Here is a 57,457-nt window from a genome sequence, read left to right as displayed (position 1 = left end):
ACAGGCCACTGCGCTTGCCCTGCTCCAGCAGCTCGCTCATGGTGCTGAAGGGGAAAGGCACCTCGACCGCCGGCGCTTCCGCCGCGCGCGACTGGCTCTCGCCCGCCGCGGTGATGAAACCGCCGCCGACCGAATAATAGATGCGCTCGATGACGCTGCCGTCCGCCAGCTTGAGCACGAACTTCATGCCGTTCGGATGCTCGGGCAGGGTCGAGGCCTTGTGCCACACCAGGCCCGTCTTGTAGGTGAACGGCACTTCCTTCATGCCCAGCAGCTTGAGTACGCCGTCCAGCTCCGCCTCGGCCAGCTTGTCCTCGACCGAATCCGGATCGATGTCCTGGGGCGTTTCGCCCATCAGGCCCAGGAGCACCGCCTTGTCGGTGGCGTGGCCGACGCCGGTCAGCGCAAGCGACCCATACAGGTGCGCTTCGACGCCGACCGCCTGGTCCAGCGGGCCGCATTCCAGCAGAAAGCGGCGCGCCGCCACCATCGGGCCCACGGTGTGGGAGCTCGACGGGCCGATACCGATCTTGAACAGATCAAATACGCTCATGTCCATCTGTTGTCTCTTTATGTCGTTTTTTATTATGGTTTGGCGATGACGATCAGGCGGTGATGCCGACGTCGATGTTCTTCAGCATGTCGGCGACCATCTCTTCGACGCCGATGCGGGCCTTCCAGCCCCAGTCGCCCTGGGCGCGGCTGTCGTCCAGGCTCTTCGGCCAGGAATCGGCGATCTGCTGGCGGCTGTCCGGCTTGTAGGCGATCTCGAATTCCGGCAGCGCCTTCTTGATGGCGGCAGCCAGTTCGCGCGGGTTGAAGGACACGCCCGCCACATTGTACGAGGAACGGATGGCGACCTTCCCGGCCGGCGCATCCATCAGCTCGATGGTAGCGCGGATCGCGTCCGGCATGTAGATCATCGGCAGCGTGGTTTCCGGGCCCAGGAAGCATTCGTAGGTCTCGCCCTTGAGCGCCGAGTGGAAGATGGCGATCGCGTAGTCGGTGGTGCCGCCGCCCGGAGGCGACTTGAAGCTGATGATGCCCGGGTAGCGGATGCTGCGCACGTCCACGCCGTACTTGCTGTGGTAGTACTCGCACAGGCGCTCGCCGGCCAGCTTGCTGATGCCGTAGATCGTGGTCGGGTCCATCACCGTGTACTGGGCGGTGTTCTCGGCCGGGGTGTTCGGGCCGAAGGCGGCGATCGACGAGGGCCAGAAGATCTTCAGCGGCTTGCCGGTTTCGCCACGCTCGCGCGCGACTTCCAGGATGTTCAGCAGGCCGTCCATGTTCAGGGTCCATGCCTTCAGCGGGGCCTTTTCGCCGGTGGCCGACAGCAGCGCCGCCAGCTGGTACACCTGGGTGATGCCTTCGGCGTCGATCAGCGACGCCAGGCGGTCCTTGTCCAGCACGTCGAGCTGGGTGTAGCGCGCCGCGCCGTAGACGTTGTTGGCGCCGATGTCCGAGGCGATCACGTTGTTTTCGCCGTGCTGTTCGGCCAGGGCGGTGACCAGTTCGCTGCCGATTTGACCGTTGGCGCCGATAATGAGGATGCGTTCCATGCTGTTATTCCGATCTCTTGCTGATGACTGTTCTTATTGGTTCTTGATGATGCCCAGCTCGCGGCCGGCCTGCTCGAAGGCGGCCAGCACCTTGTCGAGCTGCTCGCGGGTGTGCGCGGCCGACAGCTGCACGCGCACGCGCGCCTGGCCCATCGGCACCACCGGGTAGAAGAAGCCCGACAGCAGCACGCCCAGCTCGAACATGCGGGCGGCGAATTTCTGGGCCACCGGCGCATCGAACAGCATCACCGGCACCACCGGGTGGGTGCCCGGCTTGATGGTGAAGCCGATGCGCTCGATCTCCTTGCGGAAGTGGGCGGTGTTCTCGTGCAGGCGGTCGCGCAGCTCGGTCGACTTGCTGATGCGGTCCAGGACGGCCAGCGAGGCGCCGGCGATCATCGGGGCCAGGGTGTTGGAGAACAGGTAAGGACGCGACTTCTGGCGCAGGGTCTCGATGACTTCCTTGCGGCCCGAGGTGAAGCCGCCCATCGCGCCGCCCAGCGCCTTGCCCAGGGTGCCGGTAATGATGTCGATCTTGCCGATCACGCCGCAGTGCTCGTGGGTGCCGCGGCCCGTCTTGCCCATGAAGCCGGAGGCGTGCGATTCGTCGATCATGGTCAGGGCGCCGTATTTCTCGGCCAGCTCGACGATCTTGTCCAGCTGAGCGATGGTGCCGTCCATCGAGAACACGCCGTCGGTGACGATGATCTTGTGGCGCTTGCCCGCTTCAGTCGCGGCCTGCAGCTGATTTTCCAGGTCGGCCATGTCGTTGTTGGCGTAGCGGTAGCGCGCGGCCTTGCACAGGCGGATGCCGTCGATGATCGAGGCGTGGTTCAGGGCGTCCGAGATGATGGCGTCGTTCTCGTCGAACAGCGGCTCGAACACGCCGCCGTTGGCGTCGAAGGCAGCCGCGTACAGGATCGTGTCTTCGGTGCCTAGGAATTCCGACAGCTTCTGCTCCAGTTCCTTGTGCACCGTCTGGGTGCCGCAGATGAAGCGCACCGACGACAAGCCGTAGCCGTACTTTTCCAGGGCGGCGGCGGCCGCCTTCTGGGTTTCCGGGTCGCCGGACAGGCCCAGGTAGTTATTGGCGCACATGTTGATCAGGGTGCGGCCGTCCTGGGCGACGACTTCGGCGCCCTGGCGCGAGGCCAGCACACGTTCCGGCTTGAACAGGCCCTCGGTTTTCAGCGTGTCGAGTTTTTGCTGGAGGGTGCTGTAAAAGGCTTGATCGCTCATGTGGTGCTCTCCTGGTTGGTCCGGCTTGACCGGGTGTTGTCGTATGTTGTACCGTTGACTCGTTCGATCTACAAAACTAGGTTCTTTATCTCGAACGAAAATTCAATATATTGAATCTTACCCCCGGCCAATGAACTTGGCAAGCTACTGTCTATAGGTAATGAATAAAAGTCTAGCAAACAACGCTCCGCCAGAAGTTGGCGCCACGCTACAGCGCCTGCGCCTCGCGCGCGGCCTCACATTGGAGGATCTGTCGCGCATTGCGGGCGTGTCCAAGTCGATGCTGTCCCAGATCGAACGCGAAAAAGCCAATCCCACCATCGCCATCACCTGGCGCCTGGCCAATGCGCTGGGTGTGCAAATTAGCGAATTGCTATCGTCCGAAGTGCGCCAGGCGGAACTGATCCGCGTGGTCGACGCGCACGAGATTCCCACCCTGCCCGGTGCGCATGCCGGTTATTCCCTGCGCATCCTGGGCCCGATGGACCTGGCCGGCAAGTATGAATGGTATGAGCTGACCCTGGCGCCCGGCGGCGCCCTGGCTTCGCAGGCGCATGACCCGGGCACCAACGAGCACCTGAGCGTGGTGGTCGGCAGCGTCGAACTGGAAGTGGGCGGCGAGAAGAAAAAAATCCGGCATGGCGGCACGGCGCGCTATCCGGCGGACCAGGATCACGTGATCCGGAATCCCGGCAAGACCGAGGCCAAGGCGCTGCTGGTGGTCGTGCACCGGTAGGGTCGGCGGGTCTCCCGCCGACGCGGTGATACGCGACCGTTTCACACCGCGGTCATGCCGGCGCCCGCTGGCCGCGTCGGCGGCGAAGCCGCCAACCCTACGATGAAAAACGGCTGCCGGATCGCTCCGGCAGCCGTTTCTATTTCGAAAACAAGCTTAGTTCGAGCCGCCGACTGCTTTCGGCGCGTCGCCCATCTTCAGTTCGCGCGACAGGAAGCCCCAGCGATCGGCCACTTCCTCGATCTGCTTGGTGGTCGGCTTGCCCGCGCCGTGGCCGGCCTTGGTCTCAATGCGGATCAGGATCGGTGCCCCGCCCGCCTGGGCCGCCTGGGCTGCCGCGGCGTACTTGAAGCTGTGCGCCGGCACCACGCGGTCGTCGTGGTCGGCCGTGGTCACCATGGTCGCCGGGTAGCAGGTGCCCGGCTTCAGGTTGTGCAGCGGCGAGTACTTGACCAGCGCATTGAACTCATCCGGGTTCTCCGACGAGCCGTAGTCCGAGGTCCAGGCCCAGCCAATGGTGAACTTGTGGAAGCGCAGCATGTCCATCACGCCCACCGCCGGCAGCGCGGCGCCGAACAGGTCCGGGCGCTGGGTCATGGCCGCGCCCACCAGCAGGCCGCCGTTGGAACCGCCGCCGATCGCCAGCTTCTGCGGCGAGGTGACCTTGTTCGACACCAGCCACTCGGCCGCGCCGATGAAGTCGTCGAACACGTTCTGCTTCTGCAGCTTGGTGCCGGCCTGGTGCCAGGCTTCGCCGTATTCGCCGCCGCCGCGCAGGTTGGCCACCACGTAAACGCCGCCCATCTCCATCCAGGCCAGGTTGGCCGGCGAGAAGGCCGGGGTCAGCGAGATGTTGAAGCCGCCGTAGCCGTACAGGTAGGTCGGGTTCGAACCGTCCAGCTTGAGGCCCTTCTTGGACACGATGAACATCGGGACCTTGGTGCCGTCGCGGCTCGTGTAGAACTGCTGGCGGGTCTCGTAGTCGGCCGGGTTGAAGGCGACCTTCGGCTGGCGGAATACGCTGCTCTTGCCGTCCTTGAGGTTCAGGCGGTAGATGGTGGTCGGGGTGGTGTAGCCGGTGAAGGAGAAGAAGGTCTCGGTATCGTCCTTCTTGCCCTGCAAGCCGCCCACCGAGCCGATGCCCGGCAGTGCGATCTCGCGCACGGCCTTGCCCTTCAGGTCGACCACGCGCACGACGCTGCGCGCATCTTTCAGGTATTCGAGCACCAGCTGCTTGTTGACGATGTCGGCGCCCACCAGGGTGTCGCTGGACTCGGCGACGATCTCTTTCCAGTTGCTCTCCGCCGGCTTGCTCACGTCAATGGCGACGATGCGCTTGCGCGGCGCATTGCGGTCGGTGCTGAAGTAGAACACGCTGCCGATGTTGTCGATAAACTCGTAGCCGGCATCGAAGTTGTCGATCAGGTCCACGACCTTGGAATCGGGCTTGCTCAGGTCCTTGTACGAAACGCGGTACTTCGGCGCGGTGCCCTTGGTGGTGGTGATGACCAGGTAACGGCCGTCGTCGGTGGCCTGGCCGCCGAAGCCCCATTCCTTCTGGTCGGGACGGTCGTACACCAGGGTGTCGGCGCTTTGCGAGGTGCCGATGCGGTGGAAGTACAGCTTCTGGAAGTAGTTCACGTCGGCCAGCTTGGTGGCTTCCTTCGGCTCGTCGTAGCGGCTGTAGAAGAAGCCCTTGCCGTCCTTGGTCCAGGCGGTGCGCGAGAACTTGACCCACTTGATATGGTCGTCGAGGTCCTTGCCGGTCTCGATGTCGCGGACCTTGATCTCGTTCCAGTCCGAGCCGGAGGCCGCGATGCTGTAGGCCAGCAGCTTGCCGTCCGGGCTGACTTCGGCGCCGGCCAGGGCGACGGTGCCGTCGGCGGCCAGGGTGTTCGGGTCGAGCAGCACGCGCGGGGTGTCGCCCAGGCTCTTCTGGGTGTACAGCACCGACTGGTTCTGCAGGCCGTCATTGCGGGTGTAGAAGTAGCGGCCGCCTTCTTTTTCCGGCACGCTGTAGCGCTCGTAGTTCCACAGCTGGGTCAGGCGCTGGCGGATCGCTTCGCGCTGCGGGATCTGCGCCAGGTAGGCCTGGGTCACCTTGTTCTGGGCGTCGACCCAGGACTTGGTCTCGGCGCTGTTCGCGTCTTCGAGCCAGCGGTAGGGATCGGCCACGGTGGTGCCGTGATAGTTGTCGGTCTGGTCGGTCTTCTTCGTTACCGGGTAGGTCAAGGAAGGGCCGGTGGCGGCGCAGGTTTGTGCGAGCGCATTGTGTGCGCCGAAGGCGGCGGCCAGCATGGCGACGAGCGTAGCGTGTCTCAGGTGCATGTTGTTCTCTGTCGGATTGAGATGGGGTATGGCATGTGCCGAGGGGCATCATAACGCGAATCACCGAGCATGCCTACCGCCGGGCCGGCTTTCCACCTGCGATTAGTAAATGTCCATACAGCAGCTGTCGATATCGGCATATTCATCCCCGCCGACAGTGCCGGCAGCCCGGCGCAAGCAGCCGGCACTGCGCTTATGCGGCATCCATACTGCCCAGCAGTCCCGGATTGAAGTCCGCCCTCCCTTCCCTCGCCGCGAGCCAGCGGCCCGCCAGTTCGCGCGCCCTTTGACGATCCGCGGGCGCGAGAGCCGCCGCCAATTGCCGCATGCGCGCCGCCGCCTGCTCGACGGCATGCGCCTCGGCCTGCTCGACCGGGCGCACCTCCGCCGGCTTGCGCGCCGGCGTGCCGGCGCCGGCCCGGGTGAGCGTCGCGGCAGGCAGCCCGGCCCGCGCGGCCAGCCAGAGCCACATGCAAGCCAGCACCAGGTCGCATTCGACGCCGCGCCCGGCCGCGTACATGCTGGCCAGGTTGACCTGCGCCGGCGCATACCCCTGTTCCGCGGCATGGCCGTACCAGTAGACGGCCAGCATGTCGTCGCGGCCCACGCCGTCGCCGCGTGCATGCAGTGCGCCGAGGTTGTTCTGGGCGCTGGCGTCGCCTTGCTGGGCCGCGCGGCGGTACCAGTCGGCGGCGCGCGCGAAGTCCTGGGGCACGCCCTGGCCATTGGCGTACAACAGGCCCAGCGCGAACTGGGCGTTCGCCGCGCCCTGCTCCGCCGCGCGCAGGTAATACGCCAGCGCGCGCGGATGGTTGCGCGCCACGCCGAAGCCGCGTCCGCAGCCGCGGGCCAAGATGTGGCCGGCCCGGTACTGGGCCTGGGCGTGGCCGAGGTCGGCGGCGCGCTCGAACCAGGACAGCGCGCGCTCGCGGTCGCGCACCGAGCCGCGCCGCTCGGCCAGCAGCTCGCCGAGCGCATATTGCGCATCGCGGTCGCCCTGGTGGGCGGCGCGCTCGAGCCAGTGGCGCGCGCTGACCGGATCGGCGCGCACGCCCTGGCCGTCGGCATAGGCCAGGCCCAGGTGGCGCTGGGCGACCGGGTTCCCGGCCGCGGCCGCGTGCCGGAACCAGTACAAGGCCTGGGAAGGACTGGGATCGACGCCGTGCCCGCGCTCGTACATCTGGGCCAGCTGCAGCTGGGCGTGGGGAAAACCCTGCATCGCCGCCTTGCGGAACCAGGCCATCGCGAGCGGATAGCTGACGGCGGCGCCCAGGCCATGCAGGTAGCACTCGCCGAGGTAGCTCTGGGCGCGCGCCATGCCCTGCTCGGCGGCGCGCCAGAACCAGCCGAGCGCGCACTCGTGCGACTGGCGCACGCCGCGCCCGCGCCGGTACAGCAGTCCCAGGTTGTACTGGGCGGAGCGGTCTCCCTGCTCGGCGGCGCGGCGGAACCAGGCGGCGGCCAGTTCCGCGCTGCGCGGCACGCCGCGTCCGTTGTAGTAGAGCGCGCCCAGCTGGCTCTGCGCATAGGCCAGCCCTTGCTCGGCCGCGCGCATCAGCAGATGGGCGGCGTGCTCGGCGTTGCGATCGGCGCGGCCGCCGCCATCAGCGTCCCGATTGCCGCCGTCCACGCTTTCGTCGTCGCGCTCGCCGGCTTTGCCCCGCAGGTACAGCAGGGCCAGGTTGAACTGGGCGTAGGGATTGCCGTCCTGGGCGGATCGGCGGAACCACAGGTAGGTCTCGTAGCCCTCGCGGGCGGCATTCTCGCGGCTCATCCATGTCCCCTTGCGGTGTCGGCGCTATCGCCGGTGGCGGCAATGTCAGCGCGGCTGGGCGGCCATGGTCCGGGGCCGCAGCGGAAGCGCTGGCCCGCGCAAGCGAGGCCATCCACTTGCTAAAATTGTAAGTAGAGTGGCCGGGTCGGAGTTTGAGTCGGCACAATCGTGCGGACCGCGGCCGTCGCGTTCCGGGTTCGGACACGCAGCGGCCGGGAGGGAATCAGGCGGTGGCGGCGCGCTCGCGCATGGTGGCCGCGTACTTGTCCAGGAAGACGGGAATCTTTGCTGCCGCGACCTTGTTAATCGAGACCAGCAGATCCGGCGCCACCCGCTCCAGGCCACAGGTGCGCCCCAGGTGGCGCGCGGCGTGCAGCAGCACTTCGGCGGCGACTTCGGCGTCGGCCTCGGCACGGTGGGCGGTACCGCGGAACACGATCCCCAGCTGGCTCGAGAGCTGGCCCAGCTTGTAGCTCGCCATCCCCGGATACAGCCGGCGCGAGAGCTTGAGCGAACACACCAGCGCGGCGTGCGAGCAGCTGCGGCCGAGGCGCGCGCCTTCGGCCTTCAGGAACTTCTCGTCGAAGCTGGCGTTGTGCGCCGACAGCACGTCGCCGCCGATGAAGTCGAGCAGTTCCGGCACCACCTGGCGGGCCGACGGCGCGCTGTCGACCATCTCTTGCGTGATGCCGGTCAGGGCGGTGATGAAGGACGGAATGCGCACGCCGCAATTCACCAGCGAGACATAGCGTTCGGTGATCTCGCCGCCGACGATGCGCAGTGCCGCCACCTCGGTGATGCGGTCGCCCATCTCGGGCGACAAACCAGTGGTCTCGAAGTCCAGCATCACGATCGGACGCTCATAGCTACTCATGCTTCATCCCTTACAAATCTATCCAAACTTGCGCTGCGCATCCAGGGCCAGGCCGGCGCCGATACTGCCGAACAGGTCGCCTTCCACGGCGCGCGCATCCGGCACCAGCGCGGCGATATGCCGGCGCAGCAGGCCGACGCCGCTGGAACCGCCGGTAAAGAATACCGTATCGACGTCGCCAGGGGTGACGCCGGCGTCGGTGAACAGCCGCCGCACGGTCGCGCCGACGCTGTCGACCAGGTGGCCGATGGCCGCCTCGAACTCGGCGCGCCCCACGTGCAGCTCCTCGGGCGGCGACAGGCGGTCCAGCGACAGGGCCACCCGCTCGGCGCCCGAGAGCCCGATCTTGGCGGCTTCGACCTGGATCGCCAGCCAGTGCCCAGCCCGGTCCTCGATCAGGTTTTGCAGGCGCGCGATCTTGCGCGGCTCAGCCGCATCGCGCACCAGGTCGGCCAGCTGGGCCTGGCTCTTGCGGGTATAGGCCTGGTTGATCGTGTGCCAGGTCGCCAGGTTGAAATAATAGCTCGATGGCACCGCCGCGCCCGACAGCAAGTGGCTCCCATGGCCCAGCAGGGGCATCACCGTCGCCAGGCTCAGGTATTTGTCGAAGTCGGTGCCGCCGATGTGCAAGCCGCCGTTGGCCAGGATGTCCTCGCGCCGGTCGGTGCGCCCTGCGCGTTCGGGTCCCAGGCGCACCAGCGAAAAGTCGGAGGTGCCGCCGCCGATGTCGGCGATCAGGACCAGCTCTTCGCGGTCGATCCCGGCTTCGTAGTCGAAGGCGGCGGCGATCGGTTCGTACTGGAAGCTCACCTCGCGGAAGCCCACCGAGCGCGCCACCTCGGCCAGCGTATCCTCGGCCAGCTTGTCGGCGCCGGCGTCGTCGTCGATGAAGAACACGGGGCGGCCGAACACGGCCTGCTCGAAAGGACGCCCGGCCTGGCGCTCGGCGCGGCGCTTGACCTCGCCGATGAACTGGGCCAGCAGTGCGCGGAACGGCAGCGCCCGCCCGGCGACCTCGGTCTGGCCGTCGATCAGGCTGGTGCCCAGCAGGCTCTTGAGCGAGCGCATCAGGCGGCCTTCGTAGCCTTCCAGGTATTCCGCCAGCGCTTCGCGTCCATAGGTCACGCGCTCGTCGTCGGCATTGAAGAACACCACGGACGGGAGGGTCGGCTTGCCGTCCTCGAGGATGAGAAGCGACTCGGCCGCGGTGCGGGATGCGCCGGGGCGCAGCCAGCCGACGGTGGAATTGGACGTGCCGAAGTCAACGCCGCAAGCGTGCGTCATACAAACCTTTGCGTGGGAGGGGGCGGTATCGTAACAGATAACCGGGCTCTTGTATCGTGTGTCGCTGGCGCCCGACAGGCGAAGTAGCGCTATGATTAATCCTGTCAAATCGGCCACGGAGCGGCAATGGAAGCAGGAGGCGGCAGCGGCATGGGCCTGGGCGCCGGCGGCGCAGGTCCGGCCGCGTCCGTGCGCCATGAATGGCTCATGAAGCGCAATTGTTCCTTGAGCCCGCGCCAGGCGCTGCTGGTCTACGCACTCCTGAGCGCGGCCACCCTCGGCATCGCCCTGGTCTTCACCTTGCGCGGCGCCTGGATGGTGCTGGCCTTCGCCCTGGCCGAGAGCGCGGCGGTCGGCGCAGCCCTCCTCTACTACGCCCGCCACGCCCTGGACCAGGAGCGCATCCGCCTGGCCGACGGCTGGCTGCTGGTCGAGCGCCGGGACGGCGCGCGCGTGCTGGAGTCCAGGCTGGACCCGCACCATACCCGCGTCAGCCTGGCCGACCTGGGCATGCGCACCCTGATCGTCCTGGAAGCGCGCGGCGAGCGTGTCGACGTGGGGCGCTATCTCACCCCGCCCGCACGGCAGGAAGTCGTGCACCAGCTGCGCCGCGCCTTGCGCCCCGCCTCCCTGTTGTCCTGAGCTACCGCGGGAAACACCTCTCTTCCCTGTAAGCACCCTCTTACATGCGCACGGCAATGCAACCGATATGGTGCGCGGCCGCGATCTTGCATAATTTTCATCACTCAGCGTGATCGAGCCTTGCATTCACGCCAAGACAACAATGAAGAGGAACAGGACAACATGAGTCACACCAAACAAGCCGGCGCCGTCGTGGTGCACGGCGGCGCCGGCGCGTCCGTCGACCACGAGGACGCCTGCGTGCTCGCCGCGCGCCGCGCGCTCGGGCAACTGGAAGTCAATGGCGACGCGCTCGATGCCGCCATCATTGCCGTCACCACGCTCGAAGACGATGGGCGCCTGAATGCCGGCAGCGGCGCCGTGCTGTGCCTGGACGGCGCCACGGTCGAAATGGACGCCTCGATCATGGACACCCGCGGCCGCCTGGGCGCGGTCGCCTGCGTGCAGGACGTGAAGAATCCGGTCCAGCTGGCGCGCGCCATTGCCGATACTCCGCACTGGATGCTGGCCGGCGAAGGCGCCCAGCGCTTCGCGCGCGCCATCGGACTGCCGGAAAGCCTGCCGCTCACCGAACGCCAGCGCGCCGAACACCGCAAGCTGATGGCCCAGATGGCCGGCTCGGTGCCGGTGATGCCCGGCGTCGACAATTCGGTCTTCGGCCGTATCTGGAACTACAACAGCCCCCTCGAATTGCCCGAGGCCAGCGCCTGCGACACCGTGGGCGCGGTGGTGCGCGGCCCGGACGGGCACTTCGCCGTCGCCACCTCGACCGGCGGCTCGGCTCCGTCCCTGCTGGGGCGCGTAGGGGACAGTCCGATCATCGGCAGCGGCTTCTTTGCGGGTCCGGAAGGCGCGGTGGCGGCGACCGGCATCGGCGAGCACATCGTGCGCCATCTGCTGGCGCGCACCGTCTACGGCTGGATCGCGGAAGGGATGCTTCTCGCACAAGCCCTGCAGCGCGGCATCGACCTGTTCGGCAAGGACGTGGCGGTCGGCCTGATCGCGGTCAGCCGCCAGGAGTCGGGCGCCTGCAGCAACCGCGGCATGCCGCAGGCGAGGATGACCCAGCGATGAGCGAACAGCAGAAGAACGGCCACCTGGTCATTATCGGCGGCAGCGAAGACCGCAAGGACGACATGCCGATCCTGAGCCGCTTCGTCGAGCTGTGCGGCGGGGCGGACGCAAGAATCATCGTGATCACAGCCGCCAGCCAGATCGCGGACCACATGTGGAAAATGTACGACGACGCCTTCAGCGCGCTGGGGGTGACGCGTCACAGCCATCTCGAAGTGACCAGCCGGCAGGACGCCAACAGCGCGGACTACGTGCGCCAGATCGCCGAGGCCGACGGCATCTTCATGACCGGCGGCGACCAGAAGCGCCTGCTGGCCCTGATCGGCGGCACCGCGCTGGATCTGGAGATGCACAAGGCGCTGAAGCTTCGCGGCGCCACCATCGGCGGCACCAGCGCGGGCGCCTCCGCCATGTCGGGCCACATGCTGGCCCAGGGCCGGGCCGAGATCCGCCCTGAAAAGGGGGCGGTGAGCCTCGGCGCCGGCCTGGGCTTCCTGCACCGCGTCGTCATCGACCAGCACTTCTCGGAACGCCAGCGCCTGTCGCGCCTGCTGACCGTGGTCGCGCAGAACCCCTACCTGCAGGGGATCGGCATCGACGAGGACACGGCCCTCGTGGTCGAGCGCGGCGTCGGCATCGAGGTCCTGGGGCAAGGCGCGGTCACGGTCGTGGACGGCCGCACCATGATCTCCAACGTCGCCGACATCGCCGATCGCGACACGCCCGAACTGATCGACGTCCGCTTGCACCTGCTGCCGGCGGGCAGCCAATACCGCCTGCCGGGCGGCGACGCGGCCAAGGCCAACAGCCTGCCGGCCCCGCTGCTCGACTTCCTGGAAAACGTCACCAAACGGAACCCGATTTCATGAGAATCAAGGAACGACGCGTCCTGCGCGGCCCCAACCTGTACGCCGCCAGCCCCTGCCTGATGGCGGTCATCGACGACCGGGCCGGTCCCAGACAAGTCTTCGCCGCCCGCCTGCTCGAGCTGCTTCCCGCGCTGCCTGCCGAGGCGGCGGTGCGCCTGGCCGACGACGGCCTTCCCGTCGACGCCCTCGAGGCGGTCGTGATGGAATTGCAGCGTCTCGCAGGCGCACCCGGCGTGTTCAGTCTTAGCCTTCCGGTCCCAAACCAGGCGGGGCGCCGCCGGGTAGTCTGCGGCTACGCCATCGAACAGGTCGCCGTCGCCGCGCTGGACGAGGCCATGGCGCTGCTCGATGCGCTGGCTGCCGGCAAGGACTTCGACCTGGACGAGACCGTCGCCAGGCTGCACGGGCTGGCCGAAAGGCACGCGATCGGCACTAGTACCGGCGCGGTGCTGGCCGCCGCCCAGCGGCGCGGCATTCCGTCGCTGCGCCTCACCGACGAGGCGAACCTGTTCCAGCTCGGCTGGGGCAGCCGCCAGAAACGGCTGCAGGCCACGATCACCGGGGCCACCAATTCGATCGCGGTCGGCATCGCCAGCGACAAGCAGCTGACCAAGGCCTTGCTCGACCAGGCCGGCGTCCCGGTCCCGGGCGGCGACACGGTCACCAGCCTGGAACAGGCCCAGCGCGTGGCGCGCCGGCTGGGCGGCCCGGTCACGCTCAAGCCGCTCGACGCCAACCAGGGCAAGGGCGTGACCGTCGACTGCCGCACGCTTGAAGACGTGGCGCGCGCCTGGGAACATGCGCGCCGCTACGGACGCCACGTCATCGTGGAGGAATTCCTGGAGGGCCGCGACTACCGCGTGCTGGTCACCGGCGATAGAATCGCGGCCGCCTCCTGGCGCCGCCCGCCCTGCGTCACCGGCGACGGCCGCTCGACCATCCGCGAACTGGTCGAACTGGAAAACCGCAACCCGGCGCGCGGCGACGGACACACCAATATCCTCACCAGGATTCCGCTCGACGGCCTGGCGCAGGAGACCCTGGCGAGGCAGGGCTTCGATCTCGACACCGTGCTGCCGGAAGGCGTCCATGCCGACCTGCGCGGCAACGCCAACCTGTCCACCGGCGGCACCGCCGAGGACGTGACCGACCTGCTGCCCGAGGAGACGCGCGATATCTGCATCCGCGCAGCGCGCACCATCGGCCTGGACGTGGCGGGGATCGACATCGTCTGCCGCGACATCGCCCAGCCGCTGCGCGCGCAGAAAGGCGGGATCATCGAAGTCAATGCGGCGCCCGGCATCCGCATGCACCAGTACCCGAGCCGCGGTACGCCGCGCGACGCGGGCGACGCCATCGCCGAGGCGCTGTTCGGCGAGTGCGACGGCCGCATCCCGGTGGTCGCGGTCACCGGCACCAACGGCAAGACCACCACTAGCCTGCTGGTCGGCCACACGGTGCGCATGGCCGGCCTGCGCGACGGCGTGACCACCACCAGCGGCGTCTACGTCCAGGGCCAGTTGATGCGCGAAGGCGACTGCACCGGCTACCATTCGGCGCGCAGCGTGCTGTCGGCGCCGGACGTCGACTTCGCCGTGCTGGAAACGGCGCGCGGCGGCATCCTCAAGCGCGGCCTGGCCTACGACCGCTGCGACGTGTCCGTGGTGCTGAACGTCTCCGCCGACCACCTCGGCCTGGACGGCATCGACACCATCGAAGACCTGGCCAGGGTCAAGGCGGTGGTGGCCAAGCGGGCCAGGCGCACGGTGGTGCTCAACGCCGAGGATGAGTGGTGCGTGCGGATGGCCGATGAACTGGAAGACGGCGTCGAGCCGATCTACTTCGCCCTCGACGCCGAGGATCCGGTGCTGCTGCGCCACGTGGAGCACGGCGGGCGCGCGGTCTACCTGCAGGACTCGACCATGGTGCTGGCCAACGGCCTGCGCCACGAGGCGCTGCTGGACGTGCGCGAGATGCCGGTGTCCCTGGACGGCCGCGCGCGCTACAACATCGCCAACGCCATGGCCGCGGCGGCGGCGCTGACGGCCTGCGGCTTCGGCAACGCCGAGATCGCGGACGGCCTGCGCAGCTTCGTTTCGGACAGCAAGCACAATCCGCTGCGCTCGAACCTGTTCGACGTGGACGGCGTGACCGTGATCGTCGACTACGCGCACAATCCGGCTGCCTATGCCGCGCTGGCGGAGACCGCGCGCGCCATGACGCCGGGCCGATTAGTAGGTGTCGTGGCTGCGCCCGGCGACCGCCGCGACGCCGACCTGGTCGACGTGGGCCAGACCTGCGCCGCCGGCTTCGACGAACTGGTGATCTACGAGACCGAAAACCGCGGACGCCCGGAAGGCGAGACCGCCGCCATGCTGGCGCGCGGCGCCCGCCTCGGGCGCATCGACAGCGAGCGAATGCGCATCGAGCTCGACGTGCACAGCGCGATCCGCCTCGGCCTGAGCCTGTGCGAACCGGGCGATGTCCTGGTGTTCGGCTGCGGCTCCTCGATCTCGGAACTGACCGAGGCGCTGCGTCCTACCCGGCCGGATCTCGCGGAGCGGATCGAGGCGGCGGCTATCTGAGCCAAGCCACCCGATAAAGAAGGGCTCCTCGCGGAGCCCTTTTCTTTTGGCGCTGTCACCGTTGAGTGTTGAAGATGCCAATCGCCGCTCGCAAGAGAGCGTCAGGCGAATCCAAGCGATTTCCATCCAGCGCCCAGCGCCATCCCAGATAGTTGGGAAGGTAGCGAGTGGCTACGCCATGGAAGCGGGCGAGCCATTCCCGGAAGCGGCGATGGTAGGCGTTGACGTTCTGGACATGGACTGCCCCGCGTACCTGCTCACCGGTGCGCAGGTTGACGGCCTAGTGCGAGATGCCGGTTTCACGCGCAAAATAGCGGTAGGCAGCGTTCGAGTCGCTCACCAGCAAGACGTCCTTGTCCAGTACTGGCAGCAAGTGTTGATGCAGCTGACGCTTCGTCACCGGGCCAAGTCCCGTGACGAAATCGAAGGTCTGTCCGGTTCGGTCGCGGGCGACCAGGACGCAGACCTGCTCATCGGAGATGCCTCGCTTTGTGGCGGCTCCGCCGTGCTTTCTGGGCGGTCGAAGCAAGTTGCGCGATCCCTTGTGAGATTCCAGTAAATAAAGCTCATCGGCCTCCGCGATCCCGGTCAAGGTGTCCGGGCGGTCGTGCTTGGTCACGTCCAGGAACCGGTGGCGCCAGCGAAAGCTGGTATTGCGATGTACGCCGACCGATCGCGCAGCGCCCCGAACTGTCGTCGAATTCAAGACGCAGTCGAGGAAGTCGAGCCACTTTTCCTTGTGTCGAAGGCCAGACAACGGGGTGCCGGTCAGTACGGTGAAGGTCCGGCCGCAAGTCAGGCAACGGTAACGCTGCAAGCCATGCGCCCGGCCGTGTCGATGAAATCGCGCCGCTCCGCAAGCAGGACAGCATGTCGGCGCCGGCTTGGCTTGCTCGATCACTTCGGTAAAGCGGTCCAGGCCGACCGTCGACCGCAGTACCTGAAGCAGCTGCTCGCGTTGACGCTTGCTCAGGATTGCGACCTGTTCCAGCAACTTCTTGAATGTCGAGGCCTTCATCGCTTCCTCCGCCGAGATATGGATCCTCGTTAGACCTCAGCAGTTAAGGAAGATTCAACACTCAACGGTGACAGCGCCTTTCTTTTTGCCTCTCGCGGGGCGCTTACACCTGCGCCGCGATCAGGTCCGCACTCTCCGGATCGTCGACCCGGATCGCTTCGATGAATACCTGCAGCGAGGAACCGCAGGCGAACACCAGCACGTCGCCCGGCTGGCACAAGCTCAGGCCCAGGCGGATCGCCTTGCCCACCTCGATTTCGCGGTGCAAGGTATCGCTCATGCCGATCGCCTCTTCCGCGCCCCCCAATATCAGGTCGACGGCGTCGCCCACCGGACGGCCGCGGCTTTGCGACTCGTACACCACCAGCTCGTCGAAACGCTCGCCGCAGACCACGCCGATCTCGTGCAGATCCTCGTCGCGGCGGTCGCCCGGAGCGGTGACGATGCCCACCAGCTGGCGCGGCAGCATGGCGCGCGCCATCTCGGCCATCGCCGCGTAGGCGGCGGCGTTGTGGGCGTAGTCGACGATCACGGTCACGCCGCGCACGTCGAACATATTGGTGCGCAGCGGATTGGTGCGGCCGTTGGACTCGAAGGTCGACAGGCCGGTGGCGATCTCCAGGTGCGACAGGCCCGACGCCATCAGGGCCGCGGCCGCCGCCAGGCAGTTCGCGATGTTGAAGCGCGCGCTGCCGTTGAAGGTGACCGGCATGCTCTCGATCTTCACCAGGGCCTGGTGGCGGCTGCCGTCCGCCACCACCAGGGCGCCGTCCTGGGCGTACACGCCGCGCCCGCCGTCTTCCAGGTGCTTGAGCAGCACCGGATTCTCCGCATCCATCGAGAAGAAGATGATCTCGGCGCCCGGCTTGACCCGGCGCGCCATGGCCACGCACAGGGCGTCCTCGGCATTCAGTACCGCCGCCCTGGACGCCGACAGCGCGACCACCGCCTTGACCTGGGCCAGGTCCTCGATCGTGTCGATCCCGTCCAGCCCGAGGTGGTCGGCAGCCACGTTCAGCACCACGCCCACGTCGCAGCGGTCGAAGGCCAGGCCGCGCTTGAGCAGGCCGCCGCGCGCCGTCTCCAGCACCGCGAACTCGACATCCGGCGCCGACAGCACGGTGCGCGCCGACCAGTAACCGGTGCAGTCGCCCTTGACGATCTGCTTGCCGTCGATGAACACGCCCTCGGTGGTGGTCACGCCCGTCACCAGGCCGGCCATGCGCACCGTGTGCGCAATCAGCAAGGTGGTGGTGGTCTTGCCGTTGGTGCCGGTCACGGCCACCAGCGGGATGCGGCCGTCGGAACTGCCCATCAGGCCTTCGACGATGGCGTCGCCGGCGTCGCGCGGCGTGCCGCTGGACGGGTATTGGTGCATACGGATGCCCGGCGCCGCGTTGACCTCGATCACCGCCCCGCCCTGCGCCGCCAGCGGTTGGGAGATATCGCGGCAGACGATGTCGATGCCCGCCACGTCCAGGCCGATCTTGGCGGCCGCGCGCACGCACAGGGCGCGCGTGGATTCGGGCAGCAGGTCGGTCACGTCTTCCGCGGTGCCGCCGGTGGACAGGTTGGCGTTGCCGCGCAGCTCGGCCGTCACGCCGGCCGCCGGCACCGAGTCGAATGTGAATCCCTGGCGCGCCAGCATGTCGGCCGCGTGTTCGTCGAGGGCGATCTGGGTCAGGATATTCGTGTGGCCCTCGCCGCGCGCCGGATTGCGGTTCTCGAGCTCGACCAGCTCGCGCACCGTCAGGCGGCCGTCGCCGACCACATGGGCGGGACGGCGGCAGGACGCGGCCGCGACACGGCCGCCCGCCACCAGCACGCGGTAATCGCGGCCCTCGACGTGGCGCTCGACGATGATCTGGCGGCCGTACTGGCGCGCGAACTCGAAAGCCGCGGCCACGTCGTCCGGCGTGCGGCAGTCCACCGTCACGCCCTTGCCCTGGTTGGCGTCGAGCGGCTTGACGGTCACCGGGACCTTGAGGCGCGCGGCGACGCGCTGGGCGGCCGCGAGCGTGGTGACGGTCTCGCCCTCCGGCACCGGTACGCCGGCTTCCTTGAGCAGGACCTTGGTCAGCTGCTTGTCGCTGGCGATCTTCACCGCGATGAAGCTGGTGTCGCCGGTGGTGGTGGCGCGCAGGCGCTTCTGCTTCACGCCCCAGCCGAGCAGGAACAGGTTCGCTTCCTCGGTGATGCGCTGGGTCGGAATGCCGCGCTCGTGGGCCGCGGCCAGCACCGCCGCGGTGCTGGTGCCGATGGCGTAGCGCTCGGCGATGTCGTGCAGTTCTTCGAGGCGCGGCGCGATGTCGAAGTCCTCGCCACGGGCCAGCGCGGTGACCAGGTCGACCGCGAGCTGGAAGGCCGGCTGGGCCAGTTTTTCGCACTGGTAGGCGCACACGATGCGGAATTGGCCCGGGTGGCCGGCCACGGGGCGCGTGCGGCCATAGCTGGCCGGCGCGCCGGCCTGGGTCTGCAGGTCGAGCGTGACATGCTCGACCACCCGTCCGAGATAAGTGCCTTCGCGCAGGCGCTGGGCGAAGCCGCCGGGCTGGCCGGTCGGCAGGAGCTGCCCGTGCAGCGAAGGCAGCAAGTCCAGCAAGGCTTCGTTAAAGCTTGGCAGGTCGCGGGTGGAGCGGCCATACAGGTCTTCCAGGTCGATCACGGAGAGCAGGCAAGGCGAATCGGCGTGCACGTTCGGGCCACGCAAAAAACGTTGTTCGAGGATTTGCACCGGTGGTTCCTTGTAAAATCTCAATACGTTCAATCGCAGAAAGGGCGCCCACGGGACGCCCTTTCCAAATGCAGCCGGACGACTCAGGCGTCGAATAGCTGCGTGTACATGCGGGTGGCCATCAGGCCCGCCGCGGTGTGGTGCACCTCGGGCGACATCAGCCCGGCGAGCAGGTCCATCGCTTCCTGCTTGCCGCTGGCCGCCGCCACTTGCTGCTCCAGCAGGCGCAGCTCGTTGTCCGGCTCTTCCAGGCGCGGGTGACGGCGGATCAGCCCGCGCTCCGGGAAGGCGATGCCGCGCTCGGCATGCTGGCCCAGGGTGTCGAGGGTACGCTGGCGCGCCCGGTGGGTCAGCACGCGCGGCGCCGCCGCCATATTGCGTCCCGCCCCGGCATCGGGCGAGCTCATGATCCAGTCGCGCAGCACCTGCTGCTCATAGGCGTTGAAGACGCCGAACATCTCGGCGCGCTCGCCGTGGATCAGGCGCCAGAAACGGCTGTTTTCCGGGTCCTCGCCGCGCTTGATCCAGCCGGCCTTCTCGAGCGCCGCCAGGAAGTCGGGGATGCGGCCGGGCTCGGCCAGCCAATCGTTGACCGAGCGGCCGGCGACGCGGCAGTAGTCGGAGTGCATGTTCTTGCCGACCTTGCTCTTCGCCGCCAGGATGCTGACCAGTTCGGCCTGCAGGTCGAACTCGGAAATCACCGAGATGGTGCTCGCGCCCAGGTCGTTCAGGCGGTAGCCGTCCAGCACGCGGCGGTAGAAGGCCTCCCGGTCGCCGACGCGCGGCATCAGGTCGGCCAGGGCCTGGGCTGCCTTGCGGGCATGGCCGCTGGCGGCGTTGTCGACCGTGACGTGCAGGGTGAAATAATAGGGATCGATGCCCAGCTCGTTCAGCTCGTAGGAGGTGATCAAGAGGTGCAGCGGCAGTTGCTCGTAGCCGAGGTTGTAGCCGATGACTTCGGGCAGGAAGCGGTCGGCGTGGTGGCCCAGCACCAGCTGGATCGCGCCCTGCAGGAAGTGTTCGTCGTCCAGCTGTTCCCAGTCTTCGCAGCCATGGGTCGCCAGCAGCTTGCGGTAGATGGTGACGTGGTTCTTGTCAGGCACGCCCTCGCCCAGCTCCTCGAGATAGGTCTTGATCAGGTGGTGATAGGCCTGGTTGTCCCATTGGCGCAGCAGGCCGTAGAGCCAGGCGCCGTCGACCAGCTTGGTCGGCGCGGCGCCCTTGATGAAATACAGCGCATGGGAGCGGCAATGAAAATAGCGGCGCGGGGCGCCCGCCTTGCGCGCGGCCAGGTAGTCGCGGTACTGGGCGCCGACGGCATCGGTGCGTTGCTCGATCCAGGCCGGCAGCTCGTGGATGCTCGCGGGAAGGTCGGCAGGCAGCCTGGACGCCACTGCGATCTGCTCGCGCAGGAAGTCCTGGGCTTGCTCGGGCATCGATGCGGGGTCCGCGTACAGCGAGAAATACACCTTCTTCGCCTCTCCAGCCACGCCCGCCTCTTGTGGAGCGGCGCTGGCCGGCGCTTCGGCTAACAGCATGTGATTCATGGGTGCTCGACGATTCTAATTGGTCTTGACGACGATGCAGCCATTATCCGGACTGGTCATTTGTACGAGAATCGGTAGGCGCGCTGCGAAGATGTAAGAAAGGGATTACAAAAAAATAACAAATTGTCATCCCCGCCGACACTCACTCGCCCTGCTGGCCGACGCCGCGCCGCGCGTCGGCGCCTTCCGGGTCGCCCTTGGCGATCGCTTCCTCGACCTGGGCCTCCTGCTTGTCGACCGTCTGCGGCGGCAGCGGAGGAATATTCGGATCGGCCATCACTTCGAGGACGAAGGGCCGGCCCGCCTTCAGCGCCCGGTCCCGGGCGGGCCCCAGGGCGTCCGGATCGTCGACGCGCTCGCCTTCGAGGCCGAGCATGCGCGCGAAGGCCGCGTAGGAAAAGTCGGGCAGCTCCTGCGAGGCCGCGAACTTGGGTTCGCCCTGCATCCCGCGCTGTTCCCAGGTCACGAAGTTGAGGTCGCGGTTGTTGAGCACGAGGACCACAAAGCAGGGATGGTCCCAGCGTCCGCAATGGCGCGCGACCGTCATCAGGCAATTGATGCCGTTCATCTGCATCGCGCCATCGCCGGCCAGGGCGATCACCGGGCGACCGGGATGCGCCATCTTGGCCGCGAAGGCATACGGCAGCGCCGAGCCCATCGTGGCCAGGCCGCCCGACAGCGAGGCCATCATGCCTTCCTTCACCTGCAGGTGCAGTGCGTACCAGGCGGCGACCGAGCCGGAATCGCCCGCCAGGATCGCGTCATCCGGCAGGCGTGCCGACAGCTCCCTGAAGGCGCGCTGCGGATTGACCGGTTTCCCCGGCCGCCGCGCCTGCTCGTCCAGCCGGGCGCGGCTCTCGCGCACGCTGCTGCTGGCCGACGATGGCCACCACCGGCTGGTGGTCGAGCTTGGCGTCGTAGAGCCCGTTCAGGAGGTGGATGGCGCCGGGCCCGGACGTCGCCAGGCAGACGCCCGCCTCGTCCGTGAACTTGGCGTGGCCGCAGGCCATGAAGGCGGCCATCTCTTCATGCCGGGTCTGGACGAACTCGATGCGGTCCTGGCGGCCGAAGGCGGCCAGGATGCCGTTGATGCCGTCGCCGGGATAGCCGTAGATGCGGCGCACGCCCCAGCGCGCCAGCCGCTCAAGAAGAAAATCGCCGCAAGTGGCCATCCCGCCCTCCGTCCGTGCGCACCATGTGAAGCAGCACTCTAGGAGAAAGATCGAAGGCGGACTGTGCGCAAACGCGCACCAGCCGGGACCGGCTTACAGCTGCGCGCCGAGCAGGACGTCGGCCACCAGATGGCCGCCGGAGAGGCGCACCGGCACCGCGCCCTGGCGCAGCATGCGCGCCACGGCGTGGTCGCCATCGCCGGGCCGCACGTCCACCGCGCGCACCGCTTCGGGCACCAGCAAGACTTCGAAGCCTTCCTTGATGCCGTCCAGGGCGGTGTTGAGCACGCAGTAATCGGTGGCCAGTCCGCACACGGCGACGCGCGAGATGCCGCGCCGGCGCATGGCGTCGGCCAGGCCGGTGCCGCTGAAGGCGGAATAGGCGTCCACCTCGGCCGTGTCGGCCTTGGAGACGATGATGGTGTCGTCGCGCAGCTGGAGCGCGGGACTGAAGCGCGCGCCTTCGGTGCCGGCCACGCAGTGCGGCGGCCAGGGGCCGCCCTGGGCGCCGAAGGAGCAATGTTCGGGAGGATGCCAGTCGCGCGAAGCGTAGACCGGCAGGCGCCGCGCATGGTAGAGATCGATCAGCGTGTTGATCGGCGCGACGACGCGGTCGCCCTGGGGTACCCCAAGGCTGCCGCCCGGCAGGAAGTCGAGCTGCATGTCGACGATCAGGAGGGCGTCGGCCTGGCCGAGCACGATGGCGCTCATTGAAGATCTCCGCAATGATTGGGCAGTTGCGCATGTGGGCGCACCGGATGGCGCGCCCACATGCCTAGCTTACCACGTTGCCGCCGCAGCGGCGGTGCTTCAAGCCTGTGCCGCCGGGTTCAGCAGCGAGCGCTGGCGCGCATAGCCGAAGTACACCACCAGGCCGATCAGCAGCCAGACGATGAAGGCGACCCAGGTATGCCAGCTCAGGAAGGACATCAGGGCCAGGCAGAACACGACGGCCAGGGCCGGGATCACCGGCACGCCCGGGCAGCGGAAGGCGCGGTGCAGGTCCGGACGGTTCTTGCGCAGGATGATGACGGCCACCGACACCAGCGAGAAGGCGGCCAGGGTGCCGATGTTGACCAGCTCGGCCAGCACGCCCAGCGGCACCACGGCGGCGATCAGGCCGAAGATGATGCCGACCATCCAGGTGGCGAAGAACGGGGTCCCGTATTTCGGGTGCACCTTCGACAGCTTCTTCGGCAGCAGGCCGTCGCGCGACATGGCGAACAGGATGCGGGTCTGGCCGTAGGCCATCACCAGGATCACGGTGCTCATGCCCAGGATCGCCGCCAGGTCGACGAAGCCGGCGACCCAGTTCTGGCCGGCGACCTGCAGGGCCAGCGAGACCGGGTGGTCGATGCCCTTGAAGTCCATGAAGGGAACGATGCCGGTCATGATCGCCGCCACCGCCACGTACAGCACGGTGCAGACGGCCAGCGAACCGATGATGCCGATCGGCAGGTCCTTGCTCGGATTCTTGACTTCCTCGGCGGCCGAGGTGACGGCGTCGAAGCCGATGAAGGCGAAGAACACCAGTGCGGCCGCGCTCATCACGCCACCCATGCCGAAGGGCATGAACGGCTGCCAGTTATCCGGCTTGACGTAGTTGACGCCGACAAAGATGAACAGCAGCACGACGCCGGTCTTGATCAGCACCATGATGTTGTTCAGGCGGGCCGATTCGCGCACGCCCAGCGACAGCAGGAAGGTCAGGACCATCATGATCAGGAAGGCCGGCAGGTTGAACATGGTGTTCACGCCCGGGATCGCGCCCGGCGCGCCGCGCAGCGCCTCCGGCAGCACCACGCCGATGCCCTTGAGCAGCGACTGGAAGTAGCCCGACCAGCCCACGGCCACGGTCGAGGTGGCCAGGCCGTACTCGAGCAGCAGGTCCCAGCCGATCATCCAGGCCACCAGCTCGCCCAGGGTAGCGTAGCTATAGGTGTAAATCGAGCCGGCGACCGGCACGGTCGAGGCGAATTCGGCATAGCACAGGGCGGCGAAGGCGCAGGCCAGGGCCGCGATGACGAAGGAGACGGTCAGCGCGGGGCCGGCGGTGACGGCGCCCGTGCCGGTGAGCACGAAGATACCGGTGCCGACGATGGCGCCGATGCCCATCAGGACGAGGTCGAAAGGACCCAGGACTTTCTTCAGTCCGCCAGGGGTGCGGGCAGCCGCCACCATGGTGTCAAGATTCTTGGTTCTGAAAAGACTCACTACATGTTCTCCAATCAAAAAATAGTTTGGTTCCGCGTCTTGTCCTTATTGCCACGCCACAGTTCATGCGACGCCGCTATGCGACATGCGTTGGGTGCCACGCATGCCCGACCCGAAACCGCCTGTGCAAGCGCCCGCAGGATGCCGGATTTTTTGCAGACGCGCCATTATCGCCAGAATGTTGTTAGGAATCAAAGCAAAGTGATGAATAGGCTTCAATTCTTCGATGAATAGTCCAAAACGGGTCGTTGTGTAAACACCCTCCGTCAGGAATCTTGCTTGCTTTCCACAGATCAAGCTTTCATAATGCATGGACACATTTCGGCCCGCCGGCCACCGCCCTCAGGATAGCCGGCACAGCTCACCCACCAACCAGCCCGGCAGCCACCGCCACCAGATGAAGATTCGACAGCCCAAGCCTGGGGCGACGCGAGCGCTCCGTGCGCTGCACCGGGCCGGTCCGTCCGGGCTGCTGGCCCTTGCCCTGACCCTGCCCCTGCCTCTATCCGCCTACGCCGCCGAGCCCGAGCAGCGCTTGCGCGAACTGGCGGAGCTGTCCGAGCGCAGCAACGTCAAGGCGCGCGCGGCCCTGCTGGCCGAAGCGGACGCCCTGCACGACGCCGCTCCCTATGCGGTCCGCATCCAGTACCTGCGCCTGCTGCGCCGGGTCCAGAACGACGCCGGCAAGCTGCGCGAGGCCTACGAGGTCAACGAACGCATCATGCAGCTGGCCGAGGCGGAACGCGACCCGGTGAATATCGCCCTGGCGAGCCTGGTGCGCATCAACCGCCAGCTGGACAGCAACGAACCGGTGGCCGCCCTGGCCCTGCTGGAAACCCTGGACGCGCGCTACCGCGACCTGGGCAACCTGGAATTCGCTGCCAGTTTCGAGGTCGTCACCGGCATGGCCTACAACGCCATGGGCCAGTTCGACCGCGCGCTCCACCATTACCTGCGCGGGCTGGAGATCGTCCAGCGCCATCCGGAGCTGTGGAGCCCGCGCGAAGTCGACATCCGCCTGGCGATGGCGCGCCTGTACGTGAATTCCGGCGACCCCGACAAGGCGCTCGAGACCACACGCGAATTCCGCGCCGCCCATCGCAACCTCCCTGCGCGTGTCGCCGCCTCGCTGCATTTCTTCGAGGGCCGCGCCCTGGTGGCGGCCAAGCGCATCGAAGAAGCCCTGGTCTCCTTCGACCAGGCGCTCACACTAGCCCGCGGCAACGAATTGCGCGCGCTGGAAGCCAATGTGCTCGGCAATATCGCCGACGCCCACCTCAAGGTCCACCGCTACGAGGCTGCCGAGCGCGTCGCGCGCGAGGCGCTGCCGCTGGCCCAGCAGATCCAGGAACAATCCAGCCTGCAGATGGCCAAGGCCAACCTGGGCTTCGCCCTGTTCGGCCAGGGACGCATGCGCGAAGGCATGGTCTACATCGACGAGGTGGGTGCGGCGCTGCGCGACAAGGGCGCGATGGCGGCGGTGGCGAACCTGCTGGCGGAAAAGTCGCAGGCGCTGGAAAAGGCCGCGATGTACCGCGAAGCCCTGGCCACCACGCGCGAGCGCGACAAGCTGCAGGCTGAACTGGCCATGGACGACCGCAACAAGGCCATCTCGGCCCTGCAGGAACAGTTCAAGGCCAAGGAGCGCGGGGCCCAGATCGACCGCCTGCGCCAGGAAAACGCCGTCAAGGATGCCGAGATCCGCAACCGCAGCCTGCGCCAGGTGGTCGCCTGGCTGGCGGCGGCGCTCGGCCTGGTGCTGTCCGGCTTCGTATTCTTCCTGTACAAGAAGTCGGTGCGCACCAGCCGGCGCCTGGCGGAACTCAACGAGGAACTCGCCTACCGCTCGGCCCACGATCCGCTGACCGGCCTGTACAACCGCCGCTCGTTCCAGGAACGGATGCGCCTGCGCGCCGAGGAGGAAGCGGCGCGCCTGGACGCCGCCGACTGCTTCACCCTGCTCGACATCGACCACTTCAAGCGCATCAACGACGTCTACGGCCATGCGGCCGGCGACGCCGTGCTGATCGAAGTCGGACGCCGGCTGCGGCTGGCGGTGCGCGAATCGGACATGGTGCTGCGCTGGGGCGGCGAGGAATTCCTGGTGTATTCGCAAGGCGTGACGCCGGCCCAGCGCCCGCTGCTGGTGCAGCGCATCCTGCACACCATCGGCGCGACGCCGGTACTGCTCGAGAACGGCGCCGTGATCGACATCAGCGCAACCGCGGGCGCGGTCTCGCTGCCCCTGGAAGCGGACGGCGGCAACGTCGGCTGGGAACAGGCCATCGCACTGGCCGACCGGGCCCTCTACAAGGGCAAGGAAAGCGGACGCAATCGCGGCTTCATCGTCGAGGGCTTGCGCGAGGCCGGCGCCGATGCGCCCGATGCACTCGACATGCAGCTGGTCCTGCCCTGAGCGGGCGGCGCCGCTTTCGCCCTTCCCCTCGTTACATCGTCACATCGCGCGCAATAGCGCCTTGCGTTCCACGATCGCCACCACGGCCTGCACCAGCACGGCCGGGCGCAGCGGCTTGGCCAGGTATTCGTCGAAGCCCGCCTCCAGGGCCCTGAGCTGGTCTTCCTTGCGCGAGAACGCCGTCAGGGCAATGGCCGGCACGCTCGCCGCCTGCGCGTCGCGCAGGGAGCGCACCTGGCGGATCAGCTCGAAGCCATCCATCAGGGGCATGCCGATATCGCTGATCAGGAGATCGGGCCGGTGGCGCTCGACGCTGCGCAGCGCTTCCTGTGCGCTCATGGCCGAGAGCACGGTGATCCTGGTGTCGGCCAGCACCTGCTGTACCAGTTCCAGCGAATCGAGCTCGTCGTCCACCACCAGGACGCTCAGACCGGCGAGGTCGACTGAAGCGTTGCCGCCACCATAGAGGCTGCGTACTTCGGCCACGGTCGCGGGCAGGACTTCCTGCGGCGCCGGCGGCAGGTGCAGGGTGAAGGTGGCGCCCTGGTCGACGCCCGGACTGGACACGCTGATGGTGCCGCCGTGCAGCTCCACCAGCTGGCGCGCGATGGACAGGCCGAGGCCAAGGCCGCCATGGCGGCGCGCCGACGAAGCGTCCGCCTGGCGGAAGCGGTCGAACACGTAAGGCAGGAAATCGGGGGCGATGCCGATGCCGGTGTCGGTGACGTCGATCGCCACGCCCTCGTCTTCGCGGCGCAGCGCGATCGTGATCTTACCGCCAGGCTCGGTGAACTTGATCGCGTTGGAAATCAGGTTGGACATGACCTGCTGCATGCGGCCGATATCGCCGGCGACCAGGCCGGCGTCGGGGTCCAGCACGGTGGTGAGCTGGATGCGCTTGGCCATGGCGGCCGGGCGCGCGGTCTCCACCGCCGCCAGCACGAATTCTCCGGGCGATATCGACTTGGCGTCGAGACGGACCTTGCCGGCGATCAGGCGGCTCATGTCGAGCATGTCCTCGATCAGCTGCGACTGGGCGCGCGCATTGCGTTCGATGGTCTCCAGGCCGCGCCGCAGCATCGCCTCGTCGCGGGCGCCCTGCAGCAGCAGCTGGGACCAGCCGAGCATGGCGTTCAGCGGGGTGCGCAGCTCGTGCGACAGCGTGGCCAGGAATTCGTCCTTGAGCTGGTTGAGCTGCTCCGCCTCCACCCTCGCCTTCTGCTCGCGCAGGAAGAGCTGCTGGCGCTCGGCGGCGGTTTCCAGCGAAGCCGCCAGGGTGCGGTTGCGCGCTTCCAGGCGCGCGTCGAAGATGGCGGCCAGCAGCGCGATGGTGAGCAGCGCGACGGTCGCCACCGTGACCAGCAGCGCCAGGTGGTCCTGGTCGACGCCATCGACGGCGGCGCGGCACACGCTGCCCGCCTCGAAATGGGCCGCCGCCATGCCGGTGTAATGCATGCCGGCGATCGCGAAACCCATCACCGTGGCGGCGCCGCCCTGGGCCAGGCGCGGAAAGCGCAGGTTCTCGTTCAGCCGGAAGGCGATCCACAGCGCCATGGCGGAGGCCCCGATGGCGATCGCGACCGAAGCCGCGAACAGCCAGGGATCGTAGGTGATCGGAGGGTCCATGCGCATGCCGGTCATGCCGGTGTAGTGCATGGCGTTGATGCCCAGGCCCATCAGCAGCGCCCCCCAGGCCAGGTGGCGCCCGCCGATCCGGCGGTGGCGCAGCTGCCACAAGGCGAGGCCGGAGACGATCACCGGCAGCAGCCAGGAAATGAAGGTGATGCGGCTGTCGTAGGCAATGGGGATGGGCAGCCGGAAGGCCAGCATGCCGATGAAGTGCATGGCCCAGATGCCGCTGCCCATGGCGAAGGCGCCGCCCGCGATCCAGAAATACGGTGCGCGGCCTTGGGATTCCTTGACGCGCATGGCGAGGCTGAGCGCCGTGTAGGACGCCATGATCGCTACCAGGATCGACACCAGTACCAGGAAGGGTTCGTAATGGCCGTTCAAGATGAAATCTCGTCCGTTGTGGTTTGCCGGCGTGCCCCGACTGCCGGATTTGTCCGCGCTTCGAGTCTACACGAGCGATACAGAGTTGGCAGAGAGCAAATCGTATTGAATTGTCGTCCTTTTTACGACAGGCACGCCATGCTGAAAAACGAAAAGCCACGCTGGTGCGTGGCTTTTCGTTTTTCAGCGCGAAGCTGAAGAATTCTGGTGGGAAGTGCAAGTTTCGAACTTGCGACCCCTGCAGTGTGAATGCAGTGCTCTACCCCTGAGCTAACCTCCCGAGCGGCGCTATTATGACACAAACGCCAACTTATGCCAAATAGCAATTTCATGCCAAAGCAGACAAATCCGCGGACTGAAATGAAACAGGCCAGCACGAAGCTGGCCTGTCGAATTCTGGTGGGAAGTGCAAGTTTCGAACTTGCGACCCCTGCAGTGTGAATGCAGTGCTCTACCCCTGAGCTAACCTCCCAAAGCGAGGCGTATTATGGCACAGATTGCGCCTTTCGTCACCCCTGCGGAGAATAATTTCTCCACACACAGCTGCCTTTGACGTTCTTGTCGAGGCCGGCCAATACTTCTTCGTGGGTCGCGAGTTCGTCCGCAGACGCCGCCACCACGATGATCTCGCCCAGCGGCACGGCTTCCAGCAGCTCGCCGCCAGCACTCGCTTCGACCTCGACATCCATGGTCAGCGAATTCTGGCCGCGCGTCATCGCCAGGTAGACATCGGCCAGCAGCTCGGCGTCCAGCAATGCGCCGTGCAGCTTGCGGTGGGCGTTCGAGATTTCGTAGCGGTCGCACAGCGCATCCAGCGAGTTGCGCTTGCCCGGATGGAGTTCCTTGGCCTGCACCAGGGTGTCGATCACGCTGCTGCAGTGCTCGACGAAGGGCGGCAGGCCGAGGCGCACGAACTCGTGGTTCAGGAAGCCCAGGTCGAAAGGCGCGTTGTGGATGATGACCTCGGCGTCCTGGATGTAGGCGCGCAGTTCCTCGGCGATCTCGTGGAACTTCGGCTTGTCGCTCAGGAACTCGGTGGTCAGGCCGTGCACCGCCAGCGCCGCCTCATCGGAATCGCGTTCCGGGTTGATGTAGCGATGGAAGTTGTTGCCGGTCAGCTTGCGGTTGAAGATCTCGACGCAGCCGACCTCGATGACGCGGTCGCCCGTGCGGGGATTCAGGCCGGTGGTTTCGGTATCGAGAACGATCTGGCGCATATGGAATACTGATGAGTACTGATGAGTTATAGCGGAGCGCAGTATAGCAAACCGCGGGCGGCTCAGCGACGCACCGAGGCAACACCCCGGTTCGCCAGCACGTCGGCGCGTTCGTTGCCCGGATGGCCGTTGTGCCCGCGCACCCAGCGCCATTCGACGGCGTGCTGCTGCTGCGCCAGGTCGAGCGCCTTCCACAGGTCGTCGTTCTTGACCGGCTCCCTGGTCGAGGTCTTCCAGCCGCGCGCCTTCCAGCCGTGGATCCATTCCGAGATCCCCTTCTGGACATACTGGCTGTCGGTGTGGAGCACGACATTGCACGGGCGGTTGAGTACGCCCAGCGCCTCGATCACGGCGCGCAGCTCCATGCGGTTGTTGGTGGTATTGGCCTCGCCGCCGAAGATTTCCTTCTCGTGGCCGTTGGAGACGAGCAGCGCGCCCCATCCGCCCGTGCCCGGGTTGCCCTTGCAGGCGCCGTCCGTGAAAATCTCGACCTTGGTAAGCTTGTCTGCTGCTTTGTTCTGTTCTTCGTTCATTCTCTGTTCGCGGCCGGCACTGCTTGCGGCCGCTTGCTCGTTTTCTTGTTCCATGCGGGTCCGATGATGTGCATGCCCTTGACCCGCTTGATCGCATGCACGACGTAGACCGCGCCCAGGTAGGGCCACCAGCGGCGCCCGGCGGACTCCAGCATGGAGAACCGGCTCAGCCAGTGCGCCGTCCGGCACGGCGGCGCGTAGCAGCCGAAATGGCTGCGGGTCACGCCAAGGTTCAGCAATTTTAGCCAGTCTTTCAGCCGCGGCATAGAAATGAATTCGCCGGAGGCCGGCAGGTAGTCGTTGCGGGTGACGCGGGCCACGCCCTGGCGCATGCCCCACAGGCTGGCCGGATTGAAGCCGCAGATGATCACCTGCCCTTCCGGAATCAGGACCCGCTCGACCTCGCGCAGCACCTGGTGCGGCTCGGCCGCGAACTCCAGCACATGCGGCAGCACCACCAGGTCGATGCTCTGCGAGGCGAAGGGCAGCTCGGCGAAGTCGAGGGCGACCGCGATTTGCTTGCCGCCCGCCGCGAAGGCGAGTTCGTCCGCGGTCGAGGTGCGCGTGGCCGCCTGCCACTTGTTGGGCATGCGGTTGGCGGCCAGCGCATCCAGCTGGGGCACGCCGATCTGCAGCGCATTGAAGCCGAAAATGTCCGCAGTCAGCTCGTCCAGGCAGGCCTGTTCGAAGGCGCGCACGTAAGCGCCCGCCTGCGATTGCAGCCAGAGGTCGAGCGCTATAATGGATTTTTCGGCGCTGTCCATGCCATCCTTCTCTATACTGATCCCACCATGACGAATTCGCCGAGCAAGGCCCAGGACCTCACCGTTCTCACTATACCCGCCTTCAACGACAACTACCTCTGGCTGATCCACGACGGCGTCCATGCCGCTGTCGTCGACCCGGGCGACGCCCGGCCTATCCGCGACGCGCTCGCCGCGAACGGGCTGACCCTGACCGCCATTCTACTCACCCATCACCATGCTGACCATATCGGCGGCGTTCCCGCCCTGCTGGCGGAAGCGCCGGTGCCGGTCTACGGCCCGCGCCACGACGGCATCGCCGAGGTCACCCATCCGCTCGACGAAGGGGACCGGATGCGGGTGCCGGGCCTGGATCTGGAGCTCGAGGTGCTGGAGGTGCCGGGCCATACGCGCGGCCACATCGCCTACGTGCGGCGCAAGGGTGACGCCGCCGAGGGCGCCAACTGGGTGTTTTGCGGAGATACCTTGTTTGCGGGAGGCTGCGGACGCCTGTTCGAGGGCACGCCGGAGCAGATGACGGCCTCGCTTGCCAAGCTGGCGGCGCTGCCTGACGATACGCTCGTGTATTGCGCACACGAATATACGATAGCGAACCTGCGCTTTGCCCAGGCGGTGGAGCCGGACAACCAGGCGGTGGCCTTGCGCATGCGCGATGCATCCGAGCGGCGCGGCACCCGCCTGCCGACCGTGCCCTCGACGATCGGGCTGGAGCGCGGGACGAATCCCTTCCTGCGCTATACCGAGCCGGGCATCGTGCACAGCCTGGTGACAGCCGGAAGGCTGCCGGCGGGCGCGCCGCCGGTGCAGGCCTTCGCGGCCCTGAGGGAGTGGAAGAACGTGTTCTGAATCACGCGGGGTGACCGGCCAAGGCCGCTCACCCCAGGCGCATCAGATTTCTTCGTACAGCGGCAGGGTCAGGAACTCGGCGAAGGTCTCCGAGGTCGACATCTGCTCGAAGATCTCGGCGGCGCGCACATAGCTCGGGTTGTCGCCGTTCGGCGCGACCTGCTTCACCTTGGCCAGTTCCTCAGGGATCATGGCGCGCACCATGTCGGCCGTGACCTTGCGGCCGTCTTCCAGCACACCCTTCGACGAACGGATCCACTGCCACACCTGCGAGCGGCTGATCTCGGCGGTGGCGGCGTCTTCCATCAGGTTGTGGATCGGGACGCAGCCGTTACCGGCCAGCCAGGCGCCTAGGTAGTGGATGCCGACGTTGATGTTGTAGCGCAGGCCGTCTTCGGTGATCGGGGTCTCGGGCTTGAAGTCCAGCAGTTCCCTGGCCGTGACTTCGACGTCCGGACGCTGCTTGTCGATCTGGTTCGGACGGTCGCCCAGCACCTTGGTAAATTCGGTCATGGCCAGCTCCACCAGGCCCGGGTGTGCGACCCAGCCGCCGTCGTAGCCGTCGCTCGCGTCGCGCGCCTTGTCGCTGCGCACGCCGCCCATCGCGACTTCGTTCTTGGCCGGGTCGTTCTTGATCGGGATCAGGGCCGCCATGCCGCCGATCGCCGGCGCGCCGCGCTTGTGGCAGGTCTTGAGCAGCAGCAGCGCGTAGGCGCGCATGAAGGGCGAGGTCATGGTGACCTTGGCGCGGTCGGCCAGGCAGAAGTCCTTGTCCAGCTTGAACTTCTTGATGCACGAGAAGATGTAGTCCCAGCGGCCCGCATTCAGGCCGGCGCTGTGCTCGCGCAGCTCGTACAGGATCTCGTCCATTTCGAAGGCGGCGAGGATGGTCTCGATCAGCACGGTGGCCTTGATCGTGCCTTGCGGCAGGCCCAGTTCGTTCTGGGTCATGACGAAGATGTCGTTCCACAGGCGCGCCTCGAGGTGCGACTCCATCTTCGGCAGGTAGAAGTAAGGGCCGGCGCCGCGCGCCAGCTGCTCCTTGGCGTTGTGGAACATGAAGAGCGCGAAGTCGAAGATGCCGCCCGAGACGCGCTTGCCGTCGACCAGCACGTGCTTCTCGTCCAGGTGCCAGCCGCGCGGGCGCACCACCAGGGTGGCGACCTTGTCGTTCAGCTTGTAGGTCTTGCCGTTCTGCTCGAGCGAGATGGTCTTGCGCACGGCGTCCATCATGTTGATCTGGCCGGTGAGCTGGTTGTCCCAGTTCGGGGTGTTCGAATCCTCGAAGTCGGTCATGTAGCTGTCGGCGCCCGAGTTCAGCGCATTGATGACCATCTTGCGCTCGACCGGGCCGGTGATTTCGACGCGGCGGCATTCGAGGGCCTTCGGAATCGGGGCGATCTTCCAGTCGCTTGTGCGGATGTGGGCGGTATCCGGACGGAAGTCCGGACGCTCGCCGGCGTCCAGGCGGCGGGCGCGCTCGGCGCGGGCCGCCAGCAGCTCCTGGCGGCGCGGCTCGAAGGCGCGCGACAGCTTGGCGACGAGTTCGAGTGCCTGCGGCGTGAGGATCTGTTCGTACCCGGGCTTGATCTCGGCCCGGATTTCCATACCGGCGGGGGTGGCGATGGTCATGCTTGACTCCTGGATGAAAGAAAAAAATCTTTTGCAAACTGCCAGATCAAGCCAGTCTACACCGGCTTGGCGTTTGTCATACCTTCAAGTATATTCACGAGAACATAGCTAAACGATACAATTTCTCACTACATCTGTGCGTTTTTGATAGGTAATCAGAAGAGATGGACAAGTTCAGGCAGATCGAGACCTTCGTCGAAGTGGTGGCGCGCGGCAGCTTGTCGGCCGCGGCGCGCGCGGAAGGCATTGCCCCGGCCATGATCGGGCGCAGGCTCGACGCGCTGGAAGCGCGCCTCGGCGTCAAGCTGCTGCAGCGGACCACGCGCAAGCTGGTCCTGACCGACGAAGGCGCGGCCTTCCTCGAAGATTGCCAGCGTATCCTCGACGAACTGGACGAGGCCGAGAACGCGGCCTCGGAACGCAGCGCGCGCGCCACCGGCCATCTGCTGGTGTCGGCCCCGGCGGGCTTCGGCCGCCAGCACGTGGCGCCCTTGCTGCCCTCCTTCCTGGCCGAGCATCGCGAGGTCACCGTCAACCTGAACCTGAACGACCGGGTGGTCGATGTGGTGGGCGAAGGCGTGGACGTGGCGATCCGCATCGCCAGCCTCAACGACTCGAGCCTGGTGGGCGTGAAGCTCGCGGACAACCACCGCGTCGTGGTGGCCACGCCGGCCTACCTCAAGCGCCATGGCAGGCCCCAGGCCCTCGCCGACCTGGCGCGCCACAACTGCCTGGCGATCAGCAGCGAAGGCAGCCAGCGCGGCTGGACCTTCCTCGACAAGGGCAAGCCGGTGACGCTCAAGGTAGGCGGAAACATGGTGTGCAACGACGGCGCGGTGCTGCACGCCTGGGCGCTGGCCGGCAAGGGACTGGCCTGGCGCTCGATGTGGGAAGTGGGCGGACAGATCGCCAGCGGCGAACTCTGTACGGTACTCGACGAATACGCTGCGCCGGGCAACGATATCTATGCGGTCTTTGCGCAGCGCCGGCATTTGCCCTTGCGCATCAGGACCTTCGTCGATTTCCTGCGCCGCTCTTACGCGCAGCCGGACTATTGGCGGCACCGGTGACGCCGAGCTGGCCGTAGGGTTGGCGGCTATGCCGCCGGCGCGTTCCACACATGTCCGCACGGCCACGCGAGCGCTGGTTAAACGCGTCGGCGGCGGAGCCGCCAACCCAAGCGGCGCCCGATCGCGCAATGCGTACAGGCAAAAAAAATCCCCGGCAATTCCGGGGATTTTGTGGATCGCAGCGTATGCGATCAGTGCATTACAGCGGCTGGATGTTCGCTGCTTGCTTGCCCTTCGGGCCGGTGGTCACGTCGAACGAGACGCGCTGGTTTTCCTGCAGCGACTTGAAGCCGGCGCTCTGGATAGCCGAGAAGTGCGCGAACAGATCTTCGCCGCCTTCATCCGGGGTGATGAAGCCGAAACCCTTCGAATCATTGAACCATTTTACGATGCCAGTTGCCATTACAATTTCCTATTTCAGTTAAGTTGGGCTTGCGCCCGTTTAAGATCGTTTGAAGAAGCAAGAAAGGAATGACAGACAGACTGCACTACTACCTCGAACCCAACGATCCCGTATTATACCGAATAAAAACAGGGTATGCCCTATTCGTGAAATAAAAAATCGAAGAACCCGCAACATTCCGCAAATCAACGAATTGGCGCGGCGATTTTTTATATTCGGCTTTACGTGAATATAGGGGAATGAGCAGGCCAAATGTTTGCGCTGAATCAAATTTGGCCGGATAGGACACTTGCGCGGCGGCCTTGCGCCGCCGCGGGTTTCAGCTAAGCGATTTCGGATCGCGCCGCGCGTCGAGGATGAAGCGCTCCAGCTCGCCGAGCCAGTCCTGCCAGTCCGCAGCCGCCACCGACTCGAAGGTCTGCAGCACGCGCAGGCGCTGCTCGAGGGTGCGTGCATGCTGGCCCAGGCCGCGGTAGCCGAAGGTGGCGGCGGAGCCGGCCACCGTGTGCAGCATGGCCTGCAGTTCGCCGGCCGCCTCGGCCGGCGCGGCCGGGTCGAGCTGGCCGGCCAGCATGGCGAGGCGATCCAGCGTGCCCGGCAGCGTACTGGCGAACTTGTCGTTCAGCGCGGCCAGGCGCGCGAAGAACTGCTGGTCGGCCGGATGCGCCATCGCCTCGCCCTGCCGCCTTACTTGGTGCCGAAGATGCGGTCGCCCGCGTCGCCCAGGCCCGGCACGATGTAGGCGTCGTCGTTCAGGTGCGAGTCGAGCGAAGCCACGTACACCTTCACGTTCGGATGCGCCTTCTGGAACACCGCGATGCCTTCCGGCGCGGCCACCAGGGCCAGGAACAGGATCTGCTCGTCCGGCACGCCGCGCTTCTTGAGCACGTCGACGGCATGCACCGCCGAATTGCCGGTGGCGACCATCGGGTCGCACAGGATGAAGGTACGGTCGGTCACGTCCGGCAGGCGCACCAGGTATTCGACCGGCTCATGGGTGTCCGGGTCGCGGAACACGCCGATGTGGCCGACGCGCGCCGACGGCACCAGTTCCAGCAGGCCGTCGCTCATGCCGATGCCGGCGCGCAGGATCGGCACCACGGCCAGCTTCTTGCCCGCGATGACCGGCGCATCGATGGTGACCAGCGGGGTGGTGATCTGGCGCGTGGTCAGCGGCAGGTCGCGCGTGATCTCGTAGCCCATCAGGAGCGTGATCTCGCGCAGCAGCTCGCGGAAGGTGCGGGTCGAGGTGTCGTGCTCGCGCATGTGCGACAGCTTGTGCTGGATCAGCGGGTGGTTCAGGATGAACAGGTTCGGAAAACGCGGGTCTTGTTTCATGGTCGGCTTGGAAGGTCGGTGTAAAGCTGAGGCGGTTCGCTCAATGTGCGCAGCATTATCCCAGCCGCGCGGCCCTTTGTCGAAGAAATAATTGTGGCGGGTGCGCCGGAGCGCCGCCGCCAGCCGCCTTCAAACCGGCAGCGCCCGCTCCAGGATCGCCGCGCAGTCCGTCCCGCCCGGCAGCCGCCCGAAGGCGCCGCCGACGTCCTGCGCAATGCGCGAGGTGACGAAGGCGCCGGCCACGAAAGGCGGCGCATGGCGCAGCAGCAGTGCGCCCTGGACCGCCAGCACCAGCCGCTCGGCCAGCTTGCGGGCGCCGAATTCGTCCTGCACCCTGGCCGGCAGCTCGTCCAGCAGGCGCCCGGCGTAGGCGGCGAAGCGCGCATCCAGTCCCGCCGCCGGCATCAGCTCGGCCGCCAGGGCCTCGCGCGCCGCCGAGGGCGACTTGCCGATCGCGCGCAGTACGTCCAGGCACATGACGTTGCCCGAGCCCTCCCAGATCGAATTCACCGGGAATTCGCGGTACAGCCTGGCCAGCGGGCCGTCTTCGACATAGCCGTTGCCGCCCATGACTTCCATCGCCTCGGCGCCGAACACGGGGCCGCGCTTGCAGATCCAGTACTTGCCGGCCGGGGTCAGGATGCGCGCCAGCAGCGCCTGCTGCGGATCGTCCAGCTGGTCGTAGCAGCGCGCCAGGCGCAGCGCGAAGGCCGTCGCCGCTTCCGATTCCAGCGCCAGGTCGGCCAGCACGTTCTGCATCAGGGGCTGCTCGGCCAGCTTGCGCCCGAAGGCAGCGCGGCCGCGGGCGTGATGCAGCGCGTGGCACAGGGCCGCGCGCATGATGCCGGCGCTGCCCAGCACACAGTCGAGGCGGGTGTGGCTGCCCATTTCGAGGATGGTCGGGATGCCCCGCCCAGGCTGGCCGATCATCCAGCCGACCGCGTCCTGGAACTCGACTTCGGACGAGGCGTTCGAGCGGTTGCCCAGCTTGTCCTTGAGGCGCTGCACCCGGATCGCATTGCGGCTGCCGTCGGGCAGGAAGCGCGGCACAAAGAAGCAGGACAGGCCCGCGCTGCCCTCCTCGTCCAGTTGCGCCAGGATCAGGTGGGCGTCCGACTGCGGCACCGAGAAGAACCATTTGTGGCCGACGATGCGGTAGGCGCCCTCGCCTTCCTCGCCGAAGCGCGCCTGCGCTTCCGACGGCGGCATCTGCGCGGCGCGGGTGGTGTTGGCTCGCACGTCGGTGCCGCCCTGCTTCTCGGTCATGCCCATGCCGATCAGGGCGCCGCGCTTCTGCTCGACCGGCAGCGAACGGGGATCGTAGTCGCGCGACAGGATCTTGGGCAGCCATGTGGCCGCGATGCGCGGATGGCGGCGCAGCGCGGGCACCGAGGCATAGGTCATGGTGACCGGGCACTGGGCCCCGTTTTCGAGCTGGCCGAACAGCAGGTACTGGGCCGCGCGCGCCACCTGGGCGCCCGGTCCGGCCTCCAGCCAGGGGGCCGCATGGGCGCCGGCGCCGATCATCATGCCCATCAGCTGGTGCCAGGCCGGATGGAATTCGACCTCGTCGATGCGCGTGCCGCTGCGGTCGTAGGCCACCAGGCGCGGTCCGTGCACATTGGCGAGGCGCGCCAGCTCCTGCGCCTCCGCGCTGCCGAGCCTTGCGCCGAGCGCTTCCAGCGCCGGCGCGGCCAAGCCGCCGCCCTCGCGCCGCAGCCCTTCCTGCAGGGCCGGGTCGCAGGCGTACAGGTTGGCCCCGACGAAAGGCGGCGCCTGGTTGAATACCTCATGGGTATCGAAAGCCGTAAGCCGGGTGTCCATCAGTGTCTCCTCACTGTTGCTTAGGCGTCGAGCCCTTTTTTTTTTAAAGTGATGTTGCATGTAAGCATCAAACTCACCAACTGTCATTTTCTACTCAGCAAGAATAGGCGACAATGATGGCGTACGTACGCTTATCTATCCGACAAGCAGGCTAGCGCAAACGTTCATGCGTGGCAAGCCGCCTGTTCCAGCGCAAATCTCCGCTCAATGAGGCCAAGGCTTGTGTTTTTTAATGCCTTTTGGAATCTTTCGGTGATAGAGTCGCATGAGGTTTGGTAGACTTGCACGGTTTTGGACGGCATGTCGTGCACGTGCCAGCGATCAGAAGGCAACTATTTAACGATGCACACCAGTTTTTCCGCCGTGCCCCAGCCTCCGGCGCGCGCCCCGCTCCCGGCGGGGCTGCTCGACGGCCTGTTGGAGACCGCCGGCGACGCCGTATTCCGCATCACGTCGGGCGGCCAGATCCGCACGGCGAGCACGCGTGCGCAACGCCTTGGCGGAGTCGAAGCGGGACGTGCGCTGGTGTCGCTGGTCCACGAAGTCGACCAGCCGGCGCTGCGCAACGCCCTGGTGAACGCGGCCGGCAACATCGGTCCCGGCGACGCCGCTCCCGCCATCGTCGAAGCGCGCTTCCGCCTGGGCGAGCGCGACGTCTGGTACGAACTCCGCATCGCCCTGCTCGACACCGGCGACGACGCCCCGATCCTGGTCATCGGCCGCGACATGTCGGCCCAGCACGCCACCGAAGAGCGCCTGCGCCACATGGCGACCCACGACGCGCTCACCGAACTGCCCAACCGCGTCCTGCTGTCCGACCGCATCCGCATGGTGATCGCCAACGCGCGCCGTTCCGGCCAGGGCTTCTCGGTCGCCACCATCGGGCTGGACGGCTTCAAGAAGGTCAACGACGGCCTGGGCCACCCGATCGGCGACGCCGTGCTGCAGATGGCCGCCGGCCGCCTGCGCCGCACCCTGCGCGACAGCGACACCCTGGCCCGCGTGGGCGGCGACGAATTCGTCGCGGTCCTGCCGGGCACCTTCACCGACGCCCAGATCAAGCTGGTCACCGGCCGCCTGATGGCCACCCTGCAGTCGCCCTTCGAAGTGGGCGGCCACACGATCTACCTGGGCGCCTCGATCGGCATCTCGATCTACCCTGACCACGCCGAAGACGAAGTGCGCCTGGTGACCCTGGCCGACACCGCGATGTCGCGCGCCAAGGAAACCGGCAAGGCCCGCACGGTGCTCTACAGCCCGCGCGACCAGGGCCCGCCTGAACACGACATCTCGCTCGAGGCGGCGATGTTCAACGCCGTGCGCGAGGGTGAATTCCTGCTGTTCTACCAGCCCATCGTCGACGCCCGCACCCGCACCATCGAGGGCTTCGAGACCCTGATGCGCTGGAAGCACCCGACCCTGGGCATGGTGCCGCCGGGCCGCTTCATCCCGATCGCAGAAACCAACGGCCTGATCAACCTGCTGGGCGCCTGGGCGCTGAAGGCGGCCTGCATGCAGATCCGCCAGTTCCAGGAAGTGGCGGGCCGCGAACTCTACATCTCGGTCAACATCAGCCCGCGCCAGTTCCGCAGCGACCGCTTCCTGCAGGTCCTCGACGACGCCCTGGCCTTGTCCGGCACGCCCGGCCGCCAGCTGGTGCTCGAGATCACCGAGGGCACCCTGATGGTCGACCCGCTGCACGCCGAAGCGATCCTGGCCAAGATGGCCGAGCGCGAAGCGCGCATCGCGATCGACGACTTCGGCACGGGCTACTCCTCGCTGGCCTACCTCAAGCGCTTCCCGATCTCGGTCCTCAAGGTCGACCGCGCCTTCGTGAAGGACCTGCCGGAGGCCACCAAGGACGCCGCCATCTGCAACGCCGTGCTCGACCTGGCCAAGCACCTCGACCTGTCGGTCGTGGCCGAAGGCGTCGAGACCGAGGAACAGCTGTCCTGGCTCGATGGCCAGGGCGTGCATTACGTCCAGGGCTACCTCACGGGCAAGCCGATGCCGGCCAACGTGGCCGTGGCCGCCCTCAAGGAAAACCTTTACACCGCTCTCCTGCCTTCCGAAACCCGGACGGCCAAACCATGACGACACAAGCCGACACCGTGCGCTCGCCGAAGGGGGAAGCCACCCTCGCCCTGCTGTGGGAACGTATCCGCCGCCAGGGCGACATGCCTGGATTTACCAAGGCGATCAACGCCATCCTCGCCTCCATGCGCGGCGAGGACGAGCGCGAGTTCTCCATGACCCAGACCGTGCTGTCCGATCCCGTGCTCACCCAGAAGGTGCTGCGCCTCGCGAACAGCAGCATGTACTCGGCCTTCGGCCAGCGCATCAACACCGTCTCCAAGGCGGTGCTGGTGCTGGGGACGGAGGCCATCGGCCACCTGGCCCTGGGCCTGAAGCTGATCGAGGAACTCAGCCGCAGCACTCCGGACACCGAAGCCGCCCATATCGAGATGGAAAAGGCGGTGCTGGCCGGGATGGTGGCCCAGCAGGTGGCCGCCAGCGCGGCCACGCGCGACCCGGAGGAAGCGGTGGTCTGCTCGATCCTGCATTCGCTGGGCCGCATGATGATTACCTTCTACATGCCGGAGCGCTGGACCCAGATGCTCGAAGCCGCCGGCGCCGGGAAAGAAGAAACCGCCGCCGTGACCGTGCTCGGCATGTCGCTGGAAGAAATCGGCCGCGCCACCGCCGGCTACTGGGGCCTGCCGCGCAACCTGATCGCCGGCATGCGCCGCGTCGAACCGGCCGAGCGCGGCGAAGGCTTCGGCCACGACGAGTGGCTGGCCGCCCTGGGCACCATGTCGACCCTCGCCGCCGACGCCCTGTGGGCCGACGACGAAGCCGGCGCCGCGCGCGTGGCCACGCTGGCGGAGAGCTTCTCGCCGATGCTGGGCGTGGAGCCCACCGGCATCCTGGGCGCGATCGACAAGGCCAAGGCGAATGCGGCCTCGGACCTGTCCATCGCGCCGCTGGCCAAGCCGCTGGAAAAGCGCGCCAAGGAAGCCATGGCGACCCGCAAGCGCATGGCCGGCAACAAGATCCTGATGAGCGGCGTGGCCGACATGCGCGACGCCGGCCCGAACGCCACCGCCGGCCAGATGATTTCGATGGCGCTGGAGACGATGCACAACGGCCTGTCCTTCAGCCGTTCCTTCGCCTTCCTGCGCAACCGCCGCGACGGCAAGTACTCGGCGCGCATCGGCTTCGGCGAGGATGCCAAGGCGCTGCTGCCGAACCTGGCGTTCGACGACGTCTACGAGCCGAACGTCTTCCATGCGGCGCTCGGGAGCGACCGCGTGATCTTCATCGAGAACGCGCGCGACGCCAAGTTCGCGGCCAAGCTGCCGGGCTGGTGGAAAGGCACCCTGTCCGAGGCGCGCTGCTTCGTGGTGATCCCGCTGTGCGCGCACGGGCAGCCGGCGGGCTTCATCTACGGGGACTGGGACGACAGCTTCCCGTCGGTGATCCTGAGCCAGACGGAGTTTTCGCTGCTGAACGATTTGCGCGGGCTGGTGGTGCGCACCGTGGAGCGGCGGCATCAGCTGGAGGCGATTGCTACGCGGGTTTAATCGCGCGACGCTTGCAACTCGGCGTCCCCCTTGGCCGCAACCCAAGTTCGGTGAGCCGCCGCAAGCTTAGCCCAGCTTGGGCGTCGAAACCCGCACATCCCCGCACTGCGCCCGATTCATGAGCGCATGATCGATCAGCACCAGCGCCAGCATCGCCTCCGCGATCGGCGTCGCACGGATCCCCACGCAGGGATCGTGGCGCCCGAAGGTTTCCACCATCACCGGATTGCCCTGCTTGTCAATCGAGCGCCGCGGCGTGCGGATCGATGAGGTCGGCTTGATCGCGATCGACACCGTGATGTCCTGCCCCGTCGAGATCCCGCCCAGCACGCCGCCGGCGTTGTTCCCCACGAAGCCTTCCGGCGTCAGCTCGTCGCCGTGCTCCGAACCCTTCTGCGCCACCGAGCCGAAGCCCGCCCCGATTTCCACGCCCTTGACCGCGTTAATCCCCATCATCGCGTAGGCGATGTCGGCGTCGAGTTTGTCGTAGATCGGCTGGCCCAGGCCCACCGGCACCTTGCGCGCCACCACGTCGATGCGCGCGCCGATCGAATCGCCGGCGCGGCGCAGTTCGTCCATGGCGGCTTCCATGCGTGCGATCAGGTCCGCGTCGGACGTCGCCGCGAAGAAAGGATTCGCATGCACGTGCTCGAAGGATTCGAAGGGCACCGCGATATCGCCCAGCGCGCTCATGCAGCCAAAGAACTCGGTGCCGTACATTTCGCGCAGCCATTTCTTGGCCACCGCGCCCGCGCCCACCACCGGAGCCGTCAGGCGCGCCGAGGAACGGCCGCCGCCGCGCGGGTCGCGCACGCCGTATTTGTGCCAATAGGTGTAATCTGCGTGACCTGGACGGAAACTCTCGGCGATATTGCCGTAATCCTTGCTGCGCTGGTCCTCGTTCTGGATCAGCAAGGCGATCGGGGTGCCGGTGGTCACGCCCTCGTACACGCCCGACAGGATCTGGACACGGTCGGCTTCCTGGCGCTGGGTCACGTGGCGCGAGGTGCCGGGCTTGCGGCGGTCCAGCTCGGGCTGGATGTCGGCTTCGCTCAAGGCCAGGCCGGGCGGGCAGCCGTCGATGACGCAGCCGATGGCCGGGCCGTGCGACTCGCCGAAAGTGGTTACGGAAAACAGCTTGCCAAATGAGTTGCCGGACATGGTGTACTTCTTCTCAAAGGGATTGGTCGAAAGACCATTTTACCAGTACGCCAGACAAGCCGTAGGCCACCCCTTCATGTTGCCTTGCCGTAAAACTCGTTGCTTTTGGGATATATTTTATGCAGATGGGGGAATTGGTGATTTTCTTGTGGGAAATTACCTTTATACTGGCCCGATCACATGCCGAGCAACCTGGAGAAGTAATACATGCCCGCATCGATGACGCCTTCGGGCGCCTTGAAGGACGTGCCCATGAGCCATGACGACCTCGTTTTCGCCGACGAGGCGGACGACGGTTCGGCAAGCGCTCCCCGTGCCGCCTGGCGCATCCTGGTGGTGGACGACGATGCCGACGTGCACTCGACCACGACCTTCGCGCTGGACAATGTGGAGATGCAGGGCCGGCCGCTGAGCTTCCTGCACGCCTATTCGGCGGCCGAGGCCTTCGAATTGCTGCGCCGCGAACCCGACATCGCCGTCGTGCTGCTCGACGTGGTGATGGAAAGCGCCGACGCCGGCCTGGCGCTGGTGCGCCGCATCCGCCACGAACTCGGCCTGACGGATGTCCGCATCATCCTGCGCACCGGCCAGCCCGGCTACGCACCCGAGATGGACGCCATCCGCGGCTACGACATCAACGATTACCGCACCAAGTCCGAGCTGACCCGCACCAAGCTGTACACGACGGTCGCGGCCGCGATCCGCTCCTACCAGCAGATCCGCGCGCTGGACGAGAACCGCCTGGGGCTGGAGCGCATCGTCGCCGCCGGCGCCGAGCTGATGGCGCTGCACGGCGTGCGCGACGTCGCGGTCGGCATCCTCGAGCAGCTCGGGCGCCTGCTCGGCCAGCCGCCGGAAGGCGTGCTGTGCGTGCGCGAAACCGGCCATGCCCACCCCGACGTGCTGCACGCGGTGGCCGCGAGCGGCGCCTGCCGCCACCTCGACGGCCGCGAGCTCGGCGGACAGCGCGGCGGCCACCTGGCCCTCGCCATCGAACGCACCATGGTCACGCGCCGCGGCATGGTCGACGACGGCCTGCTGACCCTGTACTTCCCCGGCAAGACGGGGCGCGATTTCGTGGCCTGCGTGCCGCTCGACCGCAGCATCGGCGACACCGAGCAGCGCCTGCTGCAGGTCTTCGCCGGCCTGGTGGCGGTCAGTCTCGACAACGTCGAACTGGTGAGCCGCCTGAACCAGGCCGCCTTCCACGATCCCCTCACCTGCCTGCCCAACCGCACCCGCATGGTGGAGCTGATCGACGCCACCCTGGCCGCGCCGGAACGGGGCCAGGCGATCCTGGCCCTGGTCGACCTCGACCACTTTGCGGAAATCAACGACGCGCTCGGCCACCTGTTCGGCGACCTGCTGCTGGTCGCGGTCGGGCGGCGCCTGAAATCGCGCCTGGACGCGGGGCTGCAGGTGGCGCGCATCGGCGGCGACATCTTCTGCGTGCTGGGCGACGCCGCGGCGGTCCAGCCGGCGCCGATCCAGGCACTGTTCCGCGAACCCTTCCAGATCGACGGCCAGGACGTGCAGGTGTCGGCCACCCTGGGCCTGGTGCGCCTGGGCGAGCATGACGGCAGCGGCGCGGACGCGCTCAAGGATGCCGACATCGCCCTCAAGCGCGCCAAGTCGCAGCAGCGCGCCGGCCATTTCTATTTCTCGCGCAGCATGGGGGTCGAGATCCGCGAGCGGGTGCGCATGATGCACGCGCTGCGCAGCGGCTTCCAGCACGGCCAGCTGTTCCTGGCCTACCAGCCCCAGGTCGACCTGGGCGCCAACCGCCCCTTCGGCGCCGAGGCGCTGCTGCGCTGGCGGCTTGATGACGGCCGCCTGGTGCCGCCGGACCGTTTCATTCCGATCGCCGAATATTCCGGCCTGATCGTCGAGATCGGGGAATGGGTGCTGCGCCAGGCCTGCGCGGAGCTGATGCGCCTGCGCCAGGCCGGGCACCTGGACTTCACGATGTCGGTGAACGTGTCCCAGGTCCAGTTCCGCCATCCGCACTTCCTCGAGATGCTGGGCCGCGCTCTGGAGGATACCGGCGCGCCGCCCGAGTTCATCGAACTCGAGATCACGGAATCGATGGCCATGGAAGAACCGGCCCTGCTGGTGGAAAAGCTGGCCCAGGTCAAGCGCACCGGGGTGTCGATCGCGATCGACGATTTCGGCACCGGCTTCTCGTCCCTGTCGCACCTGCAGCGCCTGCAGGTGGACCGGCTCAAGATCGACCGCGCCTTCGTCACCGAGATCACGGGCTCGGCGCGCGGCAGCAGCATCGCCGAGATGGTGGTGCAGCTGGGACGCAACCTGGGCTTGTCGGTGATCGCGGAAGGGGTGGAGGACGAGCGCCAGGCGCAGATCCTGCGCCAGCTGGGGTGCCCGTTGGCGCAGGGTTACCTGTTCTCGCGGCCGCTCAGCCCGGAAGATCTCCAGGCATGGCTGAAACAGCAGGCGCCGAATCGCGCTGCTTGATACAGGACCGGCGGCACAGCCGCCAACCCGAGCTCGACGCTTAATCCGTGGCGGTTTCTTCGGCCGGCCAGTCGCGGATGTAGGCCTTGAGCATGCGGTTCTCGAAGCTCTGGGCTTCCAGCACGGCCTTGGCCACGTCGTAGAACGAGATCACGCCCAGCAGGGTGCGGGCATTCATCACCGGCAGGTAGCGCGCATGCTTCTCCAGCATGATGCGGCGCACCTCGTTGACTTCGGTGTCCGGCGTGACGGTGATCGGGCTGTCGTCCATGTGCCTGCGCACGGTGCCCGCGCCCAGGGAGCCGCCGTTTTCGCGCAGCGCCTTGATCACTTCGCGGAAGGTCAGCATGCCGACCAGATCGCCGTATTCCATCACGACCAGCGAACCGATGTCCTTCTCGGACATCGTGGTTGCCGCGTCGACCAGCGGCGTGTCGGGCGCTACGGTGTACAGGACCTCACCCTTGACCTGCAGGATCTCGGAGACTTTCATGTTGGCCACCCCGGTTTCGTTGAGAAGAGCGCTAGAAGATACTTTTGTATAAGGCATAACTCCGACTGTAGCTGATGCCAGTCAAAAAATCCAGCGAAGCGCCAGCACGCATAGACAACTAGTTGCGCAAAATTAAATAAATGCTAGGATGCCCGCCATCTTCACTCCCGATGAGTTCAAGCGATGAGCGGTCCGCGCGGTCCCCAATATCCTGGTTTCGACACCCTCTCCCTGCACGCGGGCGCCACGGCCGACCCGGCCACCGGCGCGCGTGCCACCCCGATCCACTTCACGTCCTCGTTCGCCTTCCGCGACTCCGACCATGCCGCGGCGCTGTTCAACATGGAGCGCGCCGGCCATGTTTATTCGCGCATCTCGAATCCGACCAATGCCGTGCTGGAAGAGCGCATCGCCGCGCTCGAAGGCGGCGTGGCGGGCATCGCCACGGCCAGCGGCCAGGCCGCGATGCACCTGGGCCTGGCGACCATCGCCGGCGCCGGATCGCACATCGTCGCCTCGCGCGCCCTGTACGGCGGCTCGCACAACCTGCTGTCCTACACCCTGAAACGCTTCGGCATCGAGACCACCTTCGTCGATCCGCGCGACCTGGACGCCTGGCGCGCCGCGATCCGGCCAACTACCAGGATCCTGTTCGGCGAAACCCTGGGCAACCCGGGCCTTGACGTGCTCGACATCCCGGCGATTGCCGCCATCGCCCACGAGCACGACCTGCCGCTGATGGTCGATGCGACCTTCACCACGCCTTATTTGCAGCGCCCCTTCGACCTGGGCGCCGACCTGCTGTTCCACTCCGCTACCAAGTTCCTGTGCGGCCACGGCACCGCCATCGGCGGATTGCTGGTGGATGGCGGCACCTTCGACTGGCAAGCCGCGCACGAGCGCAGCGGACGCTTCCCGGAGCTGTGCGAACCCTATGACGGTTTCCACGGCATGGTGTTCGCCGAGGAATCGACGGTCGGCGCCTTCGCCCTGCGCGCGCGCCGGGAGGGCCTGCGCGACTTCGGCGCGGCCATGAGCCCGCACAACGCCTTCGCCATCCTGCAGGGCATCGAGACCCTGGGCCTGCGCATGGACCGCCATGTCGCCAACACCCGCCGCGTGGTCGAGTTCCTGCTGTCGCACCCGATGGTCGAGTCGGTGTCGTATCCCGAGCTCGACAGCCACCCGGACCACGCGCTGGCCCAGCGCCTGCTGCCGAAAGGTTGCGGCGCCGTGTTCACCTTCAACCTGAAGGGCGACCGCGCCGCTGGCCGCCGTTTCGCGGACGGCCTGCAGCTGTTCTCGCACCTGGCCAACGTGGGCGACGCCAAGTCGCTGGTCATCCATCCGGCTTCCACCACCCACTTCCGCGTGCCGGCCGAACAGCTGGCCGCCTCCGGCATCACCGAGGGGACGATGCGCCTGTCGGTGGGCCTGGAAGATCCGGCCGACCTGATCGAAGACCTCAAGCGCGGCCTGAAGCTGGCCCAGAAAGGAGCCTGAGATGCTGCTCGACGTACAAGGCAAGCAGGCCTACTGCTACACCGGCGGCAAGGTGTTCGATGCCGCCCTGCCCGCCATCGTTCTGGTGCACGGCGCCCAGAACGACCATTCCGTGTGGGGACTGCAGAGCCGCTACCTGGCCCACCACGGCCACGCGGTGCTGGTCCCGGACCTCCCCGGCCACGGCCGCAGCGCCGGCCCGGCCCTGACCAGCGTGGAGGCCATGGCCGACTGGCTGCTGGCCCTCCTCGACGCCGCCGGCGTGCAGCGGGCCATCCTGGGCGGCCACAGCATGGGTTCGCTGATCGCGCTGGAAGCGGCGCACCGTGCGCCGGCAAAGGCCGCCGGCCTGGCCCTGCTGGGCACGGCCTATCCGATGAAGGTGTCCGAGGCCCTGCTCGAAACTTCGCGCAGCAACGAGGAGGCGGCGATCGACATGGTCAACATCTTTTCGCACTCGTCGATGGCGCACAAGCCATCCTGCCCCGGCCCCGGCTTCTCGGTGATGGGCGGCGCGCGCCGCCTGATGCAGCGCATGTCGGCGCGCAACCCCGAGCAGCTTTTCTACACGGACTTCGCCGCCTGCAACAACTACGCCAACGGCGAAGCGGCGGCCGCCGGCATCGCCTGCCCGGCCCTGTTCATCCTGGGCAGCAAGGACATGATGACGCCGGCGCGTTCCGCGAAACTGCTGACCGGCGCAGTCAAGCATGGCAAAATCGTCACCGTGGAAGCCGGCCACTCCCTGATGACCGAAGCGCCCGATGCGGTGCTGGACGCACTCGCCGGGTTTGCGGCCTCCGCCTACGCGACCTGAAAAGGAACGAGGAGACCCCGCCATGACCGCCCCTGCACGCGCACGCTTCGCCAGCTTCGCGGAGTTCTATCCCTACTACCTGAGCCAGCACGAAGACCGGCGCTGCAGGCGGGCGCATTTCTTCGGCACCTCGTCGGCGATCGCGGCCATCGCCCAGTTCATCGACAGCATGAACTGGTGGTGGCTGCTGTTCGCCTTCGTCTCCGGCTACGGCGGGGCCTGGATCGGCCATTTCTTCTTCGAAAAGAACCGGCCGGCCACCTTCGACTACCCCTGGTATTCGTTCCGGGCCGACTGGGTGATGTACTGGCAGATGCTGACAGGCAAGCTCAGCTGGTAGTTGCCTGGAAGTGCTGGTCCAGGGTCTGGTCCAGGCCCTGTTCGACGGCCTGTTCCACCTGCCGGGCGAGCTGCACGGTATCGACCGCCAGCGGCGTATCCGGCTGGGGTTCGTCGCGCTTGACCGCCTCGGCGCCGCTGTGGTCGAACACGAACAGGCGGTAGACATCGGCCACGCGCAGCTTGCACGGATCGATCAGGAGCACCCAGTTGTCCGCGTTCTCGCGCACCCCACGTCCCCAGCGCGTGCGGGCAGACAGGTCGTCCTGTACCCGCCCGACCCAGCCGGCCGCCACCATCTTCTCCAGCAGCATGCCCATCTCGTCGTAGCCGATCCGCGTATGCGCGCGGATCGTCGCACTCGACACCAGGGCCGTGCCGGTCACCTGAGAGCTGCCGTACAGCACCTTCAGCACCGCCATGGCGTCGACAAAGGCGCTGCCGGGCGCCGGCTGGTACCACCAGCGTTCGTACTTGACCACCGGCAGCGCCGCCGTCAGGACAGCGCCGACCAGGGTGATCAGCCAGGACACGTACATCCAGATCAGGAACAGCGGCAAGGCCGCCAGCGCGCCGTAGATGATGGCGTAGGTCGGGAACTTGCTGATGAACAGGGCGAAGACGCGCTTGGCGACTTCGAAGGCGATCGCCGCGGCCAGCCCGCCCCAGACGGCGTCGCGCCAGTCGACCGAGCGGTTCGGCACTGTGATGTAGAGCAAGGTGTAAGCGCCGGTCGTCAAGGCCACCGACACCAGGGTATAGAACAGCGCGCCGACGAAAGGCACGGCCTTGGTCACGCTGAACAGCTGCGAAGTGGCGGTCAGCGACAGGCCGAACAGCATCGGGCCCAGCGACACCAGCGCCCAGTAGATCAGGATGCGCTGGGACAGCTTGCGCGGCCGGCGCACGCCCCATATCTGGTTGAAGGCGCGTTCGATCATGCCCATCATCGCCGCCGTGGTGAACAGCAGGGCCACGGCGCCCACCACCGACAGGCCCTTGGCCTTGCTGGCGAACTGGGTCAGGTTGGAACTGATGGTGCTGGCGATGGCCTTGGGCATCAGGGTCTGCACGAACCAGGTATCGAGGGCTGTGCGCAACTGACCGAAGACCGGAAACGTGGTAAAAATGGCCAGGACGATTGTGAGCAGCGGTACCAGGGCCAGGGTGGTGGTGAAGGTCAGGCTGCCCGCCACCTGGGGCAGCTTTTCCTCGGTCAGGCGCCGGCGCGCGAAGCGCACCAGGTCGCGCGCCTCCGCCCAGGTCAGGCCGCGCACGCGATCGACGCTGACGTTGAACATCCCGCTGGTGGTTCGTGAAAGATGGTGGACGGTCCTGGAAAGCATAGTCGCTGGTCTGTGTGCGGGGTGATATTTCAGCAAAGCATTCTATAATACCAACGATGAACCGGAACCTGACCATCCTCGTGTTGTACTACTCGCGCCATGGGGCCACGCGCAAGCTGGCCGAACTGATCGCCCAGGGCATCGACAGCATCCCTGGCGCCGAGGCACGCCTGCGCACCGTGCCCGCGGTCTCCACCGTGGCCGAAGCCACCGAGCCGGACATTCCGGCGAACGGCGCGCCCTATGTCGAACTCGAGGACCTGGCCGACTGCGCCGGGCTGGCGCTGGGTTCCCCCACCCGCTTCGGCAACATGGCCTCGGCGATGAAATACTTCCTCGACGGTACCGCCACCGAATGGGTCAACGGCACGCTGTCCGGCAAGCCGGCGGTCGTGTTCACCTCCACCGGCAGCCTGCACGGCGGCCAGGAGGCGACCCTGCTCTCGATGATGATCCCGTTGTTGCACCACGGTATGCTGGTGATGGGCTTGCCCTACACCCATCCGGAACTGATGAACACCGCCAGCGGCGGCAGCCCCTACGGCGCGACCCACTGGGCCGGCGTCGACGGCAAGCGCGCGCTGACCGAGGACGAGCGCAGCCTCTCGGTCGCGCTCGGGCGGCGCCTCGCCGAGGCCGCCGTCAAACTGCATGGAACGCGCTGAATGAATACCGCAAAACTCTTCCATACCGGCGCCATCGCCAGCCTGATCTGGCTGATCGGCTGGCTGGTGGCCTGGGAAGTCGTCGTGGCGCCCCTGCAGCCGGGCAGCTGGCTGCTGGCGCTGAAGGCCCTGCCGCTGCTGCTGCCGCTGCGCGGGGTCATCAAGCGCGACCTGTACACCCTGCAATGGTCGTCGATGATGATCCTCGTGTACTTCGCCGAAGGCGCCGTGCGCGCCTGGGCCGACCAGCTCGAAGCCTCGCGCATCATGGCCATGGGCGAGGTGGCGCTGGTGCTGGTGTACTTCGCCTGCGCCCTGCTCTACCTGCACCCGTTCAAGAAGGAAGCCCGGCGCCTGGCCAAGGAATTGCTCGACAAGGTCAAAGTGCCGCATGACTGATGCGCTGCTGGCGCAATGCCGCGCCATCGTCGGCGACGCCCACGTCTTCGGCGAGCAGGCCGACATGGCGCCCTTTCTTACCGACTGGCGCGGCCGCCCCCCCCCCCCCCCCCGCGCCGTGGCGCTGCCCGCGAACACCGAGGAAGTCGCCGCCGTGGTGCGCGCCTGCGCCGCCAGCCGCACGCCGGTCGTGCCGCAGGGCGGGCGCACCGGCCTGGTGCTGGGCAGCGTGCCGGACGCCAGCGGATCGGCCATCGTGCTCTCCCTGCGGCGCCTGAACCGCGTGCGCGCCGTCGATGCCGCCAACCGCACCATGACCGTGGAAGCCGGCTGCATCCTCTACGACGTCCAGCAGGCGGCCTCGAATGCCGGCATGCTCTTCCCCTTGTCGCTGGCGGCCGAAGGCAGCTGCACCATCGGCGGCAACCTGGCGACCAATGCCGGCGGCACCGCCGTCCTGCGCTACGGGAACACGCGCGAACTGTGCCTGGGCCTGGAAGTGGTCACGGCCCAGGGCGAGATCTGGAACGGCTTGCGCGGCCTGCGCAAGGACAATACCGGCTACGACCTGCGCGACCTGTTCATCGGCGCCGAAGGCACGCTGGGCGTCATCACGGCCGCCGTGCTCAAGCTCTACCCCCAGCCGAAGGCGGCGCTCAGCGCCCTGGTCGCGCTCGAATCGCCGCGCCACGCGCTGACCTTGCTCGGCCTGCTGCAGGACCAGTGCGGGGCCGCGCTGACAGGCTTCGAACTGATGTCGGACTTCTGCCTGCAGCTGGTCGAGACCCATTTTCCCAAGCTGCGCCATCCCTTCGCGGCGCGCTACCCGCAGTACGCGCTGGTGGAACTGTCGAGCAACGAGTCGGAAGACCATGCAGCCGCGCTGCTGGAATCGAGCGTCGGGGCCGCCCTCGACAGCGGCGTCGCGCGCGACGCGGTGCTGGCGACGTCCGGCGCCCAGACCCTCGGCCTGTGGCAACTGCGCGAGCACATTCCGCTGGCCCAGGCGGCGGCCGGCAAGAACATCAAGCACGACATCTCGCTGCCGGTGTCGAGCATCCCGGACTTCATCGCGCGCACCGACGCGGCCCTGCTGCAGGCCTTCCCGGGCTGCCAGCTGGTCACCTTCGGCCACCTGGGCGACGGCAACCTGCACTACAACGTGGCGCCTCCGGGCGGCAGCGGCCACGACGCCTTCCTCCAGCACCAGGACGTGGTCAACCGCATCGTGCACGACAGCGTGGCCAGCTTCGGGGGCTCGATCTCGGCGGAACACGGCATCGGCGCGCTCAAGCGCGAGGAACTGGCGCGCACCAAGTCGCCGGTCGAACTGGACATGATGCGTGCCGTCAAAGCCGCGCTGGACCCGCTCGGCATTATGAACCCTGGCAAAATTCTTTGACCAGGAGAGCGACATGTTGCGACACCTACCCATCCTGACCGCCTGCATCGTGTGCCACGCCGCGGCGGCGGACCCCGTCTACAAATGCAGCGAAGGCGGCCGGATCAGTTATGGCGACCGGCCTTGCGGCCATGCGGCGAGCGTGCTGGCGGTGCCGGAAGCGCCCGCGCCCGATCCCGACGCTTCGGCGCGCCTGGAGCGGGACCGCGCCGCCTTGCTGGAACTTGAGAAGGCGCGCGTGACCAGGGAACTGCGTGAGGAGCGCGAGGCGGTACGCGCGCGCCGCGAAGCCGCTAGCATGCGCCGCCGCTGCGACAAGCTCCGTCTCAATCAGCGGTGGTGGGCCGAGGAAGACGCGCGGCGCAGCACCGGCGCGGCCCTGGAGGCGGCGCGCATCAAGGCGCGGCGCCAGGCCGAGGCCCTGGCGGTGGAATGCCCGGCCTGACGATCCTGTCACGCTGGCTGCTGCTCGGCGAATGGCGCGCCCATCCGGTGCGCGCGCTGGTGGCGGTGGCCGCGATTGCCGTCGGGGTGGCGATGGGTTTCGCCATCCACCTCATCAACGCCGCCGCGTTCAACGAATTCTCCGCCGCCGTCAAGAGCCTGTCCGGCCAGGCCGACATCCAGGTGGCGGGCCGCGAACCCCTGTTCGACGAAGCCGTCTATCCGCGCCTGGCGAGCCATCCGCTGGTGGCGGTGGCGTCTCCCGTACTCGAAGTCTCTGCCGGCATCGCCGGCCGCGAAGGCGCCTTGCGCATCATCGGCATCGACGCCTTCCGGGCCGGCTTCATCGCTCCCGACCTGGTGGGCGTGGCCTCGGAAGGCCGCGTGACCGACGTGCTGGCCGACGACGCCGTATTCCTGTCGCCCGCCGCACAGGCCTGGCTGGGCCTCAAGACGGGCGATATGCTCACCCTGCGCGCCGGCACCGGCGACCTGGCCTTGCGCGTGGCTGGCCCGATCCAGCGCGCCCGCGCCGGCCAGCGCATCGCGGTCATGGACATCGGCGCCCTGCAGTGGCGCTTCCAGCGTCTGGGCCAGCTCTCGCGCGTGGACCTGAAACTGCGCGACGGCGTCGACCGCGCCGCCTTCCAGCGGCAGCTCGCGGCGGAGCTGGACCGCGACTTCCCGAACCGCTACACGGTCGGCCAGCCGAACGACGAGAACCAGGCCAGCCGCACCGACAACATGAGCCGCGCCTACCGCGTCAACCTGACCGTGCTGGCCCTGGTCGCCCTGTTCACCGGCGCGTTCCTGGTGTTCTCGACCCAGGCCCTGTCGGTGATGCGGCGGCGCAGCCAGTTCGCGCTGCTGCGCGTGCTGGGCTTGGCGCGCGGACAGTTGCTGCGCCAGGTGCTGCTCGAAGGCGGCAGCCTGGGCGTCGCCGGGGCCCTGCTGGGCGTGGCCGCCGGCTACGGACTGGCCGCCGCGGCCCTGCATTACTTCGGCGGCGACCTGGGCGCCGGCTACTTCCCCGGCATCCGGCCGCAAGTGCAGTTTACGCCCGTCGCGGCCTTCGTCTTCTTCGCCCTCGGCCTCGGCGTCGCCCTGCTGGGCTGCGCCATGCCGGCGCTGGAAGCGGCGCGCGCCCGTCCCGCGGTCGCCATCAAGTCGGGCGCCGACGAAGGCGCGCTATCCAGGCTGGCGCGTGTCTGGCCCTCGGTCCTGTGCCTGCTGCTGGCGGCCGCTTTCGCCTTCGCGCCGCCGGTATTCGAACTGCCGCTGTTCGGCTACTTCGCCATCGCGCTGCTGCTGATCGGCGGCATCGGCCTGATGCCGCGCTTTGCCGCCGTGACTTTCCGCGTGCTGGAACGCCTTGTCGTGCGCAGGCCCAGTGCACCGCCCGTGTTGACGCTCTCGCTTGCCCGCCTGGCCAACGCGCCCGGCCAGGCCTCGATCGCCCTGGGCGGCGTGCTCGCCAGCTTCAGCCTGATGGTCGCCATGGGCATCATGGTAGCCAGCTTCCGCGTGTCGGTCGACGACTGGATGGGCCACATCCTGCCGGCCGACCTCTACGTGCGCACCGCCGCAGGCGGCAACACGGGCTTCCTGAGTCCCGCACAGCAGGCCGCCCTGGCCGCCGCGCCGGGCGTGGCCCAGGCCCAGTTCCTGCGCACCCGGCGCGTCACGCTCGACCCGGCGCGCCCGCCGGTGGTCGTGATCGCGCGCGACATCGATGCCCGCGATCCGGGCCGGCTGCTCTACCTGGTCGGCGATTCCGCCACCGCGCCGGCCGGCGCGCGCCCCGCCTGGGTCTCCGAGGCCATGCTCGACCTGTACGGAGCCCGCGTCGCTGGGACGCTGCGCGTGCCGCTGGGCGGGGCCACGGTGGAGTTCTTCGTGGCCGGGGTCTGGCGCGACTATGCCAACCAGTCGGGTTCCATCGTGATGCGTTTGGGCGACTACCGCGCGCTCACCGGCGAAGGCGAGGTGACCGACGCCGCCCTGTGGGCCGCGCGCGGCGCTTCTGTCGACCAGCTCGAGCAGGGGGTGCGCGCCCTGCCTTTCGGCGCCTTCCTGCAGATGATGCGACCCGGCGACATTCGCGAGATGAGCCTCAGGATCTTCGACCGCAGCTTCGCCGTCACCTACCTGCTGGAAGCCATCGCGATCGCCATCGGCCTGTCCGGCGTGGCCGCCAGCTTCTCGGCCCAGACCCTGGCGCGGGCGCGCGAATTCGGCATGCTGCGCCACGTCGGCGTCACGCGCGGCCAGGTGTACAAGCTGCTCGCCTTCGAAGGCGGCCTGCTGACGATGCTCGGCGTGGCCGCCGGTTTCGCACTCGGTTTGGTGATCAGCCTGATCCTGGTCTACGTCGTCAATCCGCAATCGTTCCATTGGACCATGCAACTGCACCTGCCCTGGCCGCTGCTGGGTAGCGTCGCTGCCGTGCTGGTCGCCGCCTCGGTCGCCACCGCGCTGGTGTCGGGCCGTTATGCGCTCTCGGCAGGTCCGGTGCGCGCAGTCAGGGAGGACTGGTAAATGCGCTTCACCCTTGTTCTGATGCTGTTCCTGGCCCAGCTCTGCCACGCCGCCCCGCCGAACTTCGCCGCCGTCACGCCGGGCAGCGCGCTGTCCTTCCCGCGCGACTACGGGGCGCACCCGGAATTCCGCACCGAGTGGTGGTATGTCACCGGCTGGCTCGAGACGCCCGAACGCAAGCCGCTCGGCTTCCAGGTGACCTTCTTCCGCAGCCGTACCGAGCACGATCCGAACAATCCCAGCGCCTTCGCCCCGCGCCAGCTGGTAATCGGCCATGCCGCCCTGTCCGATCCCTCGGTCGGCCGCCTGGTGCACGACCAGCGCAGCGCGCGCGAAGGCTTCGGGCTGGCCTGGGCGCGCACCGGCAACACCGACCTCAAGCTGGACGACTGGCGCATGGTGCGCGACGCCGCAGGCGGCTACCGCGTCACCATCCGCTCCGGAGAACTCAACCTGGAGCTGCGCCTGCGCCCCACCCAGCCGGTGCTGGTCCAGGGCGAAGGCGGCTATTCGCGCAAGGGTCCGAGCCCCCGGCATGCGAGCTACTACTACAGCGAACCCCACCTGGAAGTCAGCGGCACTGCCGGCCGCGCCGGCATGGCGCCGGTGGCGGTCAAAGGGAGCGCCTGGCTCGATCACGAATGGTCGAGCGAAGCCCTGATGCCGGACGCTTCGGGCTGGGACTGGATCGGCGCCAACCTCGACGGCGGCGGCGCCCTGATGGCTTTCCAGATCCGCGCCAAGGGAGGTGGTAAACTATGGGCGCACGCGACCGTGCGCGAGGCGTCGGGAAAAGTGACGCGCTACGCGCCCGACGAGGTCAGTTTCACCCCGCAGACGCGCTGGAAATCGCCCCGCACCCAGGCGGAGTACCCGATCGGCACCCTGGTGGCGACCGGGCCGCTCCGCTGGCAGATCCTTCCCCTGCAGCCGGACCAGGAACTCGACTCGCGCCGTTCGACCGGCGCGGTCTACTGGGAAGGCGCGGTCACGATCCTGCGCGACGGCAAGCGCATGGGGCGGGGCTACCTGGAGATGACCGGCTATGTGCAGCCGATGAAGTTGTAACCTGAGAGAACAATAAGCGACACGATGACCAAGCGTTCCACCAGTAATCCGGATTCCGACCCGTCCCGCAAAGGCAGCCTGGCCACGCTCAAGGGCCTGCTGCCCTTCCTGCGTCCCTACCGCCGCCAGTTCATCCTGGCCGGCATCGCGCTGCTGTTCGCAGCCGGCGCCACCCTGGCCATTCCCGCCGCCTTCAAGCAGATGATCGACCTGGGCTTCGCGCCCGCCATCGCCGGCAGCGGGGGCAGCAGCAATATCGAACACGTCGACGCCACCTTCCTGGCCCTGTTCGGGCTGGCCGCGCTGCTGGCCGTCGCCACCGCCGCGCGCTTCTTCACCGTCTCGTGGCTGGGCGAACGCGTCACCGCCGACATCCGCAGCGCCGTGTACCGCCACGTGGTGCAGCAAAGCCCCGAATTCTTCGAGACCACCCGCACCGGCGAGGTGCTGTCGCGCCTGACCACCGACACCACGCTGATCCAGACCGTGGTCGGCACCAGCATCTCGCTGGCGCTGCGCAACACCCTGCTGTTCGCCGGCGGCCTGGTGATGCTGTTCGTGACCAGTCCCAAGCTGACCAGCATCATCCTCGGGCTCATGGTCCTGGTGGTGCTGCCGATCGTGATGTTCGGCCGCCGCGTGCGCAAGCTCTCGCGCGATTCCCAGGACCGCATCGCCGACGCCTCGGCCCTGGCCGGCGAGATCCTCAACGCCATGCCGACCGTGCAGGCCTTCACCCACGAAGCCCAGGAAGCCAAGCGCTTCGGGGCCTCGGTGGAAGACGCCTTCGGCACCGCGATCCGCCGCATCCGCGCGCGCGCCACCCTTACCATGCTGGCGATCCTGCTGGTGTTCGGCGCCATCGTCTTCGTGCTGTGGCTGGGCGCCCACGCCGTCCTGCAAGGAACCATGACCAGCGGCGACCTGGGCCAGTTCATCCTGTACGCCGCGATGGTGGCCGGCTCGGTGGGCGCGCTGTCGGAAGTGATGGGCGACGCCCAGCGCGCGGCCGGCGCCACCGAGCGCCTGCTGGAGCTGCTGGCGGCCCGTTCCGACATCCAGAACCCGGCCCATCCCAGCCCGCTGCCGGCGCGCACCGCCAACGGCGCCCGCCTGAGCCTGGCCGACGTCACCTTCGCCTATCCCTCGCGCCCCGAGAGCGCGGCGCTGTCGCACCTGAACCTGGACATCCGCGCCGGCGAGACGGTGGCCGTGGTCGGCCCCTCCGGCGCCGGCAAGACAACCCTGTTCCAGCTGCTGCTGCGCTTCTACGATCCGCAAGCCGGCAGCATCCGCCTGGACGGCGTCGACATCCGCGACCTGGAACTGCACACCTTGCGCAGTGCGATCGGCATCGTGCCCCAGGATACGGTGATCTTCTCGGCCAACGCGCTCGAGAACATCCGCTACGGCCGCCCGGACGCCAGCGACGCCGAAGTGTTCGCGGCCGCGAAGATGGCCGCCGCCCACGAATTCATCGAGCGCCTGCCGGAAGGCTACGAGTCCTTCCTGGGC

The 57,457-nt window shown here is 67.3% G+C and carries 45 protein-coding genes, 2 tRNA genes and 2 pseudogenes (2 of these 49 only partly in view); 21 read left to right on the top strand and 28 right to left on the bottom strand.

Annotation, left to right across the window (positions count from 1 at the left end):
- The 3 genes in view from J8847_RS00495 to J8847_RS00485 are tightly spaced (at most 46 nt apart) and all read right to left on the bottom strand, a layout consistent with a single transcriptional unit that may run on beyond the window.
- Positions 1-559 carry the 5' end (the start) of an L-serine ammonia-lyase gene (locus J8847_RS00495; RefSeq protein WP_211522724.1) on the bottom strand. Its footprint begins 830 nt before the window's first position, so the window shows 559 of its 1,389 coding nt (coding positions 1-559); the start codon lies at positions 557-559; the stop codon falls past the left edge of the window.
- 46 nt (positions 560-605) lie between these two features.
- Positions 606-1,562 carry an NAD-dependent epimerase/dehydratase family protein gene (locus J8847_RS00490; RefSeq protein WP_211522723.1) on the bottom strand — a complete coding sequence of 319 codons (957 nt, stop codon included), beginning with the start codon at positions 1,560-1,562 and terminating at the stop codon, positions 606-608.
- A gap of 33 nt (positions 1,563-1,595) precedes the next feature.
- Positions 1,596-2,801: a glycine C-acetyltransferase gene (locus J8847_RS00485; protein ID WP_211522722.1), complete on the bottom strand. Its 1,206-nt coding sequence runs from the start codon at positions 2,799-2,801 to the stop codon at positions 1,596-1,598.
- Positions 2,802-2,961: 160 nt separating this feature from the next.
- Here J8847_RS00485 and J8847_RS00480 point away from each other — a divergent pair, with 160 nt between their 5' ends.
- The gene (locus tag J8847_RS00480) at positions 2,962-3,537 is read left to right on the top strand and encodes a helix-turn-helix domain-containing protein (RefSeq protein WP_211522721.1); all 576 of its coding nucleotides are present in this window, start codon (positions 2,962-2,964) and stop codon (positions 3,535-3,537) included.
- A gap of 156 nt (positions 3,538-3,693) precedes the next feature.
- On the opposite strand, the gene J8847_RS00475 is transcribed toward J8847_RS00480, so the two are convergent.
- The 4 genes from J8847_RS00475 to J8847_RS00460 all read right to left on the bottom strand — a co-directional run bounded on the left by J8847_RS00475 (position 3,694) and on the right by J8847_RS00460 (position 9,797).
- Complete coding sequence (locus tag J8847_RS00475) at positions 3,694-5,865, bottom strand: prolyl oligopeptidase family protein (protein WP_211522720.1); 2,172 nt, start codon at positions 5,863-5,865, stop codon at positions 3,694-3,696.
- 193 nt (positions 5,866-6,058) lie between these two features.
- The gene (locus J8847_RS00470) at positions 6,059-7,639 is read right to left on the bottom strand and encodes a tetratricopeptide repeat protein (RefSeq protein WP_211522719.1); all 1,581 of its coding nucleotides are present in this window, start codon (positions 7,637-7,639) and stop codon (positions 6,059-6,061) included.
- 223 nt (positions 7,640-7,862) lie between these two features.
- Positions 7,863-8,513, bottom strand: a complete 651-nt coding sequence (locus J8847_RS00465; RefSeq protein ID WP_211522718.1) for a PolC-type DNA polymerase III — start codon at positions 8,511-8,513, stop codon at positions 7,863-7,865.
- Positions 8,514-8,531: 18 nt separating this feature from the next.
- The gene (locus J8847_RS00460) at positions 8,532-9,797 is read right to left on the bottom strand and encodes an Hsp70 family protein (RefSeq protein WP_211522717.1); all 1,266 of its coding nucleotides are present in this window, start codon (positions 9,795-9,797) and stop codon (positions 8,532-8,534) included.
- Between the two features lie 126 nt (positions 9,798-9,923).
- On the opposite strand from J8847_RS00460, the gene J8847_RS00455 reads away from it, so the two are divergent.
- From J8847_RS00455 to cphA (J8847_RS00440), 4 genes are all read left to right on the top strand, one after another.
- On the top strand, positions 9,924-10,439 hold the full coding sequence (locus J8847_RS00455; protein ID WP_211522716.1) for a DUF2244 domain-containing protein: 516 nt from the start codon (positions 9,924-9,926) through the stop codon (positions 10,437-10,439).
- 162 nt (positions 10,440-10,601) lie between these two features.
- The gene (locus J8847_RS00450; RefSeq protein WP_211522715.1) at positions 10,602-11,513 is read left to right on the top strand and encodes an isoaspartyl peptidase/L-asparaginase; all 912 of its coding nucleotides are present in this window, start codon (positions 10,602-10,604) and stop codon (positions 11,511-11,513) included.
- Entirely contained in the window at positions 11,510-12,382 is an 873-nt protein-coding gene (locus J8847_RS00445) for a cyanophycinase (protein ID WP_211522714.1), read from the top strand. The genes J8847_RS00450 and J8847_RS00445 overlap by 4 nt, the downstream gene beginning before the upstream one ends.
- Entirely contained in the window at positions 12,379-14,967 is a 2,589-nt protein-coding gene (gene cphA, locus J8847_RS00440; protein ID WP_211522713.1) for a cyanophycin synthetase, read from the top strand. The genes J8847_RS00445 and cphA (J8847_RS00440) overlap by 4 nt, the downstream gene beginning before the upstream one ends.
- Before the next feature lie 53 nt (positions 14,968-15,020).
- Here the strand turns inward: cphA (J8847_RS00440) and J8847_RS00435 are convergent.
- The 7 genes and pseudogenes from J8847_RS00435 to J8847_RS00405 form a co-directional block, all read right to left on the bottom strand.
- Positions 15,021-15,985, bottom strand: a pseudogene (locus tag J8847_RS00435) (IS1595 family transposase); the annotation flags it as partial.
- A gap of 103 nt (positions 15,986-16,088) precedes the next feature.
- Positions 16,089-18,719, bottom strand: coding sequence for a cyanophycin synthetase (gene cphA / locus J8847_RS00430; RefSeq protein WP_211522712.1), 2,631 nt, complete (start codon positions 18,717-18,719; stop codon positions 16,089-16,091).
- An 83-nt stretch (positions 18,720-18,802) separates the two neighbouring features.
- Positions 18,803-20,266 (bottom strand): iron-containing redox enzyme family protein, encoded by a 1,464-nt coding sequence (locus tag J8847_RS00425; protein ID WP_211522711.1) that lies wholly within the window; start codon positions 20,264-20,266, stop codon positions 18,803-18,805.
- A gap of 142 nt (positions 20,267-20,408) precedes the next feature.
- Positions 20,409-21,438, bottom strand: a pseudogene (locus tag J8847_RS00420) (thiamine pyrophosphate-binding protein).
- Between the two features lie 93 nt (positions 21,439-21,531).
- Entirely contained in the window at positions 21,532-22,149 is a 618-nt protein-coding gene (locus J8847_RS00415) for an isochorismatase family protein (protein ID WP_211522710.1), read from the bottom strand.
- A gap of 99 nt (positions 22,150-22,248) precedes the next feature.
- Entirely contained in the window at positions 22,249-23,652 is a 1,404-nt protein-coding gene (locus J8847_RS00410; protein ID WP_373888780.1) for an amino acid permease, read from the bottom strand.
- A 63-nt stretch (positions 23,653-23,715) separates the two neighbouring features.
- Positions 23,716-23,964, bottom strand: a complete 249-nt coding sequence (locus J8847_RS00405) for a hypothetical protein (protein ID WP_211522709.1) — start codon at positions 23,962-23,964, stop codon at positions 23,716-23,718.
- Between the two features lie 85 nt (positions 23,965-24,049).
- On the opposite strand from J8847_RS00405, the gene J8847_RS00400 reads away from it, so the two are divergent.
- A complete protein-coding gene (locus J8847_RS00400; protein WP_211522708.1) occupies positions 24,050-26,068 on the top strand; it encodes a GGDEF domain-containing protein in 2,019 nt (672 codons plus the stop codon).
- A gap of 39 nt (positions 26,069-26,107) precedes the next feature.
- Here the strand turns inward: J8847_RS00400 and J8847_RS00395 are convergent, their stop codons facing one another.
- From J8847_RS00395 to J8847_RS00370, 6 genes are all read right to left on the bottom strand, one after another.
- Positions 26,108-28,081 carry an MHYT domain-containing protein gene (locus tag J8847_RS00395; RefSeq protein ID WP_211522707.1) on the bottom strand — a complete coding sequence of 658 codons (1,974 nt, stop codon included), beginning with the start codon at positions 28,079-28,081 and terminating at the stop codon, positions 26,108-26,110.
- Between the two features lie 205 nt (positions 28,082-28,286).
- Positions 28,287-28,361, bottom strand: a tRNA-Val gene (locus tag J8847_RS00390).
- A 117-nt stretch (positions 28,362-28,478) separates the two neighbouring features.
- A tRNA-Val gene (locus J8847_RS00385) sits at positions 28,479-28,553 on the bottom strand.
- Between the two features lie 37 nt (positions 28,554-28,590).
- Positions 28,591-29,298, bottom strand: coding sequence for a DNA polymerase III subunit epsilon (dnaQ, locus tag J8847_RS00380; RefSeq protein WP_211522706.1), 708 nt, complete (start codon positions 29,296-29,298; stop codon positions 28,591-28,593).
- Between the two features lie 62 nt (positions 29,299-29,360).
- A complete protein-coding gene (gene rnhA, locus J8847_RS00375) occupies positions 29,361-29,831 on the bottom strand; it encodes a ribonuclease HI (protein ID WP_211522705.1) in 471 nt (156 codons plus the stop codon).
- On the bottom strand, positions 29,828-30,595 hold the full coding sequence (locus tag J8847_RS00370; protein WP_211522704.1) for a class I SAM-dependent methyltransferase: 768 nt from the start codon (positions 30,593-30,595) through the stop codon (positions 29,828-29,830). Before J8847_RS00370 ends, rnhA begins: the two co-directional genes overlap by 4 nt.
- Positions 30,596-30,622: 27 nt before the next feature.
- Between J8847_RS00370 and gloB the strand changes: the two genes are divergently transcribed.
- Entirely contained in the window at positions 30,623-31,441 is an 819-nt protein-coding gene (gene gloB / locus J8847_RS00365) for a hydroxyacylglutathione hydrolase (protein WP_211522703.1), read from the top strand.
- Positions 31,442-31,483: 42 nt separating this feature from the next.
- Here the strand turns inward: gloB and aceB are convergent, their stop codons facing one another.
- Complete coding sequence (aceB, locus tag J8847_RS00360; protein WP_211522702.1) at positions 31,484-33,073, bottom strand: malate synthase A; 1,590 nt, start codon at positions 33,071-33,073, stop codon at positions 31,484-31,486.
- A gap of 164 nt (positions 33,074-33,237) precedes the next feature.
- Between aceB and J8847_RS00355 the strand changes: the two genes are divergently transcribed.
- Positions 33,238-34,143: a LysR family transcriptional regulator gene (locus J8847_RS00355; protein ID WP_211522701.1), complete on the top strand. Its 906-nt coding sequence runs from the start codon at positions 33,238-33,240 to the stop codon at positions 34,141-34,143.
- Positions 34,144-34,342: 199 nt separating this feature from the next.
- Here J8847_RS00355 and J8847_RS00350 read toward each other — a convergent pair whose 3' ends face one another.
- From J8847_RS00350 to J8847_RS00335, 4 genes are all read right to left on the bottom strand, one after another.
- Positions 34,343-34,546, bottom strand: coding sequence for a cold-shock protein (locus J8847_RS00350; RefSeq protein ID WP_211521980.1), 204 nt, complete (start codon positions 34,544-34,546; stop codon positions 34,343-34,345).
- A gap of 319 nt (positions 34,547-34,865) precedes the next feature.
- Positions 34,866-35,216, bottom strand: coding sequence for an Hpt domain-containing protein (locus tag J8847_RS00345; protein ID WP_211522700.1), 351 nt, complete (start codon positions 35,214-35,216; stop codon positions 34,866-34,868).
- Positions 35,217-35,233: 17 nt separating this feature from the next.
- Entirely contained in the window at positions 35,234-35,884 is a 651-nt protein-coding gene (gene upp, locus J8847_RS00340; protein WP_211522699.1) for a uracil phosphoribosyltransferase, read from the bottom strand.
- A gap of 129 nt (positions 35,885-36,013) precedes the next feature.
- Positions 36,014-37,708 carry an isovaleryl-CoA dehydrogenase gene (locus J8847_RS00335; RefSeq protein WP_211522698.1) on the bottom strand — a complete coding sequence of 565 codons (1,695 nt, stop codon included), beginning with the start codon at positions 37,706-37,708 and terminating at the stop codon, positions 36,014-36,016.
- A 342-nt stretch (positions 37,709-38,050) separates the two neighbouring features.
- Between J8847_RS00335 and J8847_RS00330 the strand changes: the two genes are divergently transcribed.
- Both J8847_RS00330 and J8847_RS00325 read left to right on the top strand, forming a co-directional pair.
- Positions 38,051-39,802, top strand: a complete 1,752-nt coding sequence (locus J8847_RS00330; RefSeq protein WP_211522697.1) for a bifunctional diguanylate cyclase/phosphodiesterase — start codon at positions 38,051-38,053, stop codon at positions 39,800-39,802.
- Positions 39,799-41,292, top strand: a complete 1,494-nt coding sequence (locus J8847_RS00325; protein WP_229429650.1) for an HDOD domain-containing protein — start codon at positions 39,799-39,801, stop codon at positions 41,290-41,292. The genes J8847_RS00330 and J8847_RS00325 overlap by 4 nt, the downstream gene beginning before the upstream one ends.
- Before the next feature lie 66 nt (positions 41,293-41,358).
- Here the strand turns inward: J8847_RS00325 and aroC are convergent, their stop codons facing one another.
- On the bottom strand, positions 41,359-42,453 hold the full coding sequence (gene aroC / locus J8847_RS00320) for a chorismate synthase (protein ID WP_211522696.1): 1,095 nt from the start codon (positions 42,451-42,453) through the stop codon (positions 41,359-41,361).
- A gap of 207 nt (positions 42,454-42,660) precedes the next feature.
- Here aroC and J8847_RS00315 point away from each other — a divergent pair, with 207 nt between their 5' ends.
- Entirely contained in the window at positions 42,661-44,928 is a 2,268-nt protein-coding gene (locus J8847_RS00315) for a bifunctional diguanylate cyclase/phosphodiesterase (RefSeq protein WP_211522695.1), read from the top strand.
- Positions 44,929-44,968: 40 nt separating this feature from the next.
- Here the strand turns inward: J8847_RS00315 and J8847_RS00310 are convergent, their stop codons facing one another.
- Positions 44,969-45,421, bottom strand: coding sequence for a CBS domain-containing protein (locus J8847_RS00310; protein WP_211522865.1), 453 nt, complete (start codon positions 45,419-45,421; stop codon positions 44,969-44,971).
- 183 nt (positions 45,422-45,604) lie between these two features.
- Between J8847_RS00310 and J8847_RS00305 the strand changes: the two genes are divergently transcribed.
- Genes J8847_RS00305 through J8847_RS00295 form a run of 3 tightly spaced genes read left to right on the top strand, consistent with a single transcriptional unit; the run spans position 45,605 to position 48,081 of the window.
- A complete protein-coding gene (locus J8847_RS00305) occupies positions 45,605-46,924 on the top strand; it encodes an O-acetylhomoserine aminocarboxypropyltransferase (protein WP_211522694.1) in 1,320 nt (439 codons plus the stop codon).
- A 1-nt stretch (position 46,925) separates the two neighbouring features.
- A complete protein-coding gene (locus J8847_RS00300) occupies positions 46,926-47,741 on the top strand; it encodes an alpha/beta fold hydrolase (protein WP_211522693.1) in 816 nt (271 codons plus the stop codon).
- Positions 47,742-47,763: 22 nt separating this feature from the next.
- Entirely contained in the window at positions 47,764-48,081 is a 318-nt protein-coding gene (locus J8847_RS00295; RefSeq protein WP_211522692.1) for a DUF962 domain-containing protein, read from the top strand.
- Here the strand turns inward: J8847_RS00295 and J8847_RS00290 are convergent.
- Positions 48,071-49,381 (bottom strand): YihY family inner membrane protein, encoded by a 1,311-nt coding sequence (locus J8847_RS00290; RefSeq protein ID WP_211522864.1) that lies wholly within the window; start codon positions 49,379-49,381, stop codon positions 48,071-48,073. The genes J8847_RS00295 and J8847_RS00290 overlap by 11 nt on opposite strands.
- 101 nt (positions 49,382-49,482) lie before the next feature.
- On the opposite strand from J8847_RS00290, the gene wrbA reads away from it, so the two are divergent.
- The 7 genes in view from wrbA to J8847_RS00255 are tightly spaced (at most 24 nt apart) and all read left to right on the top strand, a layout consistent with a single transcriptional unit that may run on beyond the window.
- Positions 49,483-50,091 (top strand): NAD(P)H:quinone oxidoreductase, encoded by a 609-nt coding sequence (gene wrbA / locus J8847_RS00285; RefSeq protein ID WP_211522691.1) that lies wholly within the window; start codon positions 49,483-49,485, stop codon positions 50,089-50,091.
- The gene (locus J8847_RS00280; protein ID WP_211522690.1) at positions 50,092-50,490 is read left to right on the top strand and encodes a DUF2069 domain-containing protein; all 399 of its coding nucleotides are present in this window, start codon (positions 50,092-50,094) and stop codon (positions 50,488-50,490) included.
- Complete coding sequence (locus J8847_RS00275) at positions 50,483-51,892, top strand: FAD-binding oxidoreductase (RefSeq protein WP_211522689.1); 1,410 nt, start codon at positions 50,483-50,485, stop codon at positions 51,890-51,892. The genes J8847_RS00280 and J8847_RS00275 overlap by 8 nt, the downstream gene beginning before the upstream one ends.
- Positions 51,893-51,905: 13 nt before the next feature.
- Positions 51,906-52,337, top strand: a complete 432-nt coding sequence (locus J8847_RS00270; protein WP_211522688.1) for a DUF4124 domain-containing protein — start codon at positions 51,906-51,908, stop codon at positions 52,335-52,337.
- Positions 52,325-54,874, top strand: a complete 2,550-nt coding sequence (locus J8847_RS00265; RefSeq protein ID WP_211522687.1) for an FtsX-like permease family protein — start codon at positions 52,325-52,327, stop codon at positions 54,872-54,874. Before J8847_RS00270 ends, J8847_RS00265 begins: the two co-directional genes overlap by 13 nt.
- The gene (locus tag J8847_RS00260) at positions 54,875-55,942 is read left to right on the top strand and encodes a lipocalin-like domain-containing protein (protein ID WP_211522686.1); all 1,068 of its coding nucleotides are present in this window, start codon (positions 54,875-54,877) and stop codon (positions 55,940-55,942) included.
- Positions 55,943-55,966: 24 nt separating this feature from the next.
- On the top strand, positions 55,967-57,457 hold the 5' portion of the coding sequence (locus J8847_RS00255; RefSeq protein ID WP_211522685.1) for an ABC transporter transmembrane domain-containing protein. It continues 342 nt past the right edge of the window; the window shows 1,491 of its 1,833 coding nt (coding positions 1-1,491); the start codon lies at positions 55,967-55,969; the stop codon falls past the right edge of the window.

Source organism: Massilia sp. AB1 (assembly GCF_018119385.1).
In the GTDB taxonomy this organism is placed as follows: domain Bacteria; phylum Pseudomonadota; class Gammaproteobacteria; order Burkholderiales; family Burkholderiaceae_D; genus Telluria.
The sequence above is the reverse complement of the archived record's forward strand: the minus strand, read 5'-3'. Positions and strand labels throughout refer to the sequence as shown.

Excerpts from the sequence above, each read along its gene's own strand:
- J8847_RS00490 (WP_211522723.1), bottom strand. The coding sequence starts at position 1,562 with ATGGAACGCATCCTCATTATCGGCGCCAACGGTCAAATCGGCAGCGAA.
- J8847_RS00485 (WP_211522722.1), bottom strand. The coding sequence starts at position 2,801 with ATGAGCGATCAAGCCTTTTACAGCACCCTCCAGCAAAAACTCGACACG.
- J8847_RS00480 (WP_211522721.1), top strand. The coding sequence starts at position 2,962 with ATGAATAAAAGTCTAGCAAACAACGCTCCGCCAGAAGTTGGCGCCACG.
- J8847_RS00475 (WP_211522720.1), bottom strand. The coding sequence starts at position 5,865 with ATGCACCTGAGACACGCTACGCTCGTCGCCATGCTGGCCGCCGCCTTC.
- J8847_RS00470 (WP_211522719.1), bottom strand. The coding sequence starts at position 7,639 with ATGAGCCGCGAGAATGCCGCCCGCGAGGGCTACGAGACCTACCTGTGG.
- J8847_RS00465 (WP_211522718.1), bottom strand. The coding sequence starts at position 8,513 with ATGAGTAGCTATGAGCGTCCGATCGTGATGCTGGACTTCGAGACCACT.
- J8847_RS00460 (WP_211522717.1), bottom strand. The coding sequence starts at position 9,797 with ATGACGCACGCTTGCGGCGTTGACTTCGGCACGTCCAATTCCACCGTC.
- J8847_RS00455 (WP_211522716.1), top strand. The coding sequence starts at position 9,924 with ATGGAAGCAGGAGGCGGCAGCGGCATGGGCCTGGGCGCCGGCGGCGCA.
- J8847_RS00450 (WP_211522715.1), top strand. The coding sequence starts at position 10,602 with ATGAGTCACACCAAACAAGCCGGCGCCGTCGTGGTGCACGGCGGCGCC.
- J8847_RS00445 (WP_211522714.1), top strand. The coding sequence starts at position 11,510 with ATGAGCGAACAGCAGAAGAACGGCCACCTGGTCATTATCGGCGGCAGC.
- cphA (WP_211522713.1), top strand. The coding sequence starts at position 12,379 with ATGAGAATCAAGGAACGACGCGTCCTGCGCGGCCCCAACCTGTACGCC.
- J8847_RS00425 (WP_211522711.1), bottom strand. The coding sequence starts at position 20,266 with ATGAATCACATGCTGTTAGCCGAAGCGCCGGCCAGCGCCGCTCCACAA.
- J8847_RS00415 (WP_211522710.1), bottom strand. The coding sequence starts at position 22,149 with ATGAGCGCCATCGTGCTCGGCCAGGCCGACGCCCTCCTGATCGTCGAC.
- J8847_RS00405 (WP_211522709.1), bottom strand. The coding sequence starts at position 23,964 with ATGCATTATGAAAGCTTGATCTGTGGAAAGCAAGCAAGATTCCTGACG.
- J8847_RS00400 (WP_211522708.1), top strand. The coding sequence starts at position 24,050 with ATGAAGATTCGACAGCCCAAGCCTGGGGCGACGCGAGCGCTCCGTGCG.
- dnaQ (WP_211522706.1), bottom strand. The coding sequence starts at position 29,298 with ATGCGCCAGATCGTTCTCGATACCGAAACCACCGGCCTGAATCCCCGC.
- rnhA (WP_211522705.1), bottom strand. The coding sequence starts at position 29,831 with ATGAACGAAGAACAGAACAAAGCAGCAGACAAGCTTACCAAGGTCGAG.
- J8847_RS00370 (WP_211522704.1), bottom strand. The coding sequence starts at position 30,595 with ATGGACAGCGCCGAAAAATCCATTATAGCGCTCGACCTCTGGCTGCAA.
- gloB (WP_211522703.1), top strand. The coding sequence starts at position 30,623 with ATGACGAATTCGCCGAGCAAGGCCCAGGACCTCACCGTTCTCACTATA.
- aceB (WP_211522702.1), bottom strand. The coding sequence starts at position 33,073 with ATGACCATCGCCACCCCCGCCGGTATGGAAATCCGGGCCGAGATCAAG.
- J8847_RS00355 (WP_211522701.1), top strand. The coding sequence starts at position 33,238 with ATGGACAAGTTCAGGCAGATCGAGACCTTCGTCGAAGTGGTGGCGCGC.
- J8847_RS00350 (WP_211521980.1), bottom strand. The coding sequence starts at position 34,546 with ATGGCAACTGGCATCGTAAAATGGTTCAATGATTCGAAGGGTTTCGGC.
- J8847_RS00345 (WP_211522700.1), bottom strand. The coding sequence starts at position 35,216 with ATGGCGCATCCGGCCGACCAGCAGTTCTTCGCGCGCCTGGCCGCGCTG.
- upp (WP_211522699.1), bottom strand. The coding sequence starts at position 35,884 with ATGAAACAAGACCCGCGTTTTCCGAACCTGTTCATCCTGAACCACCCG.
- J8847_RS00335 (WP_211522698.1), bottom strand. The coding sequence starts at position 37,708 with ATGGACACCCGGCTTACGGCTTTCGATACCCATGAGGTATTCAACCAG.
- J8847_RS00330 (WP_211522697.1), top strand. The coding sequence starts at position 38,051 with ATGCACACCAGTTTTTCCGCCGTGCCCCAGCCTCCGGCGCGCGCCCCG.
- J8847_RS00325 (WP_229429650.1), top strand. The coding sequence starts at position 39,799 with ATGACGACACAAGCCGACACCGTGCGCTCGCCGAAGGGGGAAGCCACC.
- aroC (WP_211522696.1), bottom strand. The coding sequence starts at position 42,453 with ATGTCCGGCAACTCATTTGGCAAGCTGTTTTCCGTAACCACTTTCGGC.
- J8847_RS00315 (WP_211522695.1), top strand. The coding sequence starts at position 42,661 with ATGCCCGCATCGATGACGCCTTCGGGCGCCTTGAAGGACGTGCCCATG.
- J8847_RS00310 (WP_211522865.1), bottom strand. The coding sequence starts at position 45,421 with ATGAAAGTCTCCGAGATCCTGCAGGTCAAGGGTGAGGTCCTGTACACC.
- J8847_RS00305 (WP_211522694.1), top strand. The coding sequence starts at position 45,605 with ATGAGCGGTCCGCGCGGTCCCCAATATCCTGGTTTCGACACCCTCTCC.
- J8847_RS00300 (WP_211522693.1), top strand. The coding sequence starts at position 46,926 with ATGCTGCTCGACGTACAAGGCAAGCAGGCCTACTGCTACACCGGCGGC.
- J8847_RS00295 (WP_211522692.1), top strand. The coding sequence starts at position 47,764 with ATGACCGCCCCTGCACGCGCACGCTTCGCCAGCTTCGCGGAGTTCTAT.
- J8847_RS00290 (WP_211522864.1), bottom strand. The coding sequence starts at position 49,381 with ATGTTCAACGTCAGCGTCGATCGCGTGCGCGGCCTGACCTGGGCGGAG.
- wrbA (WP_211522691.1), top strand. The coding sequence starts at position 49,483 with ATGAACCGGAACCTGACCATCCTCGTGTTGTACTACTCGCGCCATGGG.
- J8847_RS00280 (WP_211522690.1), top strand. The coding sequence starts at position 50,092 with ATGAATACCGCAAAACTCTTCCATACCGGCGCCATCGCCAGCCTGATC.
- J8847_RS00275 (WP_211522689.1), top strand. The coding sequence starts at position 50,483 with ATGACTGATGCGCTGCTGGCGCAATGCCGCGCCATCGTCGGCGACGCC.
- J8847_RS00270 (WP_211522688.1), top strand. The coding sequence starts at position 51,906 with ATGTTGCGACACCTACCCATCCTGACCGCCTGCATCGTGTGCCACGCC.
- J8847_RS00265 (WP_211522687.1), top strand. The coding sequence starts at position 52,325 with ATGCCCGGCCTGACGATCCTGTCACGCTGGCTGCTGCTCGGCGAATGG.
- J8847_RS00260 (WP_211522686.1), top strand. The coding sequence starts at position 54,875 with ATGCGCTTCACCCTTGTTCTGATGCTGTTCCTGGCCCAGCTCTGCCAC.